Origin of the sequence: Streptomyces sp. NPDC059989, assembly GCF_042736975.1 — a bacterium.
In the GTDB taxonomy this organism is placed as follows: Bacteria; Actinomycetota; Actinomycetes; order Streptomycetales; family Streptomycetaceae; genus Streptomyces.
Genome location: NZ_JBHWUO010000009.1, coordinates 160,858 through 213,522 on the forward strand (window position 1 = coordinate 160,858; position 52,665 = coordinate 213,522).

Genomic DNA, 52,665 nt, shown 5'->3' on the forward strand with positions numbered 1-52,665 from the left:
GGCGGAGCGAGGACGTCGACGATCGTCACGAGGGCGATCAGCGCGAACGGGACCGCCAGCTGTGCGTGGCGCACCTGCCGGGATCGTGGGCGGGACGTGCGCGGCGGGTGGAGATCCATCCCTCCTGCATACACCGCGAGGTGATCGCGGGACCCCAGCCCCGGCCGTCGACGGCCCGCGTTCTCGCCGCCGGCTCCGCCGTTCTAGGGGCGGCGGCGCGGCTTGGCGCTCTTGCCGCCCTTGGGGCCGCCGGAGCCGCCGCGCGGGTTCTTGCCCGTGGACTTCCCGGCCGCCTTGCCGGATCCGGGCTTCCGCTGCGCGCCGCCCGCATCCGGGCGCTTCGCCTTCGCCTTGGCCTTCGCCTTGGCGGTGGCCTTCGGCTGCTCCGGAGTCTGCGGCCGGCCGCGGGTGCTGTTGACGGTCCGTCCGCGGACGATGCCGATGAACTGCTCCACCAGGTCCGTGGTCTCGTCCTGCGGCCACGACAGCGCGACGCGCGACTCGGGGGCGTCCGAGACCGGCCGGTAGGTGAGGTCCTTGCGGTGGTGCAGGCGCGCGAGCGACTGCGGGACGACGAGCACGCCCACCCCCGCGGCCACCAGCTCGATGGCGTCCGCCGTCGTGGCGGGCCGCTCGATCGCGGGCTGCCCGGGCAGGCGCTCCCAGGGCAGGGTGTCGTCGAGGGGATGCAGCACGATCTCCTCGGCCAGGTCCTCGGTGGACACCTCGTCGACCGCCGCGACCAGGTGGTCCTTGGGGATCACCACGACCGTGGTCTCGGTGTAGAGGGGGATGGCGCTGAGGTCGTCGCGGTCCACCGGGAGCCGGACGAATCCCGCATCGGCGCCGCCGTCGCGCAGCACGCCGAAGGCCTCGGTGGGCGACACCGCGACCAGGGTCAGCGGAACGTCCGGCAGCCGCTCGTTCCAGATCCGGATCCACTTGGTGGGGGTCACGCCGGGGACATAAGCGAGCCGGAACGAATGGGGTACTTCCGAGCCTGTCACCCCGCCAGGTTACCGGTCGTGGTCGGAGGTAGCGCACGCGCTCGATACTCTTGACACCATGACGTCGCACCAGAACACCCAGACTATGAAGCCCGCAACCGCGGCGAAGAAGCTGGGCGTGTACCTCGAGGCCACCCCCGCAGAGTTCCAGGAGGGTGTCGTCTCGCGCAGTGAATTGAGTGCGCTGCAGGCCGACCCGCCCCAGTGGCTCCAGGATCTGCGGCGCAACGGCCCGCACCCCCGCCCGGTGGTCGCGGCCAAGCTCGGCGTCTCCATCGCCGGCCTCGCCCGCGGCGGAGTCACCGAGCCCCTCACCACCGAGCAGATCGAGGCGCTGAAGCAGGAAGCTCCCGAGTGGCTGCAGAAGGAGCGTGCCACCCAGGCCGAGGTCCGCAAGGAAGCGGTCCGCATCAAGGAGAAGCACGCCGAGGACGCGGCGCGCGCCGCCGAGCAGGCCCGCAACCCGCGTTCCTGACCCGCCCCGCTCCTCCTCGGTCCTCAGGCCCGGTTCCCCGTGGGAACCGGGCCTGAGGCCTGTGGCCTGTGGCCCGCCCGACCCCGGATCACCCCGGTCGGCCATCCGCCGCGAGCAGCTGCAGCGCCTTGTCGAGCCGGGCCCGCCTGGTCTCCGGTGTCAGCGCCTGGAGCAGGGGCAGCACCACCTGGTAGCGCCCGGTCCGGTCCAGGGCCTCGAACGCCTTCCCGGCCTCCGGGTTCGCCTCCAGCGCCGCCGCGAGATCGGGCGGCACCGTCGCCGTCTTCTGGGATTCGTAGGCCGCCGCCCAGCGCCCGTCCTCCTGCGCCCTGCGCACCTCGGCCAGCCCGGGCTCCCGCATCCGCCCCTCGGCCGTCAGCATCGCGACCTTGTCGACATTGACCTGCGACCACAGGCTCCGGGGCCGGCGCGGTACGTACTTCTGGAGGTAGTACCGCTCGTCGAGGGACCTTCGCTGCCCGGAGATCCAGCCGTAGCAGAGCCCGATGTCGACCAGCTCGTCGTCGCTGACGGTCGGGATTCCGGACTTCTTCTTCGCCACCTTGATCCACACCCCTTCGTGCCGGGTGTGGTGCTCGGCCAGCCAGCTCTCGAACGCCACGCCGTCCGGGAAGGCGATGATCTCCACTCCGTCGATCGCATCCATCGGCTCAGGCTAGCGCCAGCCCCCGAAGGGGGATGGTGGCTGCCGCTACCATCCCCCCCACCACGTCGCGTCCGGTGGCGGGCCGTCGGCCCCTGGGGTCCGCTGGAGGGGTGAGCCCCTTTCCCGGCAGCGGCTGGTGGGCCGGACTCCCGCCGGCCGCGGGAGCCGCGGTCATGGCCCTCGGCATCATCTCCGTCGGCCTCCACCTGACCGGACACGAGGTCGTGTCCCTGATCGCGCTGGCCTTCTCCGGGGCGCTGTGGCTGGTACTGGCCGCCGATTTCACGGCCCGACTGCTCGGCGACCGCAGGCGGTTCCGGGCCGAGGCCGACACCCCGGCCGCCCTGACCGCCGTCGCCGCCACCACCGTGCTCGGCACCAGGCTCTCCGCGCTCGGATGGCAGGAGGTGGCCATCGCCCTGCTGGTCCTGGCCGCCGTGCTCTGGCCCGGGCTGCTGCTCTCCGTCGTACGGCACTGGCGGCGGCGCATGCCGGGCGTGGCCTTCCTCGTCTGCGTCGCCACCCAGGGCCTCGCCGTCCTCGGGGCCGTCCTCGCGACCGCCGAACACCTCGACTGGTTGGCCTGGGCGGCGCTGGCCTGCTTCTGCCTCGGGCTGCTGCTCTACGCGGTCGCCTTCGCCCGCTTCGACCTCCGTGAGGTGGTGGGCGGAGCGGGCGACCAGTGGGTGGCGGGCGGCGCGCTGTCCATCTCCGCCCTGGCCGGCTCCAAGCTCACCGCATCACCCGTATGGACCGGTTCGGCGCACACGGTCCTGCGTACCGCCACCCTCGTGCTGCTCGGCGTCTCCCTCGCCTGGTACGCGGTCCTCCTCACCGCCGAACTGCGCCACCCCCGGCCGCGCTACGACATCCGGCGCTGGTCCACCGTCTTCCCGCTCGGCATGACGGCCGCCGCCTGCCTCTCGGCGGCGGGGCCGACCGGAGCGGCCTGGCTCCGCCCGTTGGGTGAGGTCCTGCTCTGGATCGCCGTCGCCGCCTGCCTGTTCACCTGCGCCAAACTCGTCACCTCCCGCCGGCGGCCGACTGCCTGATCCCGGCGGCCGCCAGGCCACAGCACTAGGCTGCGCCTGTGAACGTCATCCTCTTCGGCGCGACCGGAATGATCGGCCGCGGCGTGCTGCGCGAATGCCTGCGCGACGACTCCGTCACCTCCGTCCTCGCCATCGGGCGGACCCCGCTCGGCGTCAGCCATCCCAAGCTGCGCGAGCGCATCCAGCCGGACCCGTCCGACCTCTCCGCGCCGCCCGCCCTCGACCTGGCCGCCTACGACGCCTGCTTCTTCTGCCTTGGCGTCTCCTCCGTCGGGATGAAGGAGGAGGCCTACCGGCGCGTCACCTACGACCTGACCCTCGCGGTGGCCCGCCCGCTCGCCGCCGCCAACCCCCGTCTCACCTTCGTCTACGTGTCCGGCGAGGGCACCGACAGCACGGAGCGGGGCCGCTCCATGTGGGCCCGGGTCAAGGGCAGGACCGAGAACGACCTGCTGGAACTGCCCTTCCAGGCCTACATGTTCCGCCCCGGGATCGTCCAGCCGGTGCGCGGCGTACCCTCCAAGACCCGGCTCTACCGCGCGCTCTACGCGGTCACCGCACCGCTGGTCCCGCTGCTGCGCCGGGTCGCGCCGAACCTCGTCATCACCAGCGAGGCGCTGGGCCGCGCCATGATCGCGGTGGCCACGCCCGGTACCGAGGTTCCCGGCCGTATCCTGCGCCCCCAGGACATCAACCGACTGGGTGCCCCGCCGGCCAGGCATAATTGACTACCGCGTACCCCCTCCCGCACACGAGAATGAACCATCTCAAACCGGGAGGAACCCATGAGCCAGGAGCACCTGACTCTGCATGACCTGATGCCCGCTCAGGCGCTGGCCGAGTCGATCGCCGCCGGGTACGTGACCCGCAAGCCGCACCCCGAGCTGCCGCTGTCGATCTACACGTACACGCGGACGGCCCAGTACCAGGGCGTCTGGAACCAGGTCACCACACGATGCCGTGGACTCGTCGCCGACGACGCCACCGGCGCGATCGTCGCCCTGCCGCTCCCGAAGTTCTTCAACGTCGGCGAGCACGAGGCCGGCATGCCGTACGCCCCCGCGCTCCCGGACGAGCCGTTCGAGGTGTACGACAAGGTCGACGGCAGCCTCGCGGTGGTGTTCCACTACGCGGGCCACTGGCGGGTCGCCTCCAAGGGTTCCTTCATCAGCACCCAGGCGACCTGGGCCCAGCGGCGCCTCGACGGCAAGGACACCTCCGCGCTGCGCCCGGGAGTCACCTACCTCGCGGAGATCCTGTACCCGCAGAACCGCATCGTCGTGAACTACGGCGACCGCCGGGACCTGGTCCTCCTCGCCGCCTTCGACCGCGACGGCACCGAGGTCCCGCTCGCCGAGGCCGCGGCCCACTGGGAGGGCATCGGCTCCGTCGTCACGGTGTGGCCCGCCATGCCCCTCGACGAGCTGATCGCGCTCACCGAGTCCAGCACCATGCCCGGCGGCGCCGCGGCCACCGGCACCGACGCCGAGGGCTTCGTCCTGCGCTTCGCCTCCGGTGTCCGCGCCAAGGCCAAGATCGCCGAGTACGTACGGCTCCACCGGGTGCTCACCGGTGTCAACGAGCGGGACATCTGGCGCAGCTACGGCATCCAGCGGTTCGCGGGCCTGCCCGCCAAGCGGCTCGCGCAGGGCCTGAACTGCACCGTCGCCGAGGTCGAGGCCTCGGGCGGCAAGCCGCTGGACGCGCTTCTCGAGCAGGTGCCCGACGAGTTCGACGCCTGGGTGCGCGAGGTGATCGCCCGCCTGGAGGAGGAGGCCGCGCGGCACGAGCGCGCCATCGACGAGGCCTACGCGGGCCTCGCCCACCTGGCCGCCGACCGGGGCGCCTTCGCGCGCGCCGTCAAGGAACTGGGCGACCGGGAGGTCCGCCCGGCGATGTTCATGCGGCTCGACGGCCGGCCGACCGACCTCACCACCTGGCGGCACGTGCGGCCGGAGACGGCGGACCCGTACACCACCGACGAGGAGAACACGGACGGGACGGAAGAGGCGCGCCGCCCCGCGCCGCAGCCCGCGCCGCGCGCTTCCGTACCGGCCGCGGCCCGTCCTGCGGGCTCCGCCGTACGGCAGCCCCCCGTACGGCAGCCCGCCGCGCGGGATGCCGTGGCGCCGCAGGCGGATGCGGAGGAGGCCCCGCTGCCCGTCGTGCACGTCATGACGGGACTGCCGGCCTCCGGCAAGACGACGGCGGCGCGCGCCCTCCAGGCGCAGGCCGGCGGCCGGATGCGCCGCGTCAACCTGGACGACCTGCGCAGCATGCTCGACCTGCCGGACCCCGAGCGGGGCCGCTCCTGGGCGCACGAGCAGACCGTACTGGCCGTACAGGACGCGGCGGTGCGGGCGGCGGTCGACGGCGGTTTCGACGTGGTCGTCGACAACACCCACCTGACCAAGCACATCCCCAAGCGCCTGAAGGCGGCGGTCGGCGGACTGGCCACCTTCGTCGTGCACGACTTCACCGACGTCCCGCTGGAGGAGTGCCTGCGCCGGGACGCCGCCCGGGAGAACCGGGTCGGCGAGGAGATCATCCGCATCCTCGCCGAGAAGCACGAGAACGCCCGCAAGGGCGGGTGGCGGCTGACGGCGGAGTGGCTCAACGGCGGCTCCGGCGCGATGGCCGCGCCGCCCGTGACCGAGTACGTCCCCGACCCGGCGCTGCCCGCCGCGGTGATGTGCGACATCGACGGCACCCTCGCGCTGATCGGCGACCGGGGGCCGTACGACTTCTCGCGCTGCGAGCTCGACCTGCTCAACGAGCCGGTACGGCACGCGCTCGACGCCTTCCGGCGCGCCGACGGCGACACGATCGTGCTGCTGTCGGGGCGCGGCGAGGAGTACCGCTCCCAGACCGAGTCCTGGCTGCGGCGCCACCAAGTGCCGTACGACGAACTGTGGATGCGCGCGGCCGGCGACTCGCGCCGCGACGACGTGGTGAAGGCGGAGCTGTTCGACGCGCACGTGCGGCACCGGTACGCGGTACGGGTGTCGCTCGACGACCGGGACCGGGTGGTGGCGGTCTGGCGCCGGATGGGCCTGCCCACGTGGCAGGTCGACTACGGCGACTTCTAGCCGCCGCAGTCGACCCGGGGCGGGGCGAGGGGGTCAGCGGCAGTACTTCACGTGGGTGAGGTTCTGGACGTAGCGGGCGGCGACCCAGTGCTCCTTGCCGTACGCCTTGTCCTCCTTGCCGGCGCCGTACTCCTTGTGCAGGCGGTACCAGATGCGGTTGCCGTCGACCGACTCGCCGTACTTCTTGCACTCGATCTCGACCTTGCGGTGCGGGTACACGTGGTCGACGGCCTGCGAGTGGGTGGTCGGCTTGCTGCGGACCTTCAGCGGGCCCTTGGAGACGACCTTGCCGATGGCGTGCTTGTCCTTGTAGCCGTCGGACTCCTCGTCCTTCTCCTTGTACCCGTCGGACTCCTCGTCCTTCTCCTTGTACCCGTCGGACTCCTCGGTCCCGTCGTCCGCGGCGGCCGCCTGCGACGGAGTGGCGGCCGCCGGACCCTCGTCGTCGGCGACGGCGGCCCCGGCCCCGACCAGGCCGAGCACCAGGCTTCCGGCGGCGAGAGCGAGGATGGTCCTGGTGGGCTTCAGCATGAGCCGGCTCCTCTACGAAGACATCCGCCCGACCGCGGCGCGCGGCGCGGGGGTGGCAACCAGGCGGTCGCCAGGGACGACTATGACGAGGGAGGGGCGCACAACTCCGCTGACTCACCGTCGATTAGCCCGATATGCCCAATATCCGACGTAGTTCGGCACGGTTCGGCACGAGTCGGTACGGGGTCTGCGCGGGCCCGCGCGTACGCGGGGCCGTGCCCGCCCCCGAACGGGCACGGCCGCGCGGCGGGGCCCCGGGGGGCAGGGCCGGTGCCGGCCGGTGGACCGGCGGTGGCAAATCTACGAGCGGCCGGCTGCCGGCCGCGCCCATCCACGGGTTGAAACGCGCCTACCCCCTTGGGGTGCGACCCTGTACAACCAGGGGTGTACACAGGGGGGATGACGTGCACTTGGCCACACATCCGGCGACGGTCCGGCTCCGAGCCGGCCTACCGGTCGTCGGCGAGATCGTGTGGGCGGTCGGCTCGCTCTGGATCTCGTCCACCCTGCTCCACAACTGGCCCGACCCCAACGGCTATTGGCGCGACACCGACGGACTCGCCTACGTCCTCCTCGCCGCCATCTACCTCCCGCTCGTGCTGCGCCGCCGGTTCCCCGTCGCCATCCTGTGCGGCACCGGGTTCTGCGTCGCCGCCTACCTCACCCTCGGCTACTACCACGTCGTCGCCGTGTGCGGCCTGGCCACCGCGCTCTACACGGTGGCCTCCCTGCGGCCCCGCCGGGTCTCTCTGCGGTGCGCGGCCGCGGCGCTGGTCGTGTTCCTGTGGGGCACCCGGCTCGCCGAGCCGGGGATCGGCGCGCTCAGCGTCGCCTTCGTGACGGTGATGACCGTCGTCTGCTGGGTCGTCGGCGACGGCGCGCGCAGGCTGCGCGAGCTCACCCGCCGACTCCGCCTGGAGCAGGAGGAGAAGGCCCGCCGGGCCGTGACCGAGGAGCGCATCCGGATCGCGCGCGAACTGCACGACGTCATCGCGCACCACGTCTCGGTGATCTCCGTCCAGACCGGTCTCGCCGCCTACGTGTTCACTGCCGACCCCCCGACCGCCCGCCGGGCCCTGGACACCGTCGGGGACAGCGCCCGCGAGGCCCTGTCCGAGATGCGCCGCATGCTGGAGGTGCTCCGGGAGGAGGGTCCGGCCCCGGCCAGGGCGGCCGCCTCCGGCCCGGAGCGCCCCGGAGCCGGTGTCCCAGGGCTCGGGCACCTCGACGAGCTGGTCAAACGGGTCGGGGAGGCCGGCGTGCCGGTCGACGTACGGGTCACCGGGACGGCGTACGAGCTGCCGCCCGGGATCGACCTGTGCGCGTACCGCGTGGTCCAGGAGGCGCTCACCAACGTGATCAAGCACGCCCCCGAGGCCCGTACGACCGTACGGGTCGACTACGGTGCGGACGAGGTCCGCGTACGCGTCAAGGACGACGGCAGCGGGCGCACACCGGCCCGCACCACTTCGGGCGCGGGGCCCGCCGCAGGCCAGGGGCTGATCGGCATGCGCGAGCGGGCGACGATCTATCACGGCACGGTGACCGCCGAGCCCGCCCCCGGGGGCGGTTTCGAGGTCAGTCTGCGGGTCCCCGTGCCCCGAGCGGGAGGGGATGACGCGGATGCCGTCCGTACTCGTCGTCGATGACCAGTTCCTGATCCGGTCCGGACTGACCGCGCTGCTCACCGCCGCGCCCGGATACGAGGTCGTGGGCGAGGCCGAGGACGGCGACGAGGCGGTCCGGCTGGCCGCCGAGACCCGCCCCGACGTGATCCTCATGGACATCCGGATGCCGGGCACGGACGGGATCACGGCCACCGAGCGGATCCTGGCCGGGCGCGACCCGGGGCATCCCGGCGGTCCCAAGGTGCTGGTGCTCACCACCTTCGACTCCGACGAATACGTCTTCCGGGCCCTGCGGGTCGGGGCCAGCGGCTTCCTCTTCAAGGACACCCCGCCCGACCGCCTGCTCGCCGCCATCGCCACCGTGCACGCCGGCGAGATGCTGTTCAGCGCCGGGGCCCTGCGGGGACTCGTCGACACCTACGCCGCCCCGCCCTCCCGCGCCCCGCACCCCGGGCTGGCCGCGCTGACCCCGCGCGAGCGCGAGGTGCTCGGCCTGGTCGGCGCCGGCCTGTCCAACACCGACATCGCGGCACGCCTCGTCCTCAGCGCCGCCACCGTCAAGACCCACGTGCACCGCTGCATGAGCAAGCTGGAGCTGTCCAGCCGCGCCCAGGCCGTGGTCCTCGCCCACGAGTTCGGTCTCGCCGCCCGGATGCCCTGAGCGCGGCCCCCTCCGGATGCGGGCGGCGGCGGGCCGGGGGAGAGTGGCTGCCATGGGTATCGAAGACTACGGTGGCGGCCCCGGGGCCCAGCAGACCGGCGTCCTGGTCGTGACGACCAACGACGTCCCCGGCTACCGGGTGGAACAGGTCATCGGCGAGGTCTTCGGCCTCACCGTGCGCTCCCGCCACCTGGGCAGCCAGATCGGTGCGGGCCTGAAGTCGATGATCGGCGGCGAACTGAAGGGCCTCACCAAGACCCTGGTGGAGACCCGCAACCAGGCCATGGACCGGCTCATCGAACAGGCGAAGGCGCGCGGCGCGAACGCCATCCTGATGATGCGCTTCGACGTGACCGAAGCCGCCGACATCGGCACCGAGGTGTGCGCGTACGGGACGGCCGTGGTTCTGGTCCCCGCCTCCACCTGAGCCCCTCCGGGCAACTCAAGAGCCTCCGGCCCCACGTAAGTCCAGGACGGCACTCCGCTTTGTCCATGGGCCTGCGTGCCCTGCGGTCCGCAAGCTGTCAGGTCAGTGAGCGGACCGCTCGGGCCTGCGTGCCGAGCGGTCTTCCGCCGAGGAAGAGCCGACTCCCGGAGGTCCGATGCGAACCCCCCTCTGGCCGGCCGCGGCCGCGGTGGCCGGCCTGGTCGCCACCCTGTTCGTGGCCGCGCCCGCCGCCCCCGCCGTGGCGGCCGCACCCGTGACGATCACCTCGCCCGAGCTGTCCGTCAGCGTGGACGGCGGCTTCCCCCGGGTGATCGGCTACACGCGCCGCGCCACCGGCGACGTCCTGCACGGCAACGAGGACCCGCTCGGCACCGTCCTGGTCAACGGGACCGCCTACACCCCCGCCGTGACCTCGACCCCCTCCGCCTCCGCCGTGGACTACGCGCTCACCTTCTCCGGAGTGACCATCAGGTCCCGCATCTCGGTGGCGGGTTCGGTCGTGGAGTTCAAGGTGACCGCGATCGAGGACACCGCCGCCCTGCGCGTCCGCAGCCTCGCGATCCCCGAGCACCACCTCGTCAGCGTCCGCAGCGACCAGCCGGGCGCCGCGCTCTCCACGGCCACCCTGCACACCGCCACCACCGGCACCGGGGACACCTTCACCCCGATCACCGGCAGCACCCCCGTCGACCCCGCCGCGACCACCGTCATGTACGGCCTGGCCAACACCGGCAGGCTGGCCGCCGCCATCGACTCCAACTCCCTCTACGACACGCCCTCGGGCGGCACGGCACGGGAGAACGGCCGGATCACCAAGCGGGTCACCGACAAGGGCTCCTACCGCCGCGCCGGACTGTGGAGCGGAGCCTGGCTCCACCGGGCCGCGGGCGCGGCCGACGGCGACACCGAGCCGCTGCCGTACGCCCGCATCGCGATCACGGCCGACCGCAACGCGGACTCCGTCGTCGACTGGCAGGACGCCGCCGTCGCCTACCGGGACATCTGGACCCCGCCCAGCGGCTGGCAGCAGACCGCCGACCGGGTCGTGCAGCGCATCCCCTTCAACTTCGCCTCCCAGGCCACCCACCCCTTCGCGCAGACCCTCGACGAGACCAAGCGGGTCTCCCTCGCCACGGACGGCCTCGGACAGTTCGTCCTCCTCAAGGGATACGCCTCGGAGGGCCACGACTCCGCGCACATGGACTACAAGAACATCGGCTCGAAGCTGGGCGGCGCCGTCGACCTGAACACCCTCACCACCGCCGGACACGCCTACAACGCCGACTTCGGCGTGCACGTCAACGCCACCGAGGAGTACCCGGTCTCGGCCACCTTCGACCCGGCCCACCAGAGCGGCGGCCTCGGCTGGGACTGGCTCGACCAGTCCTACTACGTGGACACCCGCAAGGACGGCCAGTCCGGGCAGCGGCTGAAGCGCCTCCAGGACCTCAAGACAGCCGCCCCCGGGCTGGACTTCCTCTACGTGGACGTCTGGTACGGCGACGGCTACGTCTCGCGCAAACTCCAGCGCGAGATCGGCGGCCTCGGCTTCCAGCTGGCCACGGAGTTCCCCAACACCCTCACCGAGCAGTCCCTCTGGCACCACTGGGCCACCGACGTCAACTACGGTGGCAGCGACCTGAAGGGCATCAACTCCACCATCGCCCGGTTCATCGCCAACCACACCAAGGACGACTGGATCGCCCGCAACCCGCTGCTCGGCGGCGCCGAGGTCACCGCCTACGAGGGCTGGCAGGGCAAGAAGGACTTCACCGCCTTCCAGAACACCACCTTCGCCGTCAACCTGCCGACCAAGTACCTCCAGGAATCCCCGATCGTGAAGTGGACCGCCGACACGGTCACCCTGGCCGACGGCACCACCGTCACCACCGCCGGGAACAAGCGCCGGATCACCACCGCCGGCCGCACGGTCCTGTCCGGGGACGCCTACCTGCTGCCCCGCGACGGCAAGCTCTATCACTGGAACGACAAGGCGGGCTCCACCAGCTGGACCCTGCCCGCCGGCTGGACCGCGCCCAAGCTCTATAAACTCACTGACACCGGACGCCAGTTGGTCGGCGACCTCGCGGTGAGCCAGGGCCAGGTCACCATCAACGCCGCCGCCCGCACCGCCTACGTGGTCACCAACGGCGCCGCGCCCGCCCCCGCCGACCCCAAGTGGGGCGAAGCCACGCCCGTCAAGGACCCCTCCTTCTACTCCGGGGACCTCAACGCCTGGACCGTCACCGGAACCGGAGCCGCCGTCACCCGCAACGCCCAGGGCCAAAGCGAGCTCACCTTCGCCCCCGGCACCGCCCCGGCCGTCTCCCAGCAGCTCACCGGCCTCGCCCCCGGCACCTACGCCGCCTCCGTCTGGGTCTCCACCCCGGCCGGCCGCGCCGTGACCCTCACCGCCACCCCGGCCGGCGGCGCCGCGGCCTCCGTGTACGCCGACTCCTCACCGCTGACCAACAGCCTCGGCGGCAGCGAGAAGAACGGCACCAGGATGCAGCGCATGAAGGTGTTCTTCGACGTCCCGGCCGGGCAGTCCACCGCCACGCTCAGGCTGTCCGCGGCCGCCGGATCCGCCACCGCCTACCTGGACGACGTACGCGTGGTGCGCTCCGCCCGGACCCCGCTCGGCGGGCACTTCTTCGCCGAGGACTTCGAGAACGTCGACGCGGGCTGGGGCCCCTTCGCCTTCGGCGGCGCGGGCGGCTCGGCCACCGACCCGCGCACGCACATCGCCCAGCGCAACGCCCCGTACACGCAGGCCGGCTGGAGCGGCAAGCTGGTCGACGACGTGATCAGCGGGCAGAACTCCCTCAAATCGCACGAGGAGCGGACCGGGCTCGTCTACCGCACCCTGCCCCAGACCCTGAGGCTGACCCAGGGGCGTTCCTACAAGGTGACCTTCACCTACGAGAACGGCTTCGCCGGGGACTACCGGTTCGTCGCCGGCGCCGGATCCACCGAGACCGCCACCGCGCTGGGCCAGGCCCGTACGCCCACCACCTTCACCACGACCTTCACCGCCGGGGCCGACGCCTGGATCGGCGTACGGAAGGTGACCCCCGAGGACTCGCACAACGAGGCCGACCTCGTCCTCGACGACCTGACCGTGGACGACCTGGGCCCGGTGGGCGGCGGCGAACTCCTCGTACCGCAGGGACAGATGAGCGTGAAGGCCGTCGACAGCCAGGAGACCGCGGGCGAGAACGGCAGCGCCGCCAACGTCCTGGACGGCGACGCCTCCACCATCTGGCACACCCAGTGGTACGCCGCCACCGCGCCGATGCCGCACGAGATCACCCTGGACCTCGGCGCCCCGTACAACGTCTCGGCCCTGCACTGCCTGCCCCGGCAGACGCAGAGCAACGGACGCATCGCGGACTACCAGGTGTTCACCTCCGCCGACGGGGTCACCTGGGGGACGGCGGCGGCCACCGGGACCTTCGCCGACAGCACCGCCCAGCAGGACGTCTCCTTCACCCCGCGGACCGCGCGCTACGTCAGGCTCAAGGCCACCAGCGAGGTGGGCGGCAACCCGTGGACCTCGGTGGCGGAGCTCAACATCGGCCACCGGCCCTGAGGTTCACCGGGACGGCCCCCGCACCGACTGCTGGGCCCGGAACCGTCCGGGAGCCATGCCCACCCGGCGGCTGAACAGCCGGCTGAAGTAGGCCGGATCCTCGTAACCGACCCGCCGGGCGACCCCGGCGACCGGCAGGTCGGTGCGGGCCAGCAGCTCCTTCGCCCGGCTCAGCCGGATCCCGAGGAGGTATTCCTTGACGCCCTCCCCGGTACTGCGCCGCACCGCCCGGCGCAGCTGGGGCAGCGGCATCCCGAGCCGGGCGGCGTGCTCGGCCACCGATATCGGCAGCAGGGCGTCCCGCGCGAGGGTGTCCATCACGGCGTCCCCGTGCCGGGACACCTCGGCGCGGGCGTAGCGCAGGGCCACCAGCAGCCCATGCACGGCGGCCGCGGCCTCCACCTCCAGGAGCGGGCCGCCGCGCCGGGCGGCCCGGACGATCCCGTCGACCACGTGCCGCACCCCGGCCGTCCCGCTCAGCGGCACGAGCGGCCGGTCCGGGGTGACGTAGCCGAGGTCGGTGTACGCCTCCACGCCGAGGCCCGTGAAATCGACGAAGCACTCGTCCCAGCCGGTCCGCGGATCGGGCCCGTAGTGGTGCTCCACGCCCGGCACCAGCCACAGCAGCGCGGGCGCGGTCACCGGCTGGGCGGGCCGGCCGCCGTGGCTGAACCAGCCCCGGCCGCGCGTGACGACCACGGCCACGTGGTGGTCGAGGACCCGCGGCCCCACGACCGGCAGTCCGCCCTCCTGCACCCCCACTCCGAGGCAGACCAGGCCGAGTCTGCGGTGGTTGGCGGTGGGGGAGAAGTACCGCATCCAGCTGCTGTACGGGGGCGTCGCCATCTGCGGATTGTGATCCACGGGGCCGGGCGCCCTCAAGGGGCGGCGGGCGTCCGGACCGGAACCTTCACGGGTGGGCGGCGGGCCTGCCGAAGTCCCGCTGCCAGCCCGGCGATCACGACGGCCAGACCCAGCCACACCGCCGGGGCCGGCACCCCGCCGCCGGTGAACGCGCCTGCCCCGGCCGCCGCGAGCGGCGCGATGCCGGTCAGCAGCCCGGCCCGGCCGGAGCCCACCGCGGCCACCGTGCGGTACCAGAGCAGGAACGCCACCGCCGTCACCATCACCGCGAGGTAGGCGGCGGCCGCCCACTGGCGCGCCCCGATCTCCAGCACCGCCGAGGGGCCCTCCACGCACACCGTGAGCACCGCCAGCATCACCGCCCCCATCCACACCGCGTGCACCGACACCCCCCACGGGCCGTGCCGCCGCAGCACCGGCACGGCGAGCAGGGTGAACCCGGCCTCGCAGCCCAGGGCCAGCGCGGCCCAGGCCACCCCGGCGGCGTCCGTCCGGCCCGTCCCCTCCACCAGGACCGCTCCGGCCACGACCACCGGCGCCGCCAGCAGCACCCGGCGGCTGGGCCTGCGGCCCTCCAGGAACGGGCCGATCAGCCCGAGCAGGATCGGTACGGAGGCCACCGCCACCGCGATGACGGCCGGCTCGGCATGCGCGACCCCGCGGACGACGGCCACGTTGAACAGCACCAGGCCCGTCGCCGCGATCCCGGCCAGCCACAGCCACTCGCGGCCCCGCGGCCGCAGGACCGGCACCTTCGCCGCCCGGGCCAGGGCCAGCAGGATCAGCGCGGCAGCCGCGTACCGGGCCGCCTGGACGGCGAAGAGCGGGGCGTCCACGAGGGACCGGGAGACGGTGACGCTGCTGCCGACCAGCGCCATCCCGGCGATCCCGGGCGCCAGGTCCCGGAGGGCGGTGGATGGTGTTCTCATGCGTCCACCCTGGCCCCACAATGGTCCTGTGAGCAGGTCCAAAGGGAGCGGGCCCCAGGGGTCCAAAAGGCAGTCCGCGGGGTCGGCGGGATCCGACTTCCTCCAGCTCGACATCGGCCAGGCCCCGCCGGGCGCCCGCACCGACTGGCTCGCCGGCCGGCTCCGCGCCGCCATCGCCGACGGCACCCTGCCGGTGGGCAGCCGCCTCCCGGCCAGCCGCGTGCTCGCCGCCGAGCTCCGCGTCTCCCGGGGGCTCGTCACCGAGGCCTACCAGCGGCTCGCGGAGACCGGCCAGGTGTCCGGCCGCGGCCGGGGCGGCACGGTCGTCGTCGCCGCCCCGCCCCCGGTGGCCGCGCCGTCCCCCGCACCCGCCCGCGGAGGCCTGGTCGACGCCCTGCGCGCCGTGCCCTGCCGGATCGACCTCTCGCCCGGGGTGCCCGACCTGACCGCCTTCCCCCGTACGGCCTGGCTCCAGGCCGAGCGCCGGGTGCTCGCCGGACTCACCCCCGCCGACTTCGGCTACGGGAACCCCCAGGGCGCGCCCGCGCTGCGCGAGGCCGTCGTCGGCTGGCTGGCCCGCAACCGCGGGATCCGCGCCGACCCCGACGAAGTGGTGATCGTCGCCGGAGTCGCCCAGGCCCTCGCACTGCTCGCGCACGTCCTGCGCGAGGACGGGGTGCGCCGGGTCGCGGTGGAGGACCCCGGCTCGCTCGGGGCCCGGCAACAGCTGGAGTACGGGCGGCTGGAGACCGTTCCCGTACGGGTGGACGAGGCCGGGCTGGACGTGGCGGAGCTCCGCGCGAGCGGGGCCGGCGCCGTCCTGCTCACCCCCGCGCACCAGTTCCCGACCGGAGTCGTCCTCGACGGGGAGCGCCGCCGCGACCTGCTCGACTGGGCGGCCGCCGGGGGACTGGTCATCGAGGACGACTACGACGCCGAGCACCGCTACGACCGCGCCCCCGTCCCCGCGCTGCGCGCCCTGCTGCCCGAAGGCGTCTGCTACGCCGGGAGCGTGTCCAAACTCCTCGCCCCCGCACTGCGCCTCGGCTGGCTCCTGGTCCCCCCGCGCCTACGCGAGGCCGTGACCGCCGCCAAGCGCTACGCCGACCTCGGCAATCCGGTCCTGGCCCAACTGGTCCTGGCCCGGCTGATGGACTCGGGCGAACTGGAACGGCACCTGCGCTTCGTCCGGCGCCGCCACCGCCGTCGCCGGGACGCCATGCTCCGGGCCGTCGCGGACCGGCTGCCGGGCGCGCGGGTGCACGGCGCGGCGGCGGGCCTGCACCTGATGGTCACCTTCGACGGCGCCCGCTTCGCCGACACGGACCTCGCCGCGGCGGCCCTGGACCTCGGAGTCAAGACCCACCCGCTGTCCTGGCACCGCCTCGCGTCCGGCCCGCCGGGGCTGATCCTGGGCTACGCGGCCGGGTCGACCGGCGAGATCGAGGACGGCATCGCCACGCTGGGCACCGCCCTGAGCGAGCTGCGCAAGCGCTCCGGGTGACGGCCGGAAAGTTTTTCGGAACCGGCGGCAACCTCCCCGGGGGTCGCGCGTCGTGAGGGGGTGGAGGGCGCAGTCCCGCGTCCTCGACCCGACCGTGGAGAACCACCGTGAAGAACCTCAAGCGCGTCCCCCTGGCCGTCCGTCGGGCGGGCGTCACCGCTGCCGCCGCCGGGGCGGTCGTCCTGCTCGCCGGGCCCGCCCTCGCCGCGGGCGGGAGCCCGGCCGCGCCCTCCCCGTCCATCAGCGTTCCGCCGGCCGCCCCCTCCGCCGTCCCGTCGGCCGCTCCCTCGGCCGCCCCCGTCCCGTCGGTGAGCACCCCGCCCGCCGCGGGGTCGAGCGCCGAGCCCAGCGCGTCCCCGTCCGCGGGGACGAGCGTCAAGCCCAGCCCGGCCCCCGCCTCGCCGTCCGCCGCACCCGCCCCCTCGGAGGCGTCCGAGCTCGCGCATACTGGCTCCTCGGCGACCACCGTCGCCATGGGGGCAGGGGCCACCGGACTGATCCTCGCCGGAGCCGGAGCCCTGTACGCCGTGCGGCGCCGCACGAACAGCTGAGGAATTCCGTGCTCCACCTCGCACCACCCGTCGGCCCCCTCGCGCCCGGCTTCGGCCGGGCGTGGCGGGGCCTGTGGTCGTTGCTGCGCCGCGAGCGTTCCGCCCCGGCGGCCTCCCCGCGGTCGAACGGGTCCTCGTACGGGTCCTCGTACGGCCACGGGTACGAGTACGCGCACGACGCGGGCCACGGCGATCCGCAGCCGCCGACCGTCACCGAGCTCTACCACGCGCACCGGCTGCGGATGGTCCGGCTGGCGGTGCTGCTCGTCGACGACCTGGCCACCGCCGAGGACGTGGTCCAGGACGCCTTCACGGCCCTGTACCGCCGCCACGGGGAGCACATCACCGAGGTCGACAACGCGCTGGGCTACCTGCGGACGGCCGTCGTCAACACCGCGCGCTCCGTGCTGCGCCGCAGGCGGACCGTCCGGGCCTGGACCCCGCCGCCGGCGGTCGACGTGCCGTCGGCGGAGTCGTCCGTGGTCCTCGACGAGGCACATCGCGAAGTGCTGGCCGCGCTCGGCCGGTTGACGCCGCGCCGCCGGCAGGTCCTGGTGCTGCGCTACTGGGCCGACCTCAGCGAGGCGGAGATAGCGACCACCCTCGGCATCAGCCGGGGAGCGGTGAAGTCGAACGCGAGCCGTGGCCTGGACGCGCTGGAACGGATACTGGAGGGACGGATATGACGCCTACGACGCGCGACGGCGAACGCCCCGTCGAGCGCCGGCTGCGGCAGGCCCTCGGGGCGCGCGCCGACGGCATCGACCTCCGGCTGCTGCGCCCCGCGGATCCGCCCCGGCCCCAGGCCGGCCGCCTGCGGGTCGAACGGCTCAGGCGTTTCGCGGTGCCCCTCGGGGGCCTGGCGGCGGCTGCCGCCGCCGGGATCGGGTACCTGCTGCTCGCCCCGGATCCGGCTCCCGCCCCGGCGCCGCCCGCCACCCCGCCGAGGATCACGGCACCCGGCCCGTCGCCGGAGTTCCCGCACGCGCCCACACCCGCGCCGTCGCCGTCGCCGTCCACTCCGGGTCCGGACCGGTCGCCGAGCGCGAGCGTGAGCGCGGGGGCGAGCCCGAGCGCGATCCCGAGTCCGAGTCCGAGCCGGACGGTAAGCCCGGCGCCGCCGGCCTCCCCCTCGACGTCCGTGCCGGCGTCGCTCGTGCCCTCCGCCGCTCCGGGCTCGGGTTCGCGCTAGCCGGACACCGCTACGGGTGTCCGGCCGGCGCAGGGTCACAGCACTAGCCCCGGTCGGGCGCGCTCTGCAGGTTCTCCACCGCCGCGACCAGCGGGGCGAGCTCCGGCTTGCGGGCGGCCTCGTCCAGCGCCTCGCGCAGGGCGGAGTCGTTCGTGGGCCGGGCCGCCGCCAGCAGGGCCAGGCCGGCCTCGCTCACATCGGTGTAGATGCCCCGCCGGTCGGTGTCGCAGAGATAGCGGCTCAGCAGGCCGCGGTCCTCCAGCCTGCTGACCAGGCGCGTCGTCGCGCTCTGGCTGAGCACCACCGAGTCGGCGACCTGGTGCATCCGCAGGTGCCCGCCCGGTCCGTTGTGCTGGCGGCTCAGCACGTCCAGCAGCGAGTACTCGCGCACGCTGAGGCCGTGACCCGCCTGCAGCGCCCGCTCGATGTGCGCCTCGATCCGCCCGTGCAGGAGGGAGAGGGCGCACCAGCCCTGGGAAAGGGCGGTGAGTGCGCCGTCCGTGGCCGTCATGGGCTCCTCCTTGGTCCGTGTGCCCCCAGGATAGGCCACTTCCGCAATAGCCCGCGCTTGCAAATATCCCGCGTCTGCAATTAATGTGGACGCACGTAAGCGGCGGCAGCAACATGCGCCGCAAGCGCGCCGGCGGCCCGGCGCCGCACCCACCCCGCACCCCCTGAAGGGCACTCCCCTCATGCCACTCGCACTCCTCGCCCTCGCCATCGGGGCCTTCGGGATCGGCACCACAGAGTTCGTGATCATGGGCCTGCTCCCCGAGGTGGCCGCCGACTACGGCGTCTCGATCCCCACCGCGGGCTTCCTGGTCACCGGCTATGCCCTCGGTGTGGTCCTCGGCGCGCCGATCATGACCGTCCTCGGCACCCGCATCCCCCGCAAGCGCATGCTGATGCTGCTCATGGGCCTCTTCGTCGCGGGCAACGTGCTCTCCGCACTCGCCCCCGCCTTCGGCGTCATGCTCACCGGCCGCGTGGTCGCCTCCCTCGCCCACGGCGCCTTCTTCGGCATCGGCGCGGTCGTCGCCGCGGAACTCGTCGCCCCGGAGAAGAAGGCCGGAGCCATCGCCATGATGTTCACCGGCCTGACCGTGGCCAACGTCGTCGGCGTCCCGCTCGGCACCCTCGTCGGCCAGACCCTCGGCTGGCGCGTCACCTTCCTGATCGTCGCCGCGCTCGGCGTCCTCGGCCTGCTCGGCATCGCCAAGCTGGTACCCGAGCTGCCCCGGCCCGCCGGCGGCGTCCGGATCCGCAGCGAGCTGGCCGCCTTCCGCAACGTCCAGGTGCTGCTCGCGATGGGGATGACCGTCCTCGGCTTCGGCGGGGTCTTCGCCGCGATCACCTACATCACCCCGATGATGACCAACGTCGCCGGCTTCGCGGACTCCTCCGTCACCTGGCTCCTCGTCCTCCTCGGCCTCGGCATGGTCGCGGGCAACCTCATCGGTGGCCGCTTCGCCGACCGGGCGCTCATGCCGATGCTGTACGTGGCCCTGGGCGCGCTCACCCTCACCCTGGCCGCCTTCACCCTCACCGCCCACACCAAGGCCGGTGCCGCGGTCACCATCCTCCTCATCGGAGCCCTCGGCTTCGCGACCGTGCCGCCGCTCCAGAAGCGGGTCCTCGACCAGGCCGCCGGCGCGCCCACCCTGGCCTCCGCCGTGAACATCGGCGCCTTCAACCTCGGCAACGCCCTCGCCGCCTGGCTCGGCGGCCTCGTGATCGCCGCCGGCCTCGGCTGGACCGCCCCGAACTGGGTCGGCGCGGCGCTGGCCGCCTCCGCCCTCGTCCTCGCCCTCGTCTCCGGCGCACTGGAGCGCCGTACGGCATCCCGCCCGGCCGGCGCCGGCCGGGGCCGGGTCGTCGCCGCCGGAGCGCCCGCGGCCGTCCCCGTCCACCACTGATCCACGACCCCTCGTACGACACCTCAGGAGAACCCCCGCATGTCCAGCACCACCCGCACCACCCGCACCGCCGTCGTCCCGCTGACCACCGAGGACGCCGACCTGCTCGTCGCCGCCGCCCGGACCGCTGCCGAAGCGGCCGGGGCCACGGTCAGCGTCACCGTCCTCGACGCCGGCGGCCACCTGCTCGCCTTCCGGCGCGACGACCGGGCCGTGCTGATCTCCGGCGAGACCAGCACCCGCAAGGCCTACACCGCCCTCCAGCTGAACGCCCCCACCGCCGACCTCGTCGAGGCCGTCCGCCCCGACGGCCCCTTCCACACCCTGCCCACCGCCCTCGACCGGCCGCTGCTCTTCATCGCCGGCGGGCTCCCCGTCCACCGCGACGGCCGTCTCATCGGCGCCATCGGCGTCGGCGGCGCCGCCCCCGACCAGGACCACGGCTTCGCCGCCGCCGCGCTCGACGCCCTGGTCTGAGACCGCCGGGTCGCGCGCCCGTCTCCCCCGTGCCAGGTTGGTACGGGGGAGACGGGCGCATGATGCGAAATCCGAGGTTCCACGTGAGAGGCCACGTCATGGCGACGGCCACGGTCGCCGCACTGGTCACCCTTGCCGTCCCGGGCTGTACGGCCGCCTCCGACGAGCCCCGCGCCCCAGCCGCCCCGACGTCCGGCCCCGGTACCCCGGCCGGCACGGCGGCCCCCTCCCCGGAGCCCACCGAAGCCGCCCCCTCCCCGACGCGCTCCTACGCCCTGTCCACCGCCCCGCGCACCATCCCGGCCGTACGGGAACACATACCCGCCCGGGGCCCCGGCTGGAAGCCCGCCCCCGAGGCCCGCGTGGTCGTCGCGGCGGGTGACAAGGCGGCCCTGTCCGACGAGGGCAGACTGCTCGCCGGTGAACTGCGCATGGGATACACCGACTCGGAGGCGCCGCGCGCCGGAGACGTGGAACTCGCCCTGGGCGCCAAGGGATCGGGCCCCGCCGAGTCGTACACCCTCGACGTCAAGAACGGCCGCGTACGGATCGCAGGCCCCGACCAGGCCGGTGTCTTCTACGGCACCCGCACCCTCAAACAGGCCGTGCGGAGCGCCGGTTCGGCTCCCGAGGGCACCGTGCGCGACGGCCCGGCCAAGCCCCAGCGCGGGCTCAACCTCGACATAGCGCGCAAGCACTTCACCCCCGACTGGATCGAGGACCGGCTGCGCGAGATGGCCGACCTCAAGCTCAACCAGCTCGGCCTGCACTTCTCCGACGACCAGGCCTTCCGGATCGAGTCCGACAGCCACCCCGAGATCGTCTCCACCCCGCACCTCACCAAGGCCCAGGTGCGCTCCATCACCGCACTCGCCGCCCGCCTGCACATCACCGTCGTCCCCGAGATCGACTCGCCCGGACACCTCGGCGCGGTGCTGCGCGTCCACCCCGACCTGCAGCTGCGCGACGTGCAGGGCAAGGCGGTGAAGGGAGCGGTGGACATAGCGAACCCCGCTTCCGCCAAGCTCGTCGACGAACTGCTCCGCGAGTACCGGCCGCTGTTCCCCGGCGGGGCCTGGCACCTGGGCGCCGACGAGTACCAGGCGCTGGTGGTGCGCGACCCCGAAGCCTCCTTCCCGCAGCTCGCGAGCGCGGCGCGGCAGCGGTACGGCCCCACGGCTCGGGTGCAGGACCTGGCCACGGGCTGGCTCAACGACCGTGCGGACACGGTGCGGCCCTCGGGCAAGGCACTGAAGGCCTGGAACGACGGATTCTTCCGCGGCGGGGCCGCGACCGCGGCCAAGGACATCCAGGTCGAGTACTGGACCGGCAAGGAGATCGGCGCCCGCCCGCCGCTGGAGTACCTGCGCGAGGGCCGCAAGGTCGTGAACCTCAACGACGAGTACCTGTACTACGTGCTGGGCGAACCGAACGAGTTCACGTACCCCACCGGCCGGCGCATCTACGAGGAGTGGACCCCGCTGGTCCTGCGCGGCACCACCCCCGTCCCGGCGCAGTACGCGGACCAGATCCTGGGCGGACGCCTCGCCGTCTGGAGCGACCTGTCCGGAGCCCAGACCCAGGCCCAGGTGGCGGCGGGCATCCGGCTGCCGCTCGCCGCGCTCTCCCAGAAGGTGTGGGACTCCCGCCCGCCCCAACTGGCCTGGCCCGCCTTCAACACCCTGGCCGACCGGCTCCGGTAGGTCACGGAGGTCCGTGCTCCGCAACAACGTGATGCCGGGTCCGTGACGAACGACATCCGGCCATCGTCCTGGCCGAATCCCGCACGCTACGTTGACGCCACGCTTCGACGCGGCAGAGGGAGACGGCCATGCAGGTGGTACGCAACGGGAGACGGACTCGCAGGCAGGCGGCACTGGCCGCCCTCGCGGTGTGCGGGGTGCTCGCGCTCACGGCCTGCCAGGGAGGAGAGGACGGGACCGCGCCCGGAGCGCCCACGCCCAGCGTCCCGGCCGTGCCCTCCACCACGGCCTCGACGGCCGCGAAGCCCTCGGCCGCGGCCTCGGCGTCCAAGCCGGCCCCCAAGCCCACGGCGATCGCCACCGGCGCGAAGAAGCCCACGCCCCCGGCTCCCGCCGCCACGTGCGACCACAAGATGCCCATCGCCCCGGACCTGCTCTCCCTGCGCCGCTACACGCCGGAGGGCGGCTCCCACAACCTGATCATCCAGCACGGGAACTGGAGCTGCGGCAGCAAGGACACGGAGGGCGCCACCTTCGAGCCGGTGGGCAAGGAGACCTTCATCCCGATCGCGGAATCCGCCAAGATCACGGCCACCGCTCCGATCGTCACGGGCGTGGAGCCCAAGCCCGTCACCCTCCACGAGCTCATCTCCTGGGTGACCGCCCACCCCGACTCCGGCCTGCCCTTCCGCTACCACCTGGGCGCCGACGGAGCCATCGACACCCTGGACGAGATCTACCTGTCCGACTAGGGAGCGTCCGGTGCCTGCGGCCGCGCCGTGCGCTCACGACGCTGCCAGCGGCGGCGGACCCACCCGCCGAGCAGCGGCAGCGCCGTGACCACGGTCAGCATCCAGGCGGCGGCGAAAGCCCAGATCAGCGGCTGGGACACGGTGACCGACGCCGCGACGAGCAGCGCCACCGTCACCGCACCGAGCAGACAGGCCGCAGCGGTGCGGTGACGCAGATGCGCGGACCGCAGCAACCGGTCCAGCGACCGGTCGTTCTTGAGATGGGCTTCGATCGCCGAAAGGGCTCGCTGCTCGCGGTCCGAGAGTCCGGCTCCGTCCATGGCCACCTCCGTCGGCTGCCGCCGCCGGGCGCGGACCGCAGCCTCTGGCCTGCGAATACCCGGCCTGGCGCGGGCCAACCCCCGGAGGCGGTCGGGACTGACCCGGGCGGTCACCAGATGGAGCTGACCCACTCCGGGTGGTCGATGAACGGGTTGCGGTTGTGCTGGTAGGTGTCGAATATGACCTGGTTGCGGCGCTGCTCGAAGGCGTCCGGCGGATCCATCTGGTTCCACTGCTTCAGCAGGCTGATCTTGCCGAAGAGCGGGGCGGACCCGTTGTTGACCTTGTCGTTCATCTCCAGGTCGGCGAAGCCGTCACCGCCGTCGTAGCGCACCGCCATGTAGAGCAGCATGCGCGCCACGTCGCCCTTGACCGCGTCGCGCGGCTCGAAGGAGTCGGCGTCGGTGAAGCTGCCCGGGGCCTCGGCGACCGGGCTGCCGCCCTTGTCGAAGTCCTTGTTGCCGCGGGTGCTGTTGACCGTGACGTCCTCGGGGCGCAGGTGGTGCAGGTCGGTGCCCGGGCCGGTTGCGGTGCCGAAGTCGCCGTGGCTCTTGGCCCAGACGTGCTCGCGGTTCCAGTCGTTGACGCCGCCGCCGTTGGTGGACTTGGACTGGGAGCGGCCGGAGTAGACCAGGATGACGTTGTTGCTGTTGGCCGGGTCCTGGTCGGTCACCTTCAGCGCGTTCCACACGCCGTCGTAGCTCACCTTGGACTGGGTCTTGATGATGTCGTGCAGGGCGGTCTTCAGCGCGGCGCCGGTCTTGCCCTCGGCGGCCGCGTAGTAGGCGTCGACGGACGAGGCATAGGCGTCCACCGGGGTGGCGGCCGCGGCGGGGTGGGGGGCCGCCGTCCGCTGCTGGCCGGCGGAGGCCGCGGCGGGTACGGCGAACAGGGCGGCGGCCGCCAGGCCGGCCGCCCAGGGGGTCAGGCGCTGGATTCTCTTCACGTGGGGGTACCTCTCCACACGCACCGTCCCCGCCCGGGGAATTGGCGGGGTGTCAGGTGGCAGAGCGAGGCTCACATTGTCATGTGCCCTACAGGTAAAAACCATGTGTCCGGCGTGAGGACCTTGGTGTGTGCCCGGCCTGCGCCGCGGGCAGGGTAGCGGTGGCCCCGGCGGGGCCGAGCCGACCGTGAACAGCCCTGACGGGAGCAGCACATGGCAGCCAAGATCCTCATCGTGACCGGCGACGCGGCGGAGTCGCTGGAGGTCCTGTATCCGTACCAGCGCCTGCGCGAGGAGGGCTATGAGGTCCACATCGCGGCGCCGTCCGTGAAGAAGCTGCGGTTCGTGGTCCACGACTTCGAGGACGGCTTCGACACCTACACCGAGAAGCCCGGCTACACCTGGCCGGCCGACCTGGCCTTCGCCGACGTGGTCACGGACGACTACGCGGCCCTGGTCGTCCCGGGCGGGCGCGCGCCGGAGTACCTGCGCAACGATCCCGAGGTGCGGCGGATCCTGGAGGCCTTCGCGGGCTCCGACAAGCCCATCGCCCAGATCTGCCACGGGCCCCTGATCACCGCCGCGGCCGGGGGCCTGGCGGGCCGCCGGGTGACCGCGTATCCGGCGCTGGAGCTGGACATGAAGGCCGCGGGGGCCGAGTTCGAGGACTCCGAGACGGTCGTGGACGGCACGCTCGTCTCGGCGAGGGCCTGGCCCGACCACTCGCGCTGGATGCGGGAGTTCCTGACCGTGCTGCGGAGCAAGGCCCCCGTGACCTGATCGGACACCTGACCTGACCGCCCGGGCGCGAAGGGGAGGCTCCTCATTCCCTTGTGAAGTGTCGTGGCCGGGGACCGTCGGGGTGCGGGAGGTGTGCTGAGGTGGAAGCGTCAAACGACGCTTCCACCAAGGCAGTTGAAAGGACACCACCGTGACTGGACCCTTGGGTCGGCGCACGTTCATCGGCGCGGCAGCGGCACTCGGCGGCGCGGCGCTCGCAGGTCCGTTCGCCCCGATCGCCCAGGCCCGCCCCGCCGGGGCCGACGCGTCCGAGGCCTCCCGGCGGCCGGACACCCTCGCGACCCCGCCCGGCTTCCAGCCGGAGGGCATAGCCGTCTCCGGCCGCGGCGTGGCCTACACGGGCTCGCTGATCGACGGCTCGATCTACCGCGCCGACCTCGCCGACGGGACCGGCCGGATCCTCTCCCGCGGCCAGGGCCCGATGTCGGTCGGGCTCAAGCTCGACACCTACGGCAGGCTGCTCGTCGCGGGCGGTGCCAGTGGCCAGATCCGGGTGATCCACGCCGGCGACGGCCGGGTGCTGGCCACCCACCAGGCCGCGACCGGCACCACCTTCGTCAACGACGTCGTCGTCGGATGCGGCGGAGCCTGGTTCACCGACTCCTTCAACGACGTCCTGTACTTCCTGCCCGCCGGCCGCGAGCTCACCGGCGCCGGCGCCGCGCCGCGTGCCCTGCGACTCGGCGGCGAGTGGGCCCCGGTTCCGCCCGGCGGCCAGTACTGGGGCGCCAACGGCATCGAGCGGACCCCCGACGGCCGGGCCCTGCTGGTGGTGCACGACACCGCCGAGGCGCTGTACCGCGTCGACCCGCGCACCGGCGAAGCCACCCGCACCGTGCTCGACGGCGGGTCGGTGGGCAACGGCGACGGGCTCGTGGTCCACGGCCGCACGCTGTACGTCGTGCGCAACTGGGCCTACGCCGTCGACGTGTTCACCCTGAGCGGGGACGGCCGCCGGGCCCGGTTCCTGAAGCGGATCACCGACCCGCGCTTCGACGAGCCGACGACCGCGGCGGTGTACGGCGACCGGCTCTACGTCGTCAACGCCCGCTTCGACGCCGACTGGTCGGACCCGGCCACCGCCTCGACGATCGTCAGCTGCCCGCTGTGATGCCGGACGTGACCTGCGGGGCCGGCTCGTACTTGTAGTCGGCCGCGCCGAAGTTCTTCTTCACGGCGGCTTCCCAGGAGCCGTCCTCGACCATCTTCTTCAGCGCGGCGTTGATCTTGCGCTGGAGTTCCTTGTCGCCCTTCTTGACACCGATGCCGTAGCTCTCGCTGCTCAGGCTCAGCCCGACCAGCTTGAACTTGCCCTCGTTGCCCTTCCGGGCGGTGTACCCGGCCAGGATGGAGTTGTCGGTGGTCATGGCGTCGACCAGGCCGTCATTGAGGGCGACGAGGCAGTCCGAGTACCCCTCCGACTCCAGGAGGCTCGCCTTCGGGGCGAGGTTCTTCTTGACGTTCTCCGCCGAGGTGGAGCCGGTGACCGAGCAGAGCCGCTTGTTGTTGAGGTCCTCGGCCTTGGTGATGCTCGTGTCGCCGGCGCGGACCAGCAGGTCCTGGTGCGCGAGGAAGTACGGGCCGGCGAAGTCGACCTTTTCCTTGCGCTTGTCGCTGATCGAGTAGCTCGCCGCGACGAACTCCACCTCGTTGTACTGGAGCAGCAGCTCGCGGTCGTTGCTGTAGACCTGCGTGAAGTCGATCCGGTCGGGCTTGTAGCCCAGCTCCTTGGCCACGTAGGTGGCGACGTCCACGTCGAAGCCGGAGAAGGTGCCGTCGGCCTCGCGCATGCCGATGCCCGGCTGGTCGAACTTGATGCCGATCGAGAGCTTCCCCTTGGGCTCGTCGTCACCGTTGCACCCGGAGGTGGTGAGGACGAGGGCGATCACTGCGGCGACCGCTCCGGCCTGGGGAACCTTCATGCTGCACTCTTTCCTCGGAACGCGGGCCGCGCGCCGGGATCGCCGGGCGCGCGGGGAACCGCGGGGACGTGGGGGGACGTCGAGACACGTGTATGAGGAAGCTAGGAAGGGGACGGGCGCAGCGTCACTACATCTGAGGAAAACTTGAGGATAACGATCCGGAACGACCGCAGATCATGTGCTCGATCCGGGCGGGAACGGGAAAAAGGGGCGGGCATGGGGACTGATTCGGTACGGCTCGACGGTAATGCGCTGCACTTGGGCGAAGGGGTGCAGATCCGCTTCAAGCGGACACTGAGGCTGCCCGAAACGGGCACGCACGCGCTGCCCCCGGGGCTGGGGGAGTTCCCGCTCCGCAGGGTGGAGGACTACCCGGACACCGTGCCGCCGGAGTGGCTGGCGAAGGGCGGCGTGATGCTGCCCGTGTACCTGCGCGAGGCGATGTGGCTGAGCTTCGGCGGAAGCCGGGAGCCCGCCGCCCTCCAGGTCGGGGTCGGCAAGGTGTGCGCCGTCTCCGGCGAGCGCTGGACGGGCCGGCTGGCCCGCACCCCGCAGAACTACGTGGTGCTGCCCCGGCAGCCGTGGCTGGACGGGATCAACTCGGGCGACGGGACGGTGCGCCAGTTCGTCGCCGTACCGCTGGGGCTCGGTGCCACCGTCGAGGGCCAGGTGACCGGCGAGGAGACCACCGGCGGGGTGCAGCTTCAGGCGTTCCCGCTGGGGCCGGAGGCGCGGACCGAGTGGCGGCTGGCGGAGCAGGCGCGGACGCGGGGGCCGGGCGGAGGCGGCTACGGGGGCGCCGCACCGAAGCCGATGGCGGCGCCCGCGCCCGGTGCGGCCCCGCGGCGGGGCGGGCCGGGCGCGCCCGCGGCCCCGGCGATGGGGCTCGGCGTCGGCGGCACCATGCGCCAGGAGGTCTACCGGGACGAGCGCTCCCTCTCCGCCTGGGCGCCGGAGCCGGCCGCGCGGGTCTTCGTCCACCTCGTGACCCCGCCCGCGTGGCGCCGTATCACCGGGGAGGGCGCACCGCCCTCGCCGGTCGACCGGGCCGCCTACACCAAGGCCGGGCTGCCCTGGTTCGACCACTACGACGAGACCGCCGCCGACCTCGCCCCGGCCGAGGCCCTGGACGGGGTCAAGCCGGTGGGGGAGTGGCTCGGCGACGACCACGCCCCCTGGGCGGAGCCGGGCTCGGGCCAGGTCAAGCCGCTCGGCAACGCGCCGAGGCCGGGCAGGCCCGTACAGGACGGCTCCTGGTGACCGGACCGGGGTGACCGGGGCCGGCTCCGCCCAGGGCTCCGGCGAACTGGCCGGGAACGTACGGCCGTTCGGTCCTGGCGGGAGCCGCGTGGGAACATGTCCGGGCCATACCCGTTCAAAGGAGGGGGAGTTCGGTGACCGGTGTACGCAAGGGTCTGGCCAAGGTGGAGGTCGGGCTGCGGTGGGACCCCAGCCCCGCCGGCACGCCCGCGCACGACCTCGACATAGTGGCCGCGGTCTACGGCGCGGCGGACCTCCACGGGGCGCCCCTCCACCTGGTCCACTTCGGCAGCCGCTCGCCCGACGGCACCATCACCCTGAACCGGGACAGCCACACGGGCCAGGGCTTCGGCTTCGACGAGGTGATGACCCTCGAACTCGACCGGATGGCACCGGAGCTGCGCCGGGTGGTGGTCGGCGTGATCATCCAGGACACCGGCGGCGGCCCCCGGAAGACCTTCGCCGACATCCCCGGCACGGGGATCCGGATCCGCGAGGGGTACACGGACCTCGCCCAGGGCGGCTTCGAGTCCGTCCCGGAGGCCACCGCGGCCACGGTCGCGGAGTTCACCCGGGAGGACTCGGGCGTCTGGTCGCTCGACGCCCGCCTGCGCGGCTTCGACGCCGGCCCCGAGGAGTTCACCCGCACCATGGGCGCGCTTCGCTGACCGTGCCCACCGACGGGCCCCGGCGCTGTCCGCGGGTTCACGACCGTGACGGCGGCCCGCACGGACGGTCCGCACAGATCGGGCGGCGGCCGCTCCACGTGTGAGTGGCCGCCGCCCGGTCCGGGTGGCGCGCTGCCGCCGTCCCCACGAGGCAGCGCGGGCAGGTCGCCGTCAGGTCATCAGGACGGCGGCCCGCCGGTTCAGGGGGTCCCGGGTGCTGTCAGACCCAGGGAGGGGAGCATCACCGCGTCGACGAACCGCACCAGGTAGTCGGCGTCCGCGTACCGCCCCTCCAGCACCGGCCGGATGCGGAGCACGCCCATCAGCTGCGCGGGCAGGAACTCCACGGCCGGGTGGTCCGCGGCGATCTCGCCCCGGGCCACGGCCCGCTCCACCATCGCGTCGAACGCGGCCAGCTCCGGCTCGACCAGGGCCTCGCGCAGGGCGGCCTGGAGCTCCTCGTCGCTGAGCACGGCGTGCCCGAGGGCCTGGGCGAGCCGGGTGTCGCGGCCCGAGGTGCAGGCCGCGATCCGGGCCGCCTCGCGCAGGTCGCCCGCCAGCGAACCGGTGTCCACCGCGACCAGGGTGCCCTGCCGGTTCGCCCGCAGGGCGGCGGCGACGAGCTGGGGCTTGGTCTTCCACTGCCGGTACAGCGTGGATTTGCCGCAGCTCGCCCGGGCGGCGACGCCCTCCATGGTCAGGGCCTCGTAGCCGTGCTCGCGCAGCTGGTCCAGGACGGCCTCGTAGAACTCCTGCTCCCGCTCCGGGGTGATCTTGGAGCGGCGCGCGGTGATCGGCGTCGACGTCATGGGGTGCGGCTCTCCTCGGGGGCGCCTTGGCGGCAGGTTCGAGTACGAGTGTAGGGGAACGCGAGCGTATCGGTACACGGTCGTATCGATACGCGAATGTATCGATACACTGGCGTGTCGATGTGCGCGTAGAGAGAAGAGAGACCGGGGGATGACCTCCCAGACCACACCTGCCGATCCGGCAGCCGGACGGAGAGCCGCGCGCCGCCGCCTCATACGCGAGCTGCTGCTCGTGGCGGGCCTGTTCACCGTCTACAAGGCCGGCCGGATGCTCTCCACCGGACGCACGGACGAGGCCTTCCGCAACGCCGCGCGGATCTGGGACGCCGAGCGCGCCCTGCACCTGCCCGGCGAGGGGGCGGTGCAGCGGATGCTGATGCACGGGGACGCCCTCGTGCACGTCGCGAACACCTACTACGCGGCCGTCCACTTCCCGGCGACCGCGCTCTTCCTGGTCTGGCTCTACCTGCGCCGCCCCGGCCACTACCTGTGGACCCGGCGGGTGCTCGCCGTCCTCACCGGAGCCGCCCTCGCCCTGCACCTCGCCTTCCCGCTCGCGCCCCCGCGGATGCTCGGCGACGCGGACCTGATCGACACCGGCCAGGTCTACGGACCCACCGTCTACGGGGCCGCGCCGGCCACCGACACCATGGCCAACCAGTTCGCCGCGATGCCCTCGCTGCACTTCGGCTGGGCCCTGATGCTCGCACTCGGCATGATCGCCGCCACCCGGTCCAGGTGGCGCGCGCTGTGGCTGCTGCACCCCCTGCTGACCCTGCTGGTGGTCGTGGGCACGGCCAACCACTACTGGCTCGACGCGATCGTGGCGACCGTCCTGCTCGGGGCGGCCCTGCTGCTGATCCCGCGGCCGGTCCCGAACGACACCGACGCCGGCCCCGACGCCGACGTGGAGACCGACGCGGGTGCCGCCGTACGGGACCTGCCCCGCCCGCGGCGCGCCGCCGAGCCCGTCGAGGCCGGGCGATGAACGCCACCGCGCTCGCCGTCTGCCTCTGCCTCGCCTCGGCCGTCGCCTACGCGTCCGCCGCCGTCGCCCAGGAGCGCCTCGCCCGGGCCGCCGTCGCCCGCAGCGCCAAGGCCCTGCTCGGCAACAGCGCATGGTGGTGGTCGGCCGGGCTGAACGCGGCCGCCGCGCTCCTGCACGCCGCCGCTCTGCGGTACGGGCCGCTCACCCTGGTCCAGCCGCTCGGCGCGCTCACCCTCGTGGCCGCCGTCCCGCTGGGCGCGCGCCGAGCCGGGCGCCGGGTGGCGGCCACCGAGTGGCGGGGCACCCTGGCCACCGTCGCGGGGCTGGGCCTGCTGCTGCTCCCCGCCTCGGGACCGGCCCCCGACGACACCCTCACCCTGGCCGAGGCCCTCGCCGTCTCCGGGGCCACGATCGCCGTCATCCTGATGCTGACCGCGGTCAAGGACCCCCGGTCGGGGCTGCGCCACGCCACCGCCTCCGGGCTGGCCTCCGCGGCCGCCTCCGCCCTGACCCAGACCGTGGCCGTGGCCGGTGGCCGCGGCGGATCCCTGCTCAGCGTCCGGGTCATCGCGGTGGCGCTGCTCGTCGTGGTGTTCGCGGTCGGCGGGCTGCTCCTGTCGCAGCGGGCCTACCGCGGCGGGCTCGGCGCCCCCCTCGCCGTGGTGAACCTGGCCAACCCGCTCGCCGCGGCCGCCATCGGCATGGTCCTGCTCGGCGAACGACTCCAGGGCGGCGCACTGGGCGTCCTGCTGGCGGTGGCCGGAGCCGCCGCGGCGGCGCGCGGGGTCCTGCTGCTGACCCGCACCCCGCCCGCCGCCGCGACCCCCGGGGTCGTCGGGCCCGCGCGGACCCCCGGCGGCCTCGCCCTGGCGCGGTCCGCCCACCGCCGCTGAGCGGCCGGAGAACCGTTCGCGCCCCGGCCGCGTCCTCCCCGGTGAAACACCGGACCACCGAAACGGAGTGAACGGGCATGGGGATCGTCGGCTGGATCATCCTGGGACTGCTGGCCGGAGGCATCGCCAAGGTCCTGCTGCCCGGCCGGGACCCGGGCGGTCTGATCGGAACCACCCTCATCGGCGTCGCCGGCGCCTTCATCGGCGGCTGGCTCTCGGCGAAGTTCCTCGACCGGCCGATCCAGACCCAGTTCTTCGACCTCGCCACCTGGGGCTCCGCGATCGCGGGCTCGCTGGTCCTGCTCATCGGCTACCGGATCCTGTTCGGCAACTCCCGCGACTGACCCGGGCCCGCCGGCGCCGCCGAGCCGCCGATTACGCTGGCCGCACGGCGCGACGTACGAGCGAGAACGAGCAGCGAGGAAGTTTCAGCGACATGAGCGTCACCCCAGTGCCCACGGCCGACATGTACGACGAGCACGGCGAGGACCTCGGCATCTGTGCCACGCAGTTCCGGCAGCTGGGCGGCCGCCGGCTGTTCGCAGGCCCGGTGCGGACCCTCTCCTGCCACGAGGACAACGCGCTGCTGCGCGAACTCGTCCACGGGCCGGGCGGGGGCGCCGTCCTCGTCGTGGACGGCGGCGGTTCGCTGCGCACCGCCCTGGTGGGCGACCTCCTCGCGGGCGCGGCCGAGCGCAACGGCTGGGCGGGCCTGATCATCAACGGCGCGGTCCGCGACAGCGTGGCCCTGGGCGGGCTCGACCTCGGCATCAAGGCACTGGGCACGGTTCCCCGTAAGAGCGGGAAGACCGGCGCGGGCGAGGTGGACGTGCCCGTCACGATCGGCGGCACCACCTTCCGACCCGGGGACACGGTCCACGCGGACGACGACGGCATCGTGGTCCTGCCGGCCTGATCCTGAGCCGGCCCCTTCGGCCGTACGCCGCCGGGCCGGGCCGCGGGGGCGAGATCCGGCCACATTCCGCACACCGGCCCTGGCGCGGTCCCGGCGGGCCGGGTTTCACTGCGGGCCCATGAGACGACACAGGATCATGGGCGTGCTCGGCGCGATCGCGCTGGCCGCCGCCACCGTCGCCGGCGCGGGACCCGCGTACGCCACGACCGTGCCCGCCACGACCGCGTACCCCGCGGCCGTGCCCGCCGCGGCCGCGCCCGCGGGTGAGCCGCCCGCCGAGTTCGGCACCGACTGGCACGACCCCCTCACCGTCGCGCCGCCCGTCACCCGGCCCGCGACCCGGTCCTGCGAGGTGACCCTCGCCGAGGCGCAGTTCCGCGACTTCACCCCGTACCGGGGCGGCTACGCGCCGCCCCGCGGCTGCGGCACCGGCCACTGGGCCAAGGTGGTGCTCCGCCTCGACGGCAAGGTCAAGGGCCGCCAGTACGACCGGCTCGGGTACCTCTCCCTCGGCGGCGTCGAGATCCTGCGCACCTCCACCCCGCAGCCCTCGCCCGACGGCATCACCTGGTCCGTGGAGAAGGACGTCACCCGCTACCGGGACACCCTCACCCGCCCCCAGCCCGTCGAGATGCTCATCGGCAACGTCGTCAACGACACCTACACCGGCGTCATCGACGTCAAGGTCACCCTCACCTTCTACGCGGCCGAGCGCGGTACCGTGACCCCCGACACCCCCGACCGCGTCCTCCCGCTCACCTCGCCGGCCGTCACCACCCCGCGCAACACCGAGCGCCTCCTCGCCGAGGTCTACGCGACGGGCTCGGGCGGCGGCTGCGAGGAGTACTGGTACATGACCACCCCGGACGCGGCCCCGTACTCCTGCAAGGCCGCCGACGGCCCCCACCGCGAGGTCCGCATCTCCGTGGACGGCGCGCTCGCGGGCATCGCCGCGCCCTTCCCCACCGTCTGGACCGGCGGCTGGTCCAACCCCTTCCTCTGGTACGTCACTCCCGGCCCGCGCGCCTTCGACGTGCAGCCCCTCCTCTACGACCTGACCCCCTACGCCGCCCTGCTCAACGACGGGCGCCCGCACCGGATCGAGGTGTCCGTGGCCGGGGTGCCGGCCGGGCAGAGCGGCTGGAGCACCCCCACCAATCTGCTGCTCTGGCAGGACGAGGCCCGCGAGGTCGTCACCGGCGCGCTGACCCGGCACGAGCAGAGCGATCCGGCCAACTCCTCCCGCTGGACGCCCGCCACACCCGGCACGCCCGGAGCCGAGCACCGCCTGGACACCGAGGGCGCCCACCGGCTGACCGTCGCCGGGCACCTGGACACCTCCCACGGCCGGGTCACCACCACCGTCACCCGCGCCGTGCGGGGCACCTCCGTACACCGCTGGACCGACGGCGAGAACCGCGACGCGCTCACCGCCACCTGGACCGACGAGGAGACCGTGACCCGCGGGGCCAACGCCACCCGCACCGCGCGCACGTACACGATGGACGGCGAGACCACCCTCGGCGCCGGCGACCGGCTGCGCACCGTCCTCTCCCTCGGCGACCGCGCGGACACCGTCACCCTGCGCGGCGGCCGGACCGTCGACGTCTCCCGGCTCGACGACCGGTACACGGGCGACGCCACCTACACCGCGAACGTCCCGCGCGACCAGCGGCACGCGGTCGCCACCACCACGGCCCGCCACCGGCTGTACGGGTCCGGGGCGCCGGGCGGCTGCCACGACCGCACGGTGACCACCGTCCAGGGCACGGTGACCGAGGACCGGCGCCGCTGCTGAATCCGGCGCCGCCTACGATGACCGCCCATGGACACTGGTGAGTCTGGCAGACGGTTGATCGACGGGCGCTTCGAACTGGTCGCGCCCCTGGGCAGCGGCGGCATGGGTACGGTGTGGCGGGCCCGCGACATCGCCCTGCACCGCGAGGTCGCGCTCAAGGAAGTGCGCCCGCCGGACCCGGCCACCGCCGCCGCCCAGCCCGGACTGACCGACCAGCTGCGCGAACGGGCCGTCCGCGAGGCCCGCGCCCTCGCCCGCCTCGCCCACCCCCACGTGGTGACGATCCACCACATCGTCGAACCGGCGGAGGGCGCGGACGGGCATCCGTGGATCGTCATGGAGCTCGTCCGGGGCGGTTCCCTGCACGACCGGCTGGCCTCCGGGCCGCTGCCGCTCGCGGAGGTGCTGCGGCTCGGCCTCGACCTCCTGTCCGCGCTGCGTGCCGCACACGCCGAGGGGATCCTCCACCGCGACGTGAAACCGGCCAACGTGCTGCTGCGGCCCGACGGGTCGGCGGTGCTCACCGACTTCGGCATCGCGGCCCTGCACGGATCGACGGGGCTCACCGCCACCGGCGTGCTGATCGGCTCCCCGGAGTACATCGCACCCGAACGCGTGCGGGGAGAGGAGGGACTGGCCGCCTCCGACCTGTGGTCGCTCGGCATGCTGCTGTACGTGGCCGCGGAAGGGGTCCACCCGCTGCGCCGGGCCACCAGCCTGGCCACGGTCGTCGCCGTGCTGGACGATCCCATCCCGGTGCCCGTGCGTTCCGGCCCGCTGGGATCCGTACTGGAACGGCTGCTCGTACGGGACCCGGCCGCGCGGCCCGACGGGGCTCGGCTGGAACGACTGCTCCGGGATGCGAGCACTGCTCTCGGGGCCGGCCCGGGCGCGGGCTCCGGCGCGGCGCCGGTGGCCGGTCCCGCCGTCCCGGCCCCGTACGGGCAGTACGGGCCGCCCACCCTGCCCGCCCCGCCGCCGTTCGGCCCGGGGCCCTCGCCCTATGCGGTCACCACCGCGCCCCTTCCCCTGGCACCCGCCCCGCGCAGGCGCCCGGCCCTGATCGGCGCCGCACTCGCAGCGGTGCTGGCGGCCGGAGCCGTCGGCCTCGTCCAGTGGCTGCCGGACGGGACCGCCGGCAGCCGCGACGACGCGAAGGGCGGTTCCATAACCGGCCCCACCGCCACCGCCACCGCCACCGCCACCGCCACCGCCACCGCCACCGCCACGGCGACCGCCACCACTGTCGCTGCCGCGCCCAGCACCGGCCCGAAGCCGAACACGCCCAAGGCGGGCGCGGCCCGGGGCAGCCTGCTCACCCCGGAGAACATCCGGATCGCCCTGGAGGCGTTCAAGCAGCAGACGGGCACGACCACCTTCGTGGACCTGAAGGTCTACGACGGCTACGTCCTCGCCTCCATCCCCACCGGCCCCGGAGCCGAGACCGTGGACGCCTGGCAGTACCGCGACGGCGCGGCCAAGCGCACCGGTCCGGACGGCACGGTCAAGGACGGCGAGCCGCTGATCGACATGGCAGCGGTCGACTGGGACGCCCTGCCCGGCCTGTTGGAGCAGTCCAAGAAGGACCTCGGCGTCCCGAACCCGACCTCGCGCTACGTCATCGTCGAGCCCTGGATGATGGACCAGGTCCCCTGCATGCGCCCGTACCTCAGCGACGAGTACGGCCGTGGCGGCTACGTCCTCGCCGGTATCGACGGCAAGGTCAAGAAGGTCGTCCCTTCCTGACATCGTGTACCGGTACACACGCGTACGTACGGACGCGTGCTCGAAGAGGTCAAGGGAGCGAGATCGCCATGCCCAGCTGGCGCACCACACTCACGGCGGCCGGGATATCCGGCACCCGGCTGCGGGAGGACTACACATACGCCGCACGCCGGGTGCTCCGCCGCGAACCCGCCCCCTACCTCGCGCTGCGGCTGCTGGCCGCCCCGCCGCTGGTGCCCTGGCTGGCCGCCGGTCTCGCCTTCATGAACCTGGTCGACGACGTGGCCGAAACCGGTACCCCGCAGCAACGGGCCACCGCGCTGGACGCCTTGACCGGGCAGGTCGAGGCCGCCCTGAAGTCCGGGGACAGCCCCGACCCCGTGCTGCGCGCCTACGCCCACGCCGTGCACTCCCGCGCCCTGCCCCCGCACTGGGTCTCCCGGTTCCTGGAGGGCGCCGCCACCGCCGAGGCCGGATTCGACGGCTTCGGCTCCGAGGAGGACTTCCAGGCCTACCTCGACGCCTACGCCTGGCCCGGCGTACTGGTCTTCACCGGCCTCCATTACCAGGGCGGCCCCGACCCCGAACAGGCCGCGGGCTGGCGGCGGTTCGTCGACGCCGCCCAGCGCGTCGACTTCCTCGCCGACCTCGCCGGGGACCTCGCGGACGGCCGGCTCTGCATTCCGCGCGACCGTCTCGCCGAGCACTCCGTGACCCGCGCCGACCTCGAACAGGGCCGCGACACCCCGGCCGTACGCGCCCTCCTCGCCGACGAGACCCGCCGCGCCCGGGCCGCCCTCGACGCCACCGACGGGCAGCTCGCCCTTGCCGACCCGGGCCTGCGCCCCGTGGTCGCGACCATGATGGAGCTCATGGCGCAGCAGCTGACCGCCGTGGAGCGCGCGGGCATCACCGCCCTGCGCCGGGACACCGGCTACGGCCTGGTCGCCCCGCTGCGCATCCTCCTGCGGGCCCGCGCGCACCGTCCGCGCGCGGGCCGGCCGTGACACGTGGCTAGTAGGGCCCGTTGACGTTGTCGATGGAGCCGTAGCGGGCGGCCGCGTAGTTGCAGGCGGCGGTGATGTTGGCGACCGGGTCGTACGAGTCCGACGAGGTGCCCGGCACGTGGTAGGTGCGGAAGGTCGGGTCGATGACCTGGAGCAGGCCCTTGGAGGGGATGCCGTTCTGGGCGTTGATGTCCCAGTTGTTGATGGCGAGGGGGTTGCCCGAGGACTCCCGCATCACGTTGCGGTGAATTCCGTTGTAGGTGCCGGGAATTCCGTGCTCGGCCATCACGGCGAGAGATTCTTTGATCCAGCCGTCGAGGTTGTTCGCGTAGGTGGGGGTGATGGCGGGCCGGGCGGCGGACCTGCTCGCGCGGGGGGCCTCCGGCTGGGTGCCGAGCTTCAGTTTGATGCCGGGCCGGATGATCGACGGGTTGTCGCCGATGACGCTCTTGTTCGCCGCGTAGAGCTGCTTCCAGCCGCCGCTCACGGAATGCTCCACCGCGATCTCGGAAAGGGTGTCGCCGGCGACCACGGAATAGGTCGTGGGAGCGGCGGCCGCGGGAGCGGTGACCACGGAATTGGTCGTGGGAGCGGCGGCCGCGGGAGCGGTGACCACGGAATTGGTCGTGGGAGCGGCCGCCACCTCCGTCGCCCCTGCGGTGGTCGTGCTGATCAGGGGCAGGGCGAGCGCCGCGCCGCCCGTGCCGGCGAGGGCCAGCTTGCGGGTGATCGGGTGCTGCTTCGGCCGACGGTGCTTTCCCTTTGCGGGCATGGCGCATTTCCTCACGTGGGGGGACGGAGAGGCTCCCGACGTGGCCGGATTCGGCAGTGGAACACCGGGAATGAGGGTGACCGTAGGCGAGCGCGCCGGGCCGGAACAAGGCCCGATTTCCACCGGTAGATCGACATCCGACTATCCGCCCGGAAAATGACCTTGACGGCGCGTTCGGGTCATAGCCAACTTTCTTTCCGGGAAAAGGGAATCCGCCCCCTATGGGGAAATGATGTTGATGCTCCCGGAGTGACTCACATCACGGTTTGAAGGGCCCGTCGCGGCCCGCCCGGGCGGGCGGACAAGTCCGCTCTCGCCATGCCTCATTCGGGTGATCTGTACGTTGGTTGCGAATCGCCCATCTCGGACTCTTTCCGGGCAATCCCGAGCCCTCACCGCTCCCCTCGGCCGCCCCCTCACCCGCCCCTCGGCTTCCCCCGCCTCAGAGCTCCGCGAGCCGCTCCAGCGTGGCCGCCACGGCCGCCCGCGACGCCGGCAGGAGGGGGAGTCGCACCCCCGGATCCGGGATCCGCCCCTGGGCGTGCAGCACGCCCTTGACCACCGCGGGATTGGGCTCGGCGAAGGCCGCCGCCGAGAGCCGGGCCAGCGCGTGCCCCAGCGGCCGCGCCCGCGCCATGTCGCCCGCCCGCCAGGCGCCGGCCAGCTCCGCGAAGCGGGCCGTCGCCAGATGCGCCGAGGCCAGGATCCCGCCCGCCGCGCCCATCGCCAGCAGCGGGGAGAGGTAGGCGTCGTCGCCCGCCAGCACCGTGAACCCCTCCGGCAGGTCGCCGAGGAGCGCCACCGTGTCCTGGTCGATGCCGCCGCCCGCGTACTTCACCCCGGCGACCCCCGCGAGCGCCCCGAGCCCCCGCAGGGCGGCGGCGCCCAGCGGCTGCCCGGTTCGGTAGGGGATGTGATAGACGATCAGCGGTACGGGGCTCACCTCGGCCAGCCGCGCGAAGTGCGCCAACACCCCCGCCGCGGAAGGCCGCACGAATGCGGGCACCGTCACCAGCGCCGCCCGCGCCTGCGGCCACCGGGCGAGCCGGGCCAGCGAGGCCTCCGCGGCCCGGGTCCCGCTCGCCCCGGCCCCGACGGTCAGCAGCGCGCCCCGCTCCCCGCAGACCCGGGCGCAGACGTCGGTGACGAGGTCCCGCTCGGCCTCGTCCAGGGTGGCCGTCTCGGCGGTGGTGCCGAGGGTGACGATCCCGCCGGCGCCAGCGTCGAGCACCTCGTGGGCGAGCGCCTCCAGGGCGTCGGCGGCGATGTCCCCGGAGCGGGTGAAGGGAGTGACCAGCGGTACGTGGATCCCGCGGAGCGGGAGGCCCGCGGGGCCGTGGTCCGCCGGGGCGAGGTCCGCGGGGACGGCGTCCGGTGCGATGAGGTCCCGCGCGACGAGGTTCCGCGCGATGGGATCGGGTGCGATGTCCTGTGTCATGCCTCCGAGCCTCACCCGCCCCGAGCCCCGAATCCAGTTCGCATTTCTTACCCAACTCGTAAGCTGAGCCGATGCTCGACGTACGACGCCTGCGCCTGCTGCGCGAACTGGCCCGCCGCGGAACCATCGCAGCCGTGGCCGAGGCCCTGGCTTTCAGCCCTTCGGCGGTGTCCCAGCAACTCGGCGTCCTCGAAAGGGAAGCCGGACTGCCGCTGCTGGAGCGCACCGGCCGCCGGGTCCGGCTCACCCCCGCCGGGCAGAACCTGGTCCGCCACGCCGACGCCGTCCTCGAACGGCTGGAGCAGGCCGACGCCGACCTCGCGGAGGCGCGCGGCGGCCTGGCCGGCGCCCTGCGGATCGGTGCCTTCCCCACCGCCACCCGGGCCATCGTCCCGGCGGCGCTGGTCGCCCTGGCCCGGCGCCACCCGGGGCTGGAGCCGATGGTCTGCGAGACCGACCCGGCGGTGGTCGCACACGCCCTGCGGGCCGGGGACCTGGACGTGGCCCTGGTCCACGTGTACGACCTGGTGCCCGCCGCCCGGGAGCCCGGGCTCGCCACCGAGCCGCTGTACGGGGAGGCGATGTACCTGGCCGCGCCCGCGGGGGAGCCCCCGCGGGCGACCCCCGACCCGGATCCGGCTCCCGACGGGGGTCAGGCCCCCGACGAGCGTCCGGCACCCGGCCAGGACGCGGCCGCCGACCAGGGCGCGGTCCTCCGTACGCACGCCGACGACCCCTGGATCACCGCCACTCCCGGCACCCTCTGCCACGCCATGACCGTACGGGCCTGCCGGGCCGCCGGTTTCACGCCCCGGGTCCGCCATCAGGTCGACGAGTTCGCCACCGTCCTCGCCCTGGTCGCCGCGGGCCAGGGCGTGGCCGTCGTCCCCCAGCTCGGCATCACCGAGCCCGCCGAACCGGCCGTCCGCCTCACCCGCCTGCGCATGCAGCGCCGTACGCAGCTCGCCTTCCGCAGCGGCGCCGCCCGCCACCCGGCCGTGGCCGCCTTCGGCGCCGCCCTGCGCGCCTCCGTACCGCCCGACTTGGCCGGATCGCACGCCGCGGAGTGAGGCAACTCCCGTACCGCGCCGAGCCCGTGTACGTTCGGACGGAACTCAACGAGAGCGGGGTAGAACGAACGTGACGCATCGCGTACGAGGGGTCATCGCCCGGAGCAAGGGCGCGCCGGTGGAGACCACGACGATCCTCGTGCCCGACCCGGGACCGGGCGAGGCGCTCGTCCGGGTCCAGGCCTGCGGGGTCTGCCACACCGACCTGCACTACCGCGAGGGCGGCATCAACGACGAGTTCCCGTTCCTGCTCGGCCACGAGGCCGCCGGGATCGTGGAATCCGTCGGCCCGGACGTCACCTCCGTGGCCCCCGGCGACTTCGTCATCCTCAACTGGCGTGCGGTGTGCGGGACCTGCCGGGCCTGCAGGCGCGGCCGCCCCTGGTACTGCTTCAACACGCACAACGCCACCCAGCCCATGACCCTGGAGGACGGCACCCCGCTCTCCCCGGCGCTCGGCATCGGCGCCTTCGCCGAGAAGACCCTGGTCGCGGCCGGCCAGTGCACCAAGGTGGATCCGGCCGCCTCCCCGGCCGCCGCGGGCCTCCTCGGCTGCGGGGTGATGGCCGGCCTAGGCGCGGCCCTGAACACGGGCAACGTCGGCCGGGGCGACTCCGTCGCCGTCATCGGCTGCGGGGGAGTGGGCAACGCCGCCGTGGCCGGTGCCCGCCTGGCCGGCGCCTCGCGCATCATCGCCGTCGACCTCGACGACCGGAAGCTGGAATGGGCGCGGGGCCTGGGCGCCACCCACACCGTCAACGGCCGCAAGGAGGACGTGGTGCAGGCCATCCAGGGCCTCACCGGCGGAAACGGCGCCGACGTGGTCATCGAAGCGGTGGGCCGGCCGGAGACCTACCGACAGGCCTTCTACGCCCGCGACCTTGCGGGGACCGTGGTGCTGGTCGGCGTGCCGACCCCGGAGATGAAGCTCGAACTCCCGCTCCTCGACGTCTTCGGCCGCGGCGGGGCCCTGAAGTCCTCCTGGTACGGGGACTGCCTGCCCGAGCGCGACTTCCCGCTCCTCGTGGACCTCTACCTCCAGGGCCGGCTCGACCTGGACGCCTTCGTCTCCGAGACCATCCCCCTCGACGGCGTCGAAGCCGCCTTCGCCCGCATGGAACGCGGCGAGGTCCTCCGCTCGGTCGTCGAGTTCCCGTAAGCCCCCAGAGAGCCCCGAGGCCCGTACTAGACTCGCACGGACCGCCACACCCGTACCCCGGCCGCGATCCGGCCGGGGCGCGGGTCACCGCACCTCGCACCCCAGGGGCCGTCCGTGACCATCGCCCACAGCTACCGTCAGCCCGGTACGGTCCTCACCGACCACCGGTTCACCGTCCCGCTGGACCACACGCGGCCGGACGGCGAACGGATCGAGCTGTACGCCCGGGAGGTCGTCGCCTCCGGCAAGGACCCGGAGACCCTGCCCTGGCTGCTGTACCTGGAGGGCGGCCCCGGCTTCGGGGCCCGGCGGTTCATCGGCCGGCAGGCCTGGCTGGAGCGGGCCCTGGCCGACTACCGCGTCCTCCTGCTCGACCAGCGCGGAACCGGCCGCTCCACCCCGGTGAACCGGCAGACCCTGCCCCTGCGCGGCACGCCCGCGCAGCAGGCCGAGTACCTCGCCCACTTCCGCTCCGACTCCATCGTGCGCGACGCCGAGGCGATCCGCCCCGGCCTGACCGGCGGCGCGCCCTGGACCGTGCTCGGCCAGAGCTTCGGCGGCTTCTGCGCCACCCACTACCTCTCCACCGCCCCCGAGGGCCTCACCGCCGCCCTGATCACCGGCGGCCTCCCCTCGCTGACCGCCACCGCCGACGAGGTGTACGAGGCCGCGTACCCCCGCATCGAGCGCAAGAACCTGGCCCACTACGCCCGCTACCCGATGGACGCCGAGCGGGCCCGCCGCATCGCGTCCCACCTCGCCGAGCGCCCGGCCGAACTCCCCGGCGGCTACCGCCTCACCGTCGAGGCCTTCCAGTCCCTCGGCCTCCTCCTCGGCTCCGGCGACGGCAGCCACCAGCTGCACTACCTGCTGGAGGACGCCTTCGTCCCGACCCCCGCCGGCCCGGCCCTCTCCGACGCCTTCCTGGAGGGCGCCCGCGCGCTGCTCTCCTTCGCCGGGCACCCCCTCTACGCGCTGGTCCACGAGGCGATCTACGCCCAGGACCCGGCCGTGCCCACCGCCTGGGCCGCCGAGCGGGTGCGCGCCGGCCACCCCCGCTTCGACGCCGCCAAGACCCTCGCGGGCGACGAACCGCTCCTCTTCACCGGCGAGACCATCCACCCCTGGCACTTCACCGCCGACCCCTCCCTCGCCCCCTTGCGCGAGACCGCCGAACTGCTGGCCGCCCGTACGGGCTGGGCGCCGCTCTACGACCCGGCGCGGCTCGCCGCGAACGAGGTGCCGGTGGCCGCCGCCGTCTACCACGACGACATGTACGTCGACACCGCCCACTCCCTGGACACCGCCCGCGCCGTACGGGGCCTGCGGACCTGGGTGACGGACGAGTTCGAGCACGACGGCGTCCGCGCGGGCGGCACCCGCGTCCTGGACCGGCTCCTGGCCCTCGTACGCGACGAGGCCTGAGCCGACCGGCACAGCGACGCGGCGGCGCGGGCAGGGTGAGCCGCCCCCTGCCCGCGCCGGTCCGTTCGCCTACAGTGCGACGCATGACCGAACAACCTGATCAGCAGGCCCCCTTGCAGCCCATGCCCACCGACTGGCAGCGCGCCCTCGCCGTGGTCGCCCACCCGGACGACCTGGAGTACGGCTGCGCGGCCGCGATCGCGGACTGGACGGACGGCGGCCGCGAGGTCGTCTACCTCCTGGCCACGCGCGGCGAGGCCGGCATCGACACCATCGCCCCCGCCGACTGCGCCCCGCTGCGCGAGGCGGAGCAGCGGGCGAGCGCCGCCGTCGTCGGCGTGTCCCAGGTGGAGTTCCTCGACCACCGCGACGGCATCGTCGAGTACGGCCTCGACCTGCGCCGGGACATCGCGGCGGCCATCCGCCGGCACCGCCCCGAGCTGGTCATCACCCTCAACCACCGTGACACGTGGGGCGGGGAGGAGGGCGGCGGCTACTGGAACACCCCCGACCACAAGGCCGTGGGCCGGGCCGTCCTGGACGCGGCCGCCGACGCCGGCAACCGGTGGATCTTCCCGGAACTCATCTCCGAGCAGGGCCTGGAGCCGTGGAACGGCGTGCGCTGGGTCGCGGTGGCCGGCACCAGCACGCCCACGCACGCGGCCGATGCCGGTCCGGGCTTCGAGCGTTCGGTGAAGTCGCTGCTGGAACACAAGGCCTACATCGAGGTGCTGACGGACCAGGACCCCGAGGAGTACGTACGCACCTTCCTCGCCGGCAACGCCCAGCGGGCGGCAGCCCGGTTCGGCGGCGCCCCGGCGGTCCCGTTCGAGGTCTTCCCCCGCTGACCGGCCACCCCTAAGATGACGGATCGTCAGCTATCGACGGGGGTGCGGGACAGGGTGATCGACACCATCACCACGCAGATCGCGGAGGGCGAGGAGCGGATCCGGCTGGAGGTCGCGGACGGCGTCGCGGTGCTCACCCTGTGCCGTCCGGCCACACTCAACGGCTGGAGCTGGGAGTCGACCCGCCAGCTGGGCCTGCTGGCGGACCGGATCCGCTTCGACCCCTCGGTGCGGGCCGTGCTGCTGCGGGCCGAGGGGCGGGCCTTCTGCGCGGGCATCGACGTCACGGCCCCCGGCGGCGCGATCACCGGCGGATCCGCCGCCGAGCGCACCCGCAACTACTACGAGGGCATCCGCTGGGTCCACGAGCGGTTCGCGGTCCTCGCCCGCCTCCCGCAGCCGGTGGTGGCCGCCGTCCAGGGCTACTGCCTCGGCTTCGGATTCGAACTGGCGCTGATGGCCGACATCCGGGTGGCCGCCGAGGACGCCGTCTTCGCCCTGCCGGAGGCACAGCTGGGCGTGGCGGTGGACGCGGGCGGCGACCTGCGCATCGCCCGCGAGGCGGGCGCCGGCTGGGCCAAGTACCTGGCCCTGACGGGCCGACGCATCGACGCGGCGACCGCGCTGCGCCTGAACCTGGTCCAACTGGTCCTCCCCGGCCCGGAACTGGAGCCCACCGCCAGAACCCTGGCGGCCGACATCGCCGCCAACGCCCCCCTCGCCGTCCAGGGCATCAAACGCTCGGTCGACGCCTACGCGGACGCCGCCCTCCCCGCGGCCCTCGACCGCGCCGCGATGACCGCGGCCCTCACCCTCACCTCGGACGACTGCCGCGAGGGCTACACCGCCAAGGCGGCCCGCCGCCCGCCGCACTTCACGGGAGGCTGAGCCCCGGGCGAAGCGGATTCCCGAGAGTGGCCACAGCACTAGCTCCCCGGGACGTCCTTGACGAACACGAGGCCGTCGCTGTCCGCCAGGTGGGCCGGGTCGAGCGGGGCGTAGCCGAACCAGGGCGATACGCGGGGCGCGGGCCGCGTATCGCCGAGGGCGGTGGCCAGCCGGGGGGCGTCGATGACGCAGCGGTCCTGCGGGAGCGCGTACAGGAGTCCTTCGAGGGTGTCCGGCGGCGGGGTGTCCACGCCCCGGTGCCCGATCGTGCCGACGGCCGTGGCCAGGAAGCCGTACCCCTCGCCCAGGCGGGCGCTCACGAGCGCCCCGGCGCTCCACCACTCCAGCGGCGTCCCGCCCATCCGCATCGAGCTCTTCTCCCGCTGGAGATGGGCGTTGTGGGCGTGGACGAGTGCCGGGCCCCGCGCGGCGACGGCGAGGAGGTTGTCGGCCATCATCCGGCCCCGCACGCCCAGCAGCCGCGTCATACGGCCCGGTGAGTTGTCGGCCATCCAGTGGTGGTAGCCCAGCAGGCCGGTGGCGGTGCGCCCGTACAGGCGCGCCCTGTCCCACTCGTCCCGCGAGGTGGCCGCGATCAGGTGCGGCGTCTGCTCGTCGAGCAGTGCCACCAGGTCGTCGGCGAGCAGCCGCAGCTCGCGGGCCTCCGCGGACCGCCCCGCGGACCGGGACGGGTCCATCATCGCGGCGGGCTCGGTCCACCGGTCGTCGGCGCCGAGCAGGCGGTCGAGCGTGTCCGCGGTGCAGGGGAGCAGGTCCGCGTCCACCCGGGCCGCGAGGTAGCCGTGGAGTGCGGTGAGGGCCTGCCGGGGGCTCGCGGCGCCGGTGATCTCCAGCGGGCCGTCGAAGCCGGCGAAGCGGAGCCGGTCGGACGCGGGCCGGCCGTCGTTGTACGCCCGCATCCAGCGCACGAGTTCGCGGTTGGCCGCGGACGCGCCGAACCTGTGGCTGAACCCGCGCTCCATGACCTCGTCGAGGGTGCCCGTGCCCGAGGTGACGTGGTCGTCCACGACCAGGCCCATCAGGCAGTCGCTCTCGATCGCGATCGTCCGGTAGCCCTCCTGCTCGACGAGCTGCCGGAAGAGCGCGTTGCGCACTTCGAGCAGCGTGTCCTCGCCGTGGGTGGGCTCGCCCAGGGCGAGCAGCCGCGGCCGGGCCGGGAACAGCTTCATGACGGCGCCGGCCTCGACGGCATGGGCGGTGTTCGTGATGTCGGTTGCCATGCCCTCAACGCTATCGTTGAAGCCTCGGTTGAAACTTTTCCCCGATATCGTCGGGCCCATGGGGCAAAACCTTCAAACGGGCAGGCAGCTCAGGCCGATCGACCTGGCCCGCGGGCACGGCCTGTCCGCGCAGGCCGTCAGGAACTACGAGGAGGCCGGCATCCTCCCGGCCGCCGGGCGCACACCCCACGGCTACCGCACCTACACCCCGCTGCACGCGCGGGCCCTGGGCGCGTTCCTCGCCCTGGTGCCCGGCCACGGCCACCGGACGGCGACGTCGATCATGCAGGCCGTGAACCGGGGCGCGGTCGACGAGGCGTTCCGCCTCATCGACGAGAGCCACGCCCAGCTGCTCGACGACCGGCGGACCCTCCAGGCCGTCGAGAACGCCCTCCGCGACCTGGCGCCCGCCACGGCGCCGGAACCCGGCACGGCGGTGTCCGGGCGCGGCGACACGTTCATCGGGCCGCTGGCGAGGCAGCTCGGAATCCGGCCCGCGACGCTGCGCGCATGGGAGCGCGCCGGGCTGGTGCGCCCGCGCCGCGACCCGCTGACCGGGTACCGCGTCTACGACGGGGCCGACGTACGGGACGCCCGGCTGGCCCACCAGCTCAGGCGGGGCGGCTACCTGCTGGAGCGGATCGCCCCGCTGATCGCCCAGGTGCGGGCGGCCGGCGGGCTGGAGCCGCTGGAGGCCGCACTGCGCGACTGGCACGGCCGGCTGTCAGCCCGCGGGCGGGCGATGCTGACCGGGGCCGCCGAGCTGGAGGCCTACCTCCGCGAGCGCGGATGAGACTCCGGCCGCCGAAGGGCACGCCCCCTCGGTTCGGCCGGGTCACCCCCCGAACGGGCCGCGGCCCAGCTGGTCCCGTACCGGCTCGACCTCCGGGTTGACCAGGGCGCGGCGCTGCCAGTTCGCGCCGTCCACCACCAGGGTGTGGCCGGTGACGAAGCGGGCGTAGGGGGAGGCCAGGAAGGTCGCCGCCCAGCCCAGTTCGCGCGGGGCGCCCACGCGCAGGGCGGGCTGGCGCGCGTCCCGGGCGTCCGGTGCGGCCCGGTCCAGGCCCGTGCGGATGTCCTCGGTCATGTCGGCGTGCGGGAACAGCCCCGGGACCAGGCCGTTGATCTGGATGCCGTACGGGCCCCACTCGACGGCGAGCGTCTCCACCAGGTTCTTCACCCCGGCCTTGGCGGCCGCGCTGTGCGCGAAACCCGGTCCGCCGGTCCAGGCGTACGAGGCGCCGATGTTCACGATCGAGCCCGGCGTGCCCGCGGCCAGGTGGCGGCGGCCGAACTCGCGGGTCATGAACCAGGTGCCGGTCAGGGTGATGTCGACCACCGCCCGCCAGGCGTTGGGGGAGAGGTCCTCGGCGGGGGAGGGGAAGTTGGCGGCCGCGTTGTTGACCAGCACGTCCGGCAGGCCCAGCGCGGCCTGCGCCGCGTCGAAGACCTCCGCGACCCGCTCGGGGTCCCGGATGTCGCAGACGGCGGCCGTCACCCGGCCCGCGCCGGGGACGGCCGCCAGTTCCTCACGCGCCGCGTGGAGCTGCTCGGCGCGCCGGCTCGCGATCACCAGGTCGGCGCCGAGCCGTGCGAACTCGGCGGCGATGGCCTTGCCCAGCCCGGTGCCGCCGCCGGTCACGAGGACCACCTGCCCCGCGTACGTACCGGGGGGCAGGGCGGCGGCGCCGAGCGGCGGGGGCGCGGGCAGGCCGCGCCGGTTGTGGTCCGTCATGGGGCATCGATAGCGCGCCGGCGCTCACATCTCCATGCCCGCGACACCGCCTCCTGCTACGGCGCGTACGCCTGCCCGCTCGCGCAGGTCCAGATCACGGCGCTGCCCGCCCGGGTCTCCCGGTCGATGACGGTGCCGCCGACCCGGTCGTCATCGGTGGCGGCAAAGGCGCGGCTGAGCGGCACGCCGCCCGGGGCGCCCGCCGGGAAGGGGAGCGCCAGCGGAGCCCCCGTGCCGGGCCAGTAGACGGCCTGGAAGGAGGTGGCGTAGCTCTCCTCGAAGGCGGTGGCGGTGCCGACGGCCACGTTGGTGGTCGGGCTGCTGCCGTTGAACTCCAGGTGGCCGTAGCCCTTCACCCGGCCCGGATCGGCGGGCAGGGCGTCGTACGGCTTCTTCCAGACGGCCGGGGTCAGCTTCGGGTCGTTGCGGTAGTAGTAGTCCTCCAGGCCCACCACCCGGCCGCGGTCGTCGATGTCCCGGCCGATCGTGGCGAACGAGGAGTGGTAGCCGTTCCACACCTCCAGGCTGTAGGGCGGGTAGCCGCCCCCGGCGGGCCAGACCACCGGGAAGGTCTTGGTGACCTCGATGTCGTTCTCGGCGTCGAAGTAGGAGCCGCTCGCCGTGCCGACGATGTCGCCGCGCTTGTTGATGCCGGTGAGCGAGGTGACCTCGGTACCGGGGATCGCGTCGGCCGGAGCCGACAGTTCGCGCACGACCCGGCCGTTCACCCACTCCTTGGCGACGCCGTGGTCCACGGCGACGATCCGGCCCGACTCGTTGATGTCGACGCTCACCTCGTGCGCGACGGGCGCGGTGAGCGCCTCGGAGGTCGCGGCGCCCTTCTGGTGGGTGAAGGCGATCGTGGCGCGGTCCGCGTCGCGGGTGGCCGTGCCCACCATCAGGCCCTTGGCGCTGACGGCCTTGACGCTGCCCCGGTCGAAGCCCGCGGGCAGCGGGACGGCGTGGACCGTGTGCTCGGCGCCGGTCCAGTAGGCGGGCCGGTCGCCGCTCGCGCCGACGACGAGTCCGCCGGTGCCGAAGCCCGCCACGGCGCCCCCGCTCAGCCCGGGCAGGGCGGGCAGCAGCTCGACGGCCGGGCTGCACGCCGTCGGGCCGGCCGCCGCCGCGGCCGGGCCGGCGGCGGTGACCAGCCCCGCGAGGACGGCGGCGGCCGCCGCCGCGGCCGTCACGTTTCTCGTACGGATTCCGTTCATGGTTCGAGTCCCCCCGGTGGTGCGTGTCATGTGCCGTACGGCATCTGCCTGTTGATCTACGAGGGACATGGTGCCCAACAAACGCTCCGTGAGCACGCACCTCGTACGGAACGCTCCCGGGTGGGTTCACAGGAGGGCAAGCGACCGCTTAGTATGCGCGCGGAGCGGTTCCCCGACGGCGGCTGGAGGCCCCGGATGCAGGCATGGCGAGTACATACCCCCGGTGAACCCCGTGAGGCCATGCGCCTCGAAGAAGTTCCCGAACCGGTCCCCGGCGAGGGCGAGGTGAGGCTCCGGGTGCTCGCCGCCAACGTGAACTTCCCCGATGCGCTGCTGGTCCGCGGCCAGTACCAGATCCGCCCGCCGCTCCCCTTCACCCCCGGTGTCGAGATCTGCGGCGAGACCGAGGACGGCCGCCGCGTCATCGCCAACCCGAGCCTGCCGCACGGCGGCTTCGCCGAGTACGTCACCGCGCCCGCCCGCGCCCTGCTGCCCGCTCCGGACTCCCTCGACGACGCCGAGGCGGCAGCACTCCACATCGGCTACCAGACCGGCTGGTTCGGCCTGCACCGCCGCGCCCGCATCCAGCCCGGCGAGACCCTCCTCGTGCACGCCGCGGCCGGCGGGGTCGGCAGCGCCGCCGTCCAGCTCGGCAAGGCCGCCGGGGCCACCGTCATCGGCGTCGTCGGAGGCAAGGCCAAGGCGCGCACCGCCGAGGAACTCGGCTGCGACCTGGTCATCGACCGCACGGCGGAGGACGTCGCCGCCCGCGTCAAGGAGTTCACCGCCGGCCGCGGCGCCGACGTGGTCTACGACCCGGTCGGCGGGGACTCCTACACCGCCTCCGCCAAATGCGTGGCCTTCGAGGGCCGGATCGTCGTCGTCGGCTTCGCGAGCGGCACCATCCCCACCCCCGCGCTCAACCACGCGCTGGTGAAGAACTACTCCGTCCTCGGCCTGCACTGGGGCCTGTACGCCACCAAGGAACCGGCCGCCATCCTCGCCTGCCACGCCGAGCTCACCCGGCTCGCCGCCGAAGGCTCCGTGAAACCGCTGGTCAGCGAACGCGTCCCGCTCGCCGCGGCCGCCGACGCCGTGCAGCGCCTCGCCGACGGGACCACCACCGGCCGGCTGGTCGTCGTACCCGCCCCGGACGGGGGTGCCTCCCGATGACGCCCACCGCCGAGGACCTGGTCACCCGCACCCGGCACCTGCTCGCCGCGCACCCGCCCGCGGCCACCCCGCGCCCCGACTTCCTGCGCGCCCGCTTCGACGCCGGCCTCGCCTGGGTCCACTACCCCGAGGGCCTGGGCGGCCTCGGCGCCCCCCGCACCCTCCAGGCCGTCGTCGACGCCGAACTGGAGGCCGCCGGAGCCCCCGACAACGACCCGCGCCGGATCGGCATCGGCCTGGGCATGGCCGCCCCCACGATCCTCGCGTACGGCACCGAGGAGCAGAAGCGCCGCTTCCTGCGCCCCCTGTGGGTCGGCGAAGAGGTCTGGTGCCAGCTCTTCAGCGAGCCCGGCGCCGGCTCCGACCTCGCCGCGCTCGGCACCCGCGCCGTCCACGACGAGGACACCGGCGAGTGGGTGGTCGACGGCCAGAAGGTGTGGACCTCCAGCGCCCACACCGCCCGCTGGGCCATCCTGATCGCCCGCACCGACCCGGCGCTGCCCAAGCACCAGGGCATCACCTACTTCCTCTGCGACATGCACGCCCCCGGCGTCGAGGTCCGGCCGCTGCGCCAGATCACCGGCGAGGCCGAGTTCAACGAGGTCTTCCTCACCGGCGTCCGCATCCCCGACGCCCACCGCCTCGGCGCCGTCGGAGAGGGCTGGGCCGTCGCCCGCACCACCCTGATGAACGAGCGCGTCTCCATCGGCGGCATGCGCATCCCCCGCGAGGGCGGCATGATCGCCCCGGTCGCCGCCGCCTGGCGCGAACGCCCGGAACTGCGCACCCACGCCCTCCACCAGCGGCTCCTGGAACTGTGGGTCGAGGCCGAGGTCGCCCGCCTCACCGGGGAACGGCTGCGCCAGCAGCTCGTCGCCGGGCAGCCCGGCCCCGAGGGATCCGGCATGAAGCTCACCTTCGCCCGCCTCAACCAGGAGATCAGCGGCCTGGAAGTGGAACTCCTCGGCGAGGAGGGCCTCCTGTACGAGGACTGGACGCTGCGCCGGCCCGAACTGGTCGACTTCACCGGCCGCGACGCCGGCTACCGCTACCTGCGCGCCAAGGGCAACAGCATCGAGGGCGGCACCAGCGAAATCCTCCTCAACATCGTCGCCGAACGCGTCCTGGGCCTGCCCCCCGAGCCGCGCGACGACAAGGACCTCGCCTGGAAGGACCTGGCCCGATGACGGATCTGCTGTACTCGGACACCGAAGAGGAACTCCGCTCCGCCGTACGCTCCCTCCTCGCCGACCGCTGCGACAGCGCGGCCGTCCTCGCCCGCGCCGAGACCGGCCGCCCGCACGACCCGGCCCTGTGGGACACCCTCGCCACCGGGATCGGCGCCGCCGGACTGCTCGTACCGGAGAAGCTCGGCGGCCAGGGCGCGAGCCACCGCGAGGCGGCCGTGGTCCTGGAGGAGCTGGGCCGGGCCGTGGCGCCCGTCCCGTACCTGACGAGCGCGGTGCTCGCGACGGAGATCCTGCTCGGCTGCGACACGCCCGAAGTCACCCCGCTGCTCCGGGAGCTGGCCTCCGGCGACCGGGTGTGCGTACCGGTGGTACCGCTGAGCCTCGCCCCCGGCGCGCCCCTGCCCGTCGGCGCCGTCCGGGATTCCGGAGGAGGCGTCCTGACCGGCAGGGTCACCGCCGTCGCGGACGCCGTGGCCGCCGATGTCCTGCTGGTCCTCGCCGACACCGGGCTGTACGCCGTGCCGGCCGCCTCGGCCGAGCTGGCCGCCCAGGTCCCGCTGGACCTGACCCGCCCCCTGGCCACCGTCACCCTCGGCGCCGCTGCGGGCACCCTGCTCGCGGACCCGGCCACGGCTCGGGCGGCCGTCGCCGGAGCGCTGCTCTCCGGGGCGGGGCTGCTCGCCTCCGAGCAGCTCGGGATCGCCGAGTGGTGCCTGACGGAGACCGTCGGGTACGTCCGGGGCCGCCACCAGTTCAACCGGCCCGTCGGCTCCTTCCAGGCCCTCAAGCACCGCCTCGCGCGGCTCTGGCTCGACGTGGCCTCCGCCCGCGCGGCGGCCAGGGCGGCGGCCGACGCCCTGGCCGTGGCGGCCCCCGACGCCCCGCTGACGGTGGCCGTCGCCCAGGCGTACTGCTCGGGGGTGGCCGTCCGGGCCGCGGAGGAATGCGTCCAGCTCCACGGGGGGATCGGCATGACGTGGGAGCACCCGGCCCACCTCTACCTCAAGCGGGCCAAGGCCGATGCCGTTGCCCTCGGCACGGCGGGCCACCACCGCGGCCTGGTGGCCGACTTCGCGGAGCTCCCGTCCCCCTGACCCTCCCGCTGCGCGGGCCTTCCCCCACCCCGCCCCTCCCCGATCCTGCGGGCTCCGCCCCCAGCCCCCCGCGCCTCAATCGCCGGCGGGGCTGGGTGGTGCCCGGCGCCGCCGAACAGGTGCGGCTCAAAGACCTGGGGCTCCGCCCCAGACCCCGCTCCTCAAACGCCGGAGGGGCTGGATTTTGCCCGGCCTGGGCTGGAAAGTGCACCAGGGCGGGTGGGATCGGCACGAGGGAGGGGTTGGCCGGGGTCGGGGACGGGGTGGGGTGTTGGCCGGGACGTAAAACGTGATTTGTGGCGCGCACCAAGCCCGTACAGGTCAAT

52 protein-coding genes (1 of these 52 only partly in view) are annotated in these 52,665 nt (G+C 73.8%); 36 read left to right on the plus strand and 16 right to left on the minus strand.

Features of this window, described 5'->3' with window-relative positions; genetic code table 11:
- Together ACFWBN_RS10885 and ACFWBN_RS10890 are read right to left on the minus strand one after the other, a co-directional pair.
- On the minus strand, window positions 1-119 hold the start of the coding sequence (locus ACFWBN_RS10885; RefSeq protein WP_385173893.1) for a PP2C family protein-serine/threonine phosphatase. Its footprint begins 1,009 nt before the window's first position; the window shows 119 of its 1,128 coding nt (coding positions 1-119); its start codon is at window positions 117-119; its stop codon lies off the left edge, out of view.
- Between the two features lie 84 nt (window positions 120-203).
- Complete coding sequence (locus tag ACFWBN_RS10890) at window positions 204-1,007, minus strand: LysR substrate-binding domain-containing protein (protein ID WP_385173896.1); 804 nt, start codon at window positions 1,005-1,007, stop codon at window positions 204-206.
- A gap of 58 nt (window positions 1,008-1,065) precedes the next feature.
- Here ACFWBN_RS10890 and ACFWBN_RS10895 point away from each other — a divergent pair, with 58 nt between their 5' ends.
- Window positions 1,066-1,482, plus strand: a complete 417-nt coding sequence (locus ACFWBN_RS10895; protein ID WP_385173900.1) for a DUF5997 family protein — start codon at window positions 1,066-1,068, stop codon at window positions 1,480-1,482.
- Between the two features lie 88 nt (window positions 1,483-1,570).
- Here the strand turns inward: ACFWBN_RS10895 and ACFWBN_RS10900 are convergent, their stop codons facing one another.
- Window positions 1,571-2,149: a YdeI family protein gene (locus ACFWBN_RS10900; RefSeq protein WP_385173903.1), complete on the minus strand. Its 579-nt coding sequence runs from the start codon at window positions 2,147-2,149 to the stop codon at window positions 1,571-1,573.
- Between the two features lie 110 nt (window positions 2,150-2,259).
- Between ACFWBN_RS10900 and ACFWBN_RS10905 the strand changes: the two genes are divergently transcribed.
- The 3 genes from ACFWBN_RS10905 to ACFWBN_RS10915 are packed head-to-tail and all read left to right on the plus strand — an operon-like array spanning window position 2,260 to window position 6,290.
- Entirely contained in the window at window positions 2,260-3,201 is a 942-nt protein-coding gene (locus ACFWBN_RS10905) for a tellurite resistance/C4-dicarboxylate transporter family protein (protein ID WP_385173906.1), read from the plus strand.
- A gap of 38 nt (window positions 3,202-3,239) precedes the next feature.
- On the plus strand, window positions 3,240-3,929 hold the full coding sequence (locus ACFWBN_RS10910; RefSeq protein ID WP_385173909.1) for an epimerase: 690 nt from the start codon (window positions 3,240-3,242) through the stop codon (window positions 3,927-3,929).
- Window positions 3,930-3,986: 57 nt separating this feature from the next.
- Window positions 3,987-6,290, plus strand: coding sequence for an RNA ligase (locus tag ACFWBN_RS10915; RefSeq protein ID WP_385173911.1), 2,304 nt, complete (start codon window positions 3,987-3,989; stop codon window positions 6,288-6,290).
- A gap of 33 nt (window positions 6,291-6,323) precedes the next feature.
- Here the strand turns inward: ACFWBN_RS10915 and ACFWBN_RS10920 are convergent, their stop codons facing one another.
- The gene (locus ACFWBN_RS10920; protein ID WP_385173914.1) at window positions 6,324-6,821 is read right to left on the minus strand and encodes a hypothetical protein; all 498 of its coding nucleotides are present in this window, start codon (window positions 6,819-6,821) and stop codon (window positions 6,324-6,326) included.
- Between the two features lie 410 nt (window positions 6,822-7,231).
- Between ACFWBN_RS10920 and ACFWBN_RS10925 the strand changes: the two genes are divergently transcribed.
- The 4 genes from ACFWBN_RS10925 (at window position 7,232) to ACFWBN_RS10940 (ending at window position 13,150) form a co-directional block, all read left to right on the plus strand.
- Window positions 7,232-8,470, plus strand: coding sequence for a sensor histidine kinase (locus ACFWBN_RS10925; RefSeq protein ID WP_385173917.1), 1,239 nt, complete (start codon window positions 7,232-7,234; stop codon window positions 8,468-8,470).
- On the plus strand, window positions 8,445-9,110 hold the full coding sequence (locus ACFWBN_RS10930) for a response regulator (RefSeq protein WP_385173920.1): 666 nt from the start codon (window positions 8,445-8,447) through the stop codon (window positions 9,108-9,110). Before ACFWBN_RS10925 ends, ACFWBN_RS10930 begins: the two co-directional genes overlap by 26 nt.
- Window positions 9,111-9,162: 52 nt before the next feature.
- Entirely contained in the window at window positions 9,163-9,537 is a 375-nt protein-coding gene (locus ACFWBN_RS10935; protein ID WP_385173923.1) for a YbjQ family protein, read from the plus strand.
- A gap of 175 nt (window positions 9,538-9,712) precedes the next feature.
- Window positions 9,713-13,150 (plus strand): endo-alpha-N-acetylgalactosaminidase family protein, encoded by a 3,438-nt coding sequence (locus tag ACFWBN_RS10940; protein ID WP_385173926.1) that lies wholly within the window; start codon window positions 9,713-9,715, stop codon window positions 13,148-13,150.
- A 3-nt stretch (window positions 13,151-13,153) separates the two neighbouring features.
- On the opposite strand, the gene ACFWBN_RS10945 is transcribed toward ACFWBN_RS10940, so the two are convergent.
- Both ACFWBN_RS10945 and ACFWBN_RS10950 read right to left on the minus strand, forming a co-directional pair.
- Window positions 13,154-13,996: a helix-turn-helix domain-containing protein gene (locus tag ACFWBN_RS10945; RefSeq protein WP_385173929.1), complete on the minus strand. Its 843-nt coding sequence runs from the start codon at window positions 13,994-13,996 to the stop codon at window positions 13,154-13,156.
- A gap of 32 nt (window positions 13,997-14,028) precedes the next feature.
- Window positions 14,029-14,943, minus strand: coding sequence for an EamA family transporter (locus ACFWBN_RS10950; RefSeq protein ID WP_385173932.1), 915 nt, complete (start codon window positions 14,941-14,943; stop codon window positions 14,029-14,031).
- On the opposite strand from ACFWBN_RS10950, the gene ACFWBN_RS10955 reads away from it, so the two are divergent.
- From ACFWBN_RS10955 to ACFWBN_RS10970, 4 genes are all read left to right on the plus strand, one after another.
- Complete coding sequence (locus tag ACFWBN_RS10955) at window positions 14,942-16,447, plus strand: PLP-dependent aminotransferase family protein (protein WP_385173936.1); 1,506 nt, start codon at window positions 14,942-14,944, stop codon at window positions 16,445-16,447. The two genes, ACFWBN_RS10950 and ACFWBN_RS10955, sit on opposite strands and share 2 nt — an antisense overlap.
- Before the next feature lie 107 nt (window positions 16,448-16,554).
- Window positions 16,555-16,998 (plus strand): LPXTG cell wall anchor domain-containing protein, encoded by a 444-nt coding sequence (locus ACFWBN_RS10960; RefSeq protein ID WP_385173939.1) that lies wholly within the window; start codon window positions 16,555-16,557, stop codon window positions 16,996-16,998.
- Window positions 16,999-17,006: 8 nt separating this feature from the next.
- On the plus strand, window positions 17,007-17,684 hold the full coding sequence (locus tag ACFWBN_RS10965; protein ID WP_385173942.1) for an RNA polymerase sigma factor: 678 nt from the start codon (window positions 17,007-17,009) through the stop codon (window positions 17,682-17,684).
- A complete protein-coding gene (locus ACFWBN_RS10970) occupies window positions 17,681-18,190 on the plus strand; it encodes a hypothetical protein (protein WP_385173945.1) in 510 nt (169 codons plus the stop codon). The genes ACFWBN_RS10965 and ACFWBN_RS10970 overlap by 4 nt, the downstream gene beginning before the upstream one ends.
- A gap of 43 nt (window positions 18,191-18,233) precedes the next feature.
- Here ACFWBN_RS10970 and ACFWBN_RS10975 read toward each other — a convergent pair whose 3' ends face one another.
- Window positions 18,234-18,701 carry a MarR family winged helix-turn-helix transcriptional regulator gene (locus ACFWBN_RS10975; protein ID WP_385173948.1) on the minus strand — a complete coding sequence of 156 codons (468 nt, stop codon included), beginning with the start codon at window positions 18,699-18,701 and terminating at the stop codon, window positions 18,234-18,236.
- A gap of 181 nt (window positions 18,702-18,882) precedes the next feature.
- On the opposite strand from ACFWBN_RS10975, the gene ACFWBN_RS10980 reads away from it, so the two are divergent.
- The 4 genes from ACFWBN_RS10980 (at window position 18,883) to ACFWBN_RS10995 (ending at window position 23,038) form a co-directional block, all read left to right on the plus strand.
- Window positions 18,883-20,106 carry an MFS transporter gene (locus tag ACFWBN_RS10980; protein ID WP_385173951.1) on the plus strand — a complete coding sequence of 408 codons (1,224 nt, stop codon included), beginning with the start codon at window positions 18,883-18,885 and terminating at the stop codon, window positions 20,104-20,106.
- Between the two features lie 39 nt (window positions 20,107-20,145).
- The gene (locus ACFWBN_RS10985; RefSeq protein ID WP_385173954.1) at window positions 20,146-20,583 is read left to right on the plus strand and encodes a heme-binding protein; all 438 of its coding nucleotides are present in this window, start codon (window positions 20,146-20,148) and stop codon (window positions 20,581-20,583) included.
- Between the two features lie 98 nt (window positions 20,584-20,681).
- Window positions 20,682-22,286, plus strand: a complete 1,605-nt coding sequence (locus ACFWBN_RS10990) for a family 20 glycosylhydrolase (RefSeq protein ID WP_385173957.1) — start codon at window positions 20,682-20,684, stop codon at window positions 22,284-22,286.
- Window positions 22,287-22,414: 128 nt separating this feature from the next.
- Window positions 22,415-23,038: a hypothetical protein gene (locus ACFWBN_RS10995; protein WP_385173960.1), complete on the plus strand. Its 624-nt coding sequence runs from the start codon at window positions 22,415-22,417 to the stop codon at window positions 23,036-23,038.
- On the opposite strand, the gene ACFWBN_RS11000 is transcribed toward ACFWBN_RS10995, so the two are convergent.
- Together ACFWBN_RS11000 and ACFWBN_RS11005 are read right to left on the minus strand one after the other, a co-directional pair.
- Entirely contained in the window at window positions 23,035-23,358 is a 324-nt protein-coding gene (locus ACFWBN_RS11000) for a DUF3040 domain-containing protein (RefSeq protein WP_385173962.1), read from the minus strand. The two genes, ACFWBN_RS10995 and ACFWBN_RS11000, sit on opposite strands and share 4 nt — an antisense overlap.
- 110 nt (window positions 23,359-23,468) lie before the next feature.
- Window positions 23,469-24,305 (minus strand): endonuclease I family protein, encoded by an 837-nt coding sequence (locus ACFWBN_RS11005; protein ID WP_385173965.1) that lies wholly within the window; start codon window positions 24,303-24,305, stop codon window positions 23,469-23,471.
- A 213-nt stretch (window positions 24,306-24,518) separates the two neighbouring features.
- Between ACFWBN_RS11005 and ACFWBN_RS11010 the strand changes: the two genes are divergently transcribed.
- Entirely contained in the window at window positions 24,519-25,085 is a 567-nt protein-coding gene (locus ACFWBN_RS11010) for a DJ-1/PfpI family protein (RefSeq protein ID WP_385173968.1), read from the plus strand.
- Window positions 25,086-25,236: 151 nt separating this feature from the next.
- Entirely contained in the window at window positions 25,237-26,217 is a 981-nt protein-coding gene (locus ACFWBN_RS11015; protein ID WP_385173971.1) for an SMP-30/gluconolactonase/LRE family protein, read from the plus strand.
- On the opposite strand, the gene ACFWBN_RS11020 is transcribed toward ACFWBN_RS11015, so the two are convergent.
- Window positions 26,201-27,028 carry a glutamate ABC transporter substrate-binding protein gene (locus tag ACFWBN_RS11020; protein WP_385173974.1) on the minus strand — a complete coding sequence of 276 codons (828 nt, stop codon included), beginning with the start codon at window positions 27,026-27,028 and terminating at the stop codon, window positions 26,201-26,203. The two genes, ACFWBN_RS11015 and ACFWBN_RS11020, sit on opposite strands and share 17 nt — an antisense overlap.
- 216 nt (window positions 27,029-27,244) lie before the next feature.
- Here ACFWBN_RS11020 and ACFWBN_RS11025 point away from each other — a divergent pair, with 216 nt between their 5' ends.
- Together ACFWBN_RS11025 and ACFWBN_RS11030 are read left to right on the plus strand one after the other, a co-directional pair.
- Window positions 27,245-28,288, plus strand: coding sequence for a hypothetical protein (locus ACFWBN_RS11025; protein ID WP_385173977.1), 1,044 nt, complete (start codon window positions 27,245-27,247; stop codon window positions 28,286-28,288).
- A 134-nt stretch (window positions 28,289-28,422) separates the two neighbouring features.
- Window positions 28,423-28,956, plus strand: coding sequence for a TerD family protein (locus tag ACFWBN_RS11030; protein WP_385173980.1), 534 nt, complete (start codon window positions 28,423-28,425; stop codon window positions 28,954-28,956).
- Between the two features lie 200 nt (window positions 28,957-29,156).
- Here ACFWBN_RS11030 and ACFWBN_RS11035 read toward each other — a convergent pair whose 3' ends face one another.
- Window positions 29,157-29,765 carry a TetR/AcrR family transcriptional regulator gene (locus tag ACFWBN_RS11035; protein WP_385173983.1) on the minus strand — a complete coding sequence of 203 codons (609 nt, stop codon included), beginning with the start codon at window positions 29,763-29,765 and terminating at the stop codon, window positions 29,157-29,159.
- Between the two features lie 151 nt (window positions 29,766-29,916).
- Here ACFWBN_RS11035 and ACFWBN_RS11040 point away from each other — a divergent pair, with 151 nt between their 5' ends.
- The 7 genes from ACFWBN_RS11040 to ACFWBN_RS11070 all read left to right on the plus strand — a co-directional run bounded on the left by ACFWBN_RS11040 (window position 29,917) and on the right by ACFWBN_RS11070 (window position 37,092).
- A complete protein-coding gene (locus ACFWBN_RS11040) occupies window positions 29,917-30,753 on the plus strand; it encodes a phosphatase PAP2 family protein (RefSeq protein ID WP_385173986.1) in 837 nt (278 codons plus the stop codon).
- The gene (locus ACFWBN_RS11045; protein WP_385173989.1) at window positions 30,750-31,646 is read left to right on the plus strand and encodes a hypothetical protein; all 897 of its coding nucleotides are present in this window, start codon (window positions 30,750-30,752) and stop codon (window positions 31,644-31,646) included. Before ACFWBN_RS11040 ends, ACFWBN_RS11045 begins: the two co-directional genes overlap by 4 nt.
- A gap of 77 nt (window positions 31,647-31,723) precedes the next feature.
- On the plus strand, window positions 31,724-31,990 hold the full coding sequence (locus ACFWBN_RS11050) for a GlsB/YeaQ/YmgE family stress response membrane protein (protein WP_385173992.1): 267 nt from the start codon (window positions 31,724-31,726) through the stop codon (window positions 31,988-31,990).
- 92 nt (window positions 31,991-32,082) lie between these two features.
- Complete coding sequence (rraA, locus tag ACFWBN_RS11055; protein ID WP_385173995.1) at window positions 32,083-32,562, plus strand: ribonuclease E activity regulator RraA; 480 nt, start codon at window positions 32,083-32,085, stop codon at window positions 32,560-32,562.
- 118 nt (window positions 32,563-32,680) lie between these two features.
- Window positions 32,681-34,360, plus strand: a complete 1,680-nt coding sequence (locus tag ACFWBN_RS11060) for a peptide-N4-asparagine amidase (RefSeq protein WP_385173998.1) — start codon at window positions 32,681-32,683, stop codon at window positions 34,358-34,360.
- Window positions 34,361-34,387: 27 nt separating this feature from the next.
- The gene (locus ACFWBN_RS11065; protein WP_385174001.1) at window positions 34,388-36,106 is read left to right on the plus strand and encodes a serine/threonine-protein kinase; all 1,719 of its coding nucleotides are present in this window, start codon (window positions 34,388-34,390) and stop codon (window positions 36,104-36,106) included.
- Between the two features lie 68 nt (window positions 36,107-36,174).
- Window positions 36,175-37,092, plus strand: coding sequence for a squalene/phytoene synthase family protein (locus tag ACFWBN_RS11070; RefSeq protein WP_385174004.1), 918 nt, complete (start codon window positions 36,175-36,177; stop codon window positions 37,090-37,092).
- Window positions 37,093-37,099: 7 nt separating this feature from the next.
- Here ACFWBN_RS11070 and ACFWBN_RS11075 read toward each other — a convergent pair whose 3' ends face one another.
- Window positions 37,100-37,864, minus strand: a complete 765-nt coding sequence (locus tag ACFWBN_RS11075; RefSeq protein ID WP_385174008.1) for a transglycosylase SLT domain-containing protein — start codon at window positions 37,862-37,864, stop codon at window positions 37,100-37,102.
- 442 nt (window positions 37,865-38,306) lie between these two features.
- Window positions 38,307-39,302 carry a dihydrodipicolinate synthase family protein gene (locus tag ACFWBN_RS11080; RefSeq protein ID WP_385174011.1) on the minus strand — a complete coding sequence of 332 codons (996 nt, stop codon included), beginning with the start codon at window positions 39,300-39,302 and terminating at the stop codon, window positions 38,307-38,309.
- Window positions 39,303-39,373: 71 nt separating this feature from the next.
- Here ACFWBN_RS11080 and ACFWBN_RS11085 point away from each other — a divergent pair, with 71 nt between their 5' ends.
- From ACFWBN_RS11085 to ACFWBN_RS11105, 5 genes are all read left to right on the plus strand, one after another.
- Window positions 39,374-40,372 carry a LysR substrate-binding domain-containing protein gene (locus tag ACFWBN_RS11085; RefSeq protein WP_385174014.1) on the plus strand — a complete coding sequence of 333 codons (999 nt, stop codon included), beginning with the start codon at window positions 39,374-39,376 and terminating at the stop codon, window positions 40,370-40,372.
- Window positions 40,373-40,442: 70 nt separating this feature from the next.
- Entirely contained in the window at window positions 40,443-41,531 is a 1,089-nt protein-coding gene (locus ACFWBN_RS11090) for an S-(hydroxymethyl)mycothiol dehydrogenase (RefSeq protein ID WP_385174018.1), read from the plus strand.
- A gap of 120 nt (window positions 41,532-41,651) precedes the next feature.
- Window positions 41,652-42,956: an alpha/beta fold hydrolase gene (locus ACFWBN_RS11095; RefSeq protein WP_385174086.1), complete on the plus strand. Its 1,305-nt coding sequence runs from the start codon at window positions 41,652-41,654 to the stop codon at window positions 42,954-42,956.
- Window positions 42,957-43,039: 83 nt separating this feature from the next.
- Window positions 43,040-43,804, plus strand: a complete 765-nt coding sequence (locus tag ACFWBN_RS11100; protein WP_385174021.1) for a PIG-L deacetylase family protein — start codon at window positions 43,040-43,042, stop codon at window positions 43,802-43,804.
- A gap of 54 nt (window positions 43,805-43,858) precedes the next feature.
- A complete protein-coding gene (locus tag ACFWBN_RS11105) occupies window positions 43,859-44,692 on the plus strand; it encodes an enoyl-CoA hydratase/isomerase family protein (protein WP_385174024.1) in 834 nt (277 codons plus the stop codon).
- A gap of 38 nt (window positions 44,693-44,730) precedes the next feature.
- Here the strand turns inward: ACFWBN_RS11105 and ACFWBN_RS11110 are convergent, their stop codons facing one another.
- On the minus strand, window positions 44,731-45,933 hold the full coding sequence (locus tag ACFWBN_RS11110) for an erythromycin esterase family protein (protein WP_385174027.1): 1,203 nt from the start codon (window positions 45,931-45,933) through the stop codon (window positions 44,731-44,733).
- Window positions 45,934-45,991: 58 nt separating this feature from the next.
- On the opposite strand from ACFWBN_RS11110, the gene ACFWBN_RS11115 reads away from it, so the two are divergent.
- Complete coding sequence (locus ACFWBN_RS11115; protein WP_385174030.1) at window positions 45,992-46,726, plus strand: TioE family transcriptional regulator; 735 nt, start codon at window positions 45,992-45,994, stop codon at window positions 46,724-46,726.
- Between the two features lie 42 nt (window positions 46,727-46,768).
- Here the strand turns inward: ACFWBN_RS11115 and ACFWBN_RS11120 are convergent, their stop codons facing one another.
- Window positions 46,769-47,668 carry an SDR family oxidoreductase gene (locus tag ACFWBN_RS11120; protein ID WP_385174033.1) on the minus strand — a complete coding sequence of 300 codons (900 nt, stop codon included), beginning with the start codon at window positions 47,666-47,668 and terminating at the stop codon, window positions 46,769-46,771.
- A 56-nt stretch (window positions 47,669-47,724) separates the two neighbouring features.
- On the minus strand, window positions 47,725-48,882 hold the full coding sequence (locus ACFWBN_RS11125) for a hypothetical protein (RefSeq protein WP_385174036.1): 1,158 nt from the start codon (window positions 48,880-48,882) through the stop codon (window positions 47,725-47,727).
- Between the two features lie 195 nt (window positions 48,883-49,077).
- On the opposite strand from ACFWBN_RS11125, the gene ACFWBN_RS11130 reads away from it, so the two are divergent.
- From ACFWBN_RS11130 to ACFWBN_RS11140, 3 genes are read left to right on the plus strand one after another with little or no spacing between them, the layout of a single operon-like run.
- Window positions 49,078-50,055 carry an NADPH:quinone oxidoreductase family protein gene (locus tag ACFWBN_RS11130; protein ID WP_385174039.1) on the plus strand — a complete coding sequence of 326 codons (978 nt, stop codon included), beginning with the start codon at window positions 49,078-49,080 and terminating at the stop codon, window positions 50,053-50,055.
- Complete coding sequence (locus tag ACFWBN_RS11135; RefSeq protein ID WP_385174043.1) at window positions 50,052-51,242, plus strand: acyl-CoA dehydrogenase family protein; 1,191 nt, start codon at window positions 50,052-50,054, stop codon at window positions 51,240-51,242. The genes ACFWBN_RS11130 and ACFWBN_RS11135 overlap by 4 nt, the downstream gene beginning before the upstream one ends.
- A complete protein-coding gene (locus tag ACFWBN_RS11140; protein ID WP_385174046.1) occupies window positions 51,239-52,339 on the plus strand; it encodes an acyl-CoA dehydrogenase family protein in 1,101 nt (366 codons plus the stop codon). Before ACFWBN_RS11135 ends, ACFWBN_RS11140 begins: the two co-directional genes overlap by 4 nt.
- Window positions 52,340-52,665: the final 326 nt, after the last annotated feature.

Bases quoted from the DNA above. Each gene is read 5' to 3' on its own strand.
- ACFWBN_RS11035 (WP_385173983.1), bottom strand. From the start codon at position 29,765: ATGACGTCGACGCCGATCACCGCGCGCCGCTCCAAGATCACCCCGGAG.
- ACFWBN_RS11125 (WP_385174036.1), bottom strand. From the start codon at position 48,882: ATGAACGGAATCCGTACGAGAAACGTGACGGCCGCGGCGGCGGCCGCC.
- ACFWBN_RS11045 (WP_385173989.1), top strand. From the start codon at position 30,750: ATGAACGCCACCGCGCTCGCCGTCTGCCTCTGCCTCGCCTCGGCCGTC.
- ACFWBN_RS10990 (WP_385173957.1), top strand. From the start codon at position 20,682: ATGGCGACGGCCACGGTCGCCGCACTGGTCACCCTTGCCGTCCCGGGC.
- ACFWBN_RS11060 (WP_385173998.1), top strand. From the start codon at position 32,681: ATGAGACGACACAGGATCATGGGCGTGCTCGGCGCGATCGCGCTGGCC.
- ACFWBN_RS11010 (WP_385173968.1), top strand. From the start codon at position 24,519: ATGGCAGCCAAGATCCTCATCGTGACCGGCGACGCGGCGGAGTCGCTG.
- ACFWBN_RS10900 (WP_385173903.1), bottom strand. From the start codon at position 2,149: ATGGATGCGATCGACGGAGTGGAGATCATCGCCTTCCCGGACGGCGTG.
- ACFWBN_RS10975 (WP_385173948.1), bottom strand. From the start codon at position 18,701: ATGACGGCCACGGACGGCGCACTCACCGCCCTTTCCCAGGGCTGGTGC.
- ACFWBN_RS10980 (WP_385173951.1), top strand. From the start codon at position 18,883: ATGCCACTCGCACTCCTCGCCCTCGCCATCGGGGCCTTCGGGATCGGC.
- ACFWBN_RS11000 (WP_385173962.1), bottom strand. From the start codon at position 23,358: ATGGACGGAGCCGGACTCTCGGACCGCGAGCAGCGAGCCCTTTCGGCG.
- ACFWBN_RS11135 (WP_385174043.1), top strand. From the start codon at position 50,052: ATGACGCCCACCGCCGAGGACCTGGTCACCCGCACCCGGCACCTGCTC.
- ACFWBN_RS10995 (WP_385173960.1), top strand. From the start codon at position 22,415: ATGCAGGTGGTACGCAACGGGAGACGGACTCGCAGGCAGGCGGCACTG.
- ACFWBN_RS11085 (WP_385174014.1), top strand. From the start codon at position 39,374: ATGCTCGACGTACGACGCCTGCGCCTGCTGCGCGAACTGGCCCGCCGC.
- ACFWBN_RS11020 (WP_385173974.1), bottom strand. From the start codon at position 27,028: ATGAAGGTTCCCCAGGCCGGAGCGGTCGCCGCAGTGATCGCCCTCGTC.
- ACFWBN_RS10970 (WP_385173945.1), top strand. From the start codon at position 17,681: ATGACGCCTACGACGCGCGACGGCGAACGCCCCGTCGAGCGCCGGCTG.
- ACFWBN_RS11130 (WP_385174039.1), top strand. From the start codon at position 49,078: ATGCAGGCATGGCGAGTACATACCCCCGGTGAACCCCGTGAGGCCATG.
- ACFWBN_RS10945 (WP_385173929.1), bottom strand. From the start codon at position 13,996: ATGGCGACGCCCCCGTACAGCAGCTGGATGCGGTACTTCTCCCCCACC.
- ACFWBN_RS10895 (WP_385173900.1), top strand. From the start codon at position 1,066: ATGACGTCGCACCAGAACACCCAGACTATGAAGCCCGCAACCGCGGCG.
- ACFWBN_RS11070 (WP_385174004.1), top strand. From the start codon at position 36,175: ATGCCCAGCTGGCGCACCACACTCACGGCGGCCGGGATATCCGGCACC.
- ACFWBN_RS10915 (WP_385173911.1), top strand. From the start codon at position 3,987: ATGAGCCAGGAGCACCTGACTCTGCATGACCTGATGCCCGCTCAGGCG.
- ACFWBN_RS11065 (WP_385174001.1), top strand. From the start codon at position 34,388: ATGGACACTGGTGAGTCTGGCAGACGGTTGATCGACGGGCGCTTCGAA.
- ACFWBN_RS10920 (WP_385173914.1), bottom strand. From the start codon at position 6,821: ATGCTGAAGCCCACCAGGACCATCCTCGCTCTCGCCGCCGGAAGCCTG.
- ACFWBN_RS11140 (WP_385174046.1), top strand. From the start codon at position 51,239: ATGACGGATCTGCTGTACTCGGACACCGAAGAGGAACTCCGCTCCGCC.
- ACFWBN_RS11050 (WP_385173992.1), top strand. From the start codon at position 31,724: ATGGGGATCGTCGGCTGGATCATCCTGGGACTGCTGGCCGGAGGCATC.
- ACFWBN_RS10950 (WP_385173932.1), bottom strand. From the start codon at position 14,943: ATGAGAACACCATCCACCGCCCTCCGGGACCTGGCGCCCGGGATCGCC.
- ACFWBN_RS11120 (WP_385174033.1), bottom strand. From the start codon at position 47,668: ATGACGGACCACAACCGGCGCGGCCTGCCCGCGCCCCCGCCGCTCGGC.
- ACFWBN_RS11115 (WP_385174030.1), top strand. From the start codon at position 45,992: ATGGGGCAAAACCTTCAAACGGGCAGGCAGCTCAGGCCGATCGACCTG.
- ACFWBN_RS10935 (WP_385173923.1), top strand. From the start codon at position 9,163: ATGGGTATCGAAGACTACGGTGGCGGCCCCGGGGCCCAGCAGACCGGC.
- ACFWBN_RS10930 (WP_385173920.1), top strand. From the start codon at position 8,445: ATGCCGTCCGTACTCGTCGTCGATGACCAGTTCCTGATCCGGTCCGGA.
- ACFWBN_RS11080 (WP_385174011.1), bottom strand. From the start codon at position 39,302: ATGACACAGGACATCGCACCCGATCCCATCGCGCGGAACCTCGTCGCG.
- ACFWBN_RS11100 (WP_385174021.1), top strand. From the start codon at position 43,040: ATGACCGAACAACCTGATCAGCAGGCCCCCTTGCAGCCCATGCCCACC.
- ACFWBN_RS11025 (WP_385173977.1), top strand. From the start codon at position 27,245: ATGGGGACTGATTCGGTACGGCTCGACGGTAATGCGCTGCACTTGGGC.
- ACFWBN_RS11110 (WP_385174027.1), bottom strand. From the start codon at position 45,933: ATGGCAACCGACATCACGAACACCGCCCATGCCGTCGAGGCCGGCGCC.
- ACFWBN_RS11040 (WP_385173986.1), top strand. From the start codon at position 29,917: ATGACCTCCCAGACCACACCTGCCGATCCGGCAGCCGGACGGAGAGCC.
- ACFWBN_RS11075 (WP_385174008.1), bottom strand. From the start codon at position 37,864: ATGCCCGCAAAGGGAAAGCACCGTCGGCCGAAGCAGCACCCGATCACC.
- rraA (WP_385173995.1), top strand. From the start codon at position 32,083: ATGAGCGTCACCCCAGTGCCCACGGCCGACATGTACGACGAGCACGGC.
- ACFWBN_RS10940 (WP_385173926.1), top strand. From the start codon at position 9,713: ATGCGAACCCCCCTCTGGCCGGCCGCGGCCGCGGTGGCCGGCCTGGTC.
- ACFWBN_RS10955 (WP_385173936.1), top strand. From the start codon at position 14,942: ATGCGTCCACCCTGGCCCCACAATGGTCCTGTGAGCAGGTCCAAAGGG.
- ACFWBN_RS10985 (WP_385173954.1), top strand. From the start codon at position 20,146: ATGTCCAGCACCACCCGCACCACCCGCACCGCCGTCGTCCCGCTGACC.